Origin of the sequence: Bacillus sp. 522_BSPC (assembly GCF_001076885.1) — a bacterium.
Taxonomy (GTDB): domain Bacteria; phylum Bacillota; class Bacilli; order Bacillales; family Cytobacillaceae; genus Niallia; species Niallia hominis.
In genome coordinates this window covers 1-56,450 of sequence record NZ_JVDT01000143.1, presented here as the reverse complement: position 1 = coordinate 56,450, position 56,450 = coordinate 1, and the positions used below count along the sequence as shown (strand labels likewise).

54 protein-coding genes, 5 pseudogenes and 2 riboswitches are annotated in these 56,450 nt (G+C 36.2%); of the genes and pseudogenes, 14 read left to right on the top strand and 45 right to left on the bottom strand.

Annotated elements, in window-relative coordinates; translation table 11 throughout:
* Positions 1-140 precede the first annotated feature (140 nt).
* The 13 genes from ADJ83_RS11435 to ADJ83_RS11380 all read right to left on the bottom strand — a co-directional run bounded on the left by ADJ83_RS11435 (position 141) and on the right by ADJ83_RS11380 (position 14,558).
* The gene (locus ADJ83_RS11435) at positions 141-572 is read right to left on the bottom strand and encodes a VOC family protein (RefSeq protein WP_031535096.1); all 432 of its coding nucleotides are present in this window, start codon (positions 570-572) and stop codon (positions 141-143) included.
* Positions 573-732: 160 nt separating this feature from the next.
* Positions 733-2,790, bottom strand: a complete 2,058-nt coding sequence (locus tag ADJ83_RS11430; protein WP_031535098.1) for a response regulator — start codon at positions 2,788-2,790, stop codon at positions 733-735.
* A gap of 70 nt (positions 2,791-2,860) precedes the next feature.
* Positions 2,861-5,566, bottom strand: coding sequence for an ATP-binding protein (locus ADJ83_RS11425; RefSeq protein WP_031535100.1), 2,706 nt, complete (start codon positions 5,564-5,566; stop codon positions 2,861-2,863).
* Between the two features lie 279 nt (positions 5,567-5,845).
* Positions 5,846-6,451 (bottom strand): precorrin-2 dehydrogenase/sirohydrochlorin ferrochelatase family protein, encoded by a 606-nt coding sequence (locus tag ADJ83_RS11420; RefSeq protein WP_065429086.1) that lies wholly within the window; start codon positions 6,449-6,451, stop codon positions 5,846-5,848.
* Positions 6,432-7,199 carry a sirohydrochlorin chelatase gene (locus tag ADJ83_RS11415; RefSeq protein WP_031535104.1) on the bottom strand — a complete coding sequence of 256 codons (768 nt, stop codon included), beginning with the start codon at positions 7,197-7,199 and terminating at the stop codon, positions 6,432-6,434. The genes ADJ83_RS11420 and ADJ83_RS11415 overlap by 20 nt, the downstream gene beginning before the upstream one ends.
* Positions 7,199-7,972 (bottom strand): uroporphyrinogen-III C-methyltransferase, encoded by a 774-nt coding sequence (gene cobA, locus ADJ83_RS11410; RefSeq protein WP_031535105.1) that lies wholly within the window; start codon positions 7,970-7,972, stop codon positions 7,199-7,201. Before cobA ends, ADJ83_RS11415 begins: the two co-directional genes overlap by 1 nt.
* A 113-nt stretch (positions 7,973-8,085) precedes the next feature.
* Entirely contained in the window at positions 8,086-8,691 is a 606-nt protein-coding gene (cysC, locus tag ADJ83_RS11405) for an adenylyl-sulfate kinase (protein WP_031535108.1), read from the bottom strand.
* A gap of 15 nt (positions 8,692-8,706) precedes the next feature.
* Positions 8,707-9,855: a sulfate adenylyltransferase gene (sat, locus tag ADJ83_RS11400; RefSeq protein ID WP_031535110.1), complete on the bottom strand. Its 1,149-nt coding sequence runs from the start codon at positions 9,853-9,855 to the stop codon at positions 8,707-8,709.
* A 66-nt stretch (positions 9,856-9,921) separates the two neighbouring features.
* Positions 9,922-10,998, bottom strand: coding sequence for an inorganic phosphate transporter (locus tag ADJ83_RS11395; RefSeq protein ID WP_031535111.1), 1,077 nt, complete (start codon positions 10,996-10,998; stop codon positions 9,922-9,924).
* Positions 10,999-11,017: 19 nt separating this feature from the next.
* Positions 11,018-11,734 (bottom strand): phosphoadenylyl-sulfate reductase, encoded by a 717-nt coding sequence (locus ADJ83_RS11390; RefSeq protein ID WP_031535113.1) that lies wholly within the window; start codon positions 11,732-11,734, stop codon positions 11,018-11,020.
* A 187-nt stretch (positions 11,735-11,921) separates the two neighbouring features.
* Positions 11,922-12,050, bottom strand: coding sequence for a YezD family protein (locus ADJ83_RS24880; protein ID WP_268817803.1), 129 nt, complete (start codon positions 12,048-12,050; stop codon positions 11,922-11,924).
* Positions 12,051-12,247: 197 nt separating this feature from the next.
* Positions 12,248-12,354: riboswitch (SAM riboswitch) on the bottom strand.
* Positions 12,355-12,776: 422 nt separating this feature from the next.
* Positions 12,777-13,364 carry an ECF transporter S component gene (locus ADJ83_RS11385; protein WP_031535115.1) on the bottom strand — a complete coding sequence of 196 codons (588 nt, stop codon included), beginning with the start codon at positions 13,362-13,364 and terminating at the stop codon, positions 12,777-12,779.
* Between the two features lie 300 nt (positions 13,365-13,664).
* Positions 13,665-14,558: a LysR family transcriptional regulator gene (locus ADJ83_RS11380; protein ID WP_031535117.1), complete on the bottom strand. Its 894-nt coding sequence runs from the start codon at positions 14,556-14,558 to the stop codon at positions 13,665-13,667.
* A gap of 438 nt (positions 14,559-14,996) precedes the next feature.
* Here ADJ83_RS11380 and ADJ83_RS11375 point away from each other — a divergent pair, with 438 nt between their 5' ends.
* The 4 genes from ADJ83_RS11375 (at position 14,997) to ADJ83_RS11360 (ending at position 20,485) form a co-directional block, all read left to right on the top strand.
* On the top strand, positions 14,997-16,823 hold the full coding sequence (locus tag ADJ83_RS11375) for an assimilatory sulfite reductase (NADPH) flavoprotein subunit (protein ID WP_031535120.1): 1,827 nt from the start codon (positions 14,997-14,999) through the stop codon (positions 16,821-16,823).
* Positions 16,824-16,852: 29 nt separating this feature from the next.
* Positions 16,853-18,577, top strand: coding sequence for an assimilatory sulfite reductase (NADPH) hemoprotein subunit (cysI, locus tag ADJ83_RS11370; protein ID WP_031535122.1), 1,725 nt, complete (start codon positions 16,853-16,855; stop codon positions 18,575-18,577).
* A gap of 343 nt (positions 18,578-18,920) precedes the next feature.
* Entirely contained in the window at positions 18,921-19,541 is a 621-nt protein-coding gene (locus ADJ83_RS11365) for a cupin domain-containing protein (RefSeq protein ID WP_031535123.1), read from the top strand.
* Positions 19,542-19,588: 47 nt separating this feature from the next.
* Complete coding sequence (locus ADJ83_RS11360) at positions 19,589-20,485, top strand: SDR family oxidoreductase (protein ID WP_081836544.1); 897 nt, start codon at positions 19,589-19,591, stop codon at positions 20,483-20,485.
* 52 nt (positions 20,486-20,537) lie between these two features.
* Here the strand turns inward: ADJ83_RS11360 and ADJ83_RS26535 are convergent, their stop codons facing one another.
* Positions 20,538-20,759 carry a Beta-galactosidase C-terminal domain gene (locus ADJ83_RS26535; RefSeq protein WP_269320373.1) on the bottom strand — a complete coding sequence of 74 codons (222 nt, stop codon included), beginning with the start codon at positions 20,757-20,759 and terminating at the stop codon, positions 20,538-20,540.
* 3 nt (positions 20,760-20,762) lie between these two features.
* A pseudogene (locus tag ADJ83_RS26530) lies at positions 20,763-21,257 on the bottom strand (beta-galactosidase trimerization domain-containing protein); the annotation flags it as partial.
* A 67-nt stretch (positions 21,258-21,324) separates the two neighbouring features.
* Here ADJ83_RS26530 and ADJ83_RS11350 point away from each other — a divergent pair.
* Positions 21,325-21,737 (top strand): annotated as a pseudogene (locus ADJ83_RS11350) (substrate-binding domain-containing protein); the annotation flags it as partial.
* Between the two features lie 105 nt (positions 21,738-21,842).
* A complete protein-coding gene (locus tag ADJ83_RS11345; protein WP_048717782.1) occupies positions 21,843-22,352 on the top strand; it encodes a CBO0543 family protein in 510 nt (169 codons plus the stop codon).
* Here ADJ83_RS11345 and ADJ83_RS11340 read toward each other — a convergent pair.
* The 5 genes from ADJ83_RS11340 to ADJ83_RS11320 all read right to left on the bottom strand — a co-directional run bounded on the left by ADJ83_RS11340 (position 22,349) and on the right by ADJ83_RS11320 (position 25,591).
* Entirely contained in the window at positions 22,349-23,074 is a 726-nt protein-coding gene (locus tag ADJ83_RS11340; protein WP_031535132.1) for a YjjG family noncanonical pyrimidine nucleotidase, read from the bottom strand. The two genes, ADJ83_RS11345 and ADJ83_RS11340, sit on opposite strands and share 4 nt — an antisense overlap.
* A gap of 66 nt (positions 23,075-23,140) precedes the next feature.
* Positions 23,141-23,617, bottom strand: coding sequence for a DMT family transporter (locus ADJ83_RS11335; protein WP_031535133.1), 477 nt, complete (start codon positions 23,615-23,617; stop codon positions 23,141-23,143).
* 3 nt (positions 23,618-23,620) lie between these two features.
* Positions 23,621-24,334 carry a Crp/Fnr family transcriptional regulator gene (locus tag ADJ83_RS11330; RefSeq protein ID WP_031535135.1) on the bottom strand — a complete coding sequence of 238 codons (714 nt, stop codon included), beginning with the start codon at positions 24,332-24,334 and terminating at the stop codon, positions 23,621-23,623.
* A gap of 12 nt (positions 24,335-24,346) precedes the next feature.
* Entirely contained in the window at positions 24,347-24,772 is a 426-nt protein-coding gene (locus ADJ83_RS11325) for a DMT family transporter (RefSeq protein ID WP_031535137.1), read from the bottom strand.
* A gap of 177 nt (positions 24,773-24,949) precedes the next feature.
* Positions 24,950-25,591 (bottom strand): FMN-dependent NADH-azoreductase, encoded by a 642-nt coding sequence (locus ADJ83_RS11320; RefSeq protein ID WP_031535139.1) that lies wholly within the window; start codon positions 25,589-25,591, stop codon positions 24,950-24,952.
* Positions 25,592-25,784: 193 nt separating this feature from the next.
* Here ADJ83_RS11320 and ADJ83_RS11315 point away from each other — a divergent pair, with 193 nt between their 5' ends.
* On the top strand, positions 25,785-26,255 hold the full coding sequence (locus ADJ83_RS11315; protein ID WP_031535141.1) for a GNAT family N-acetyltransferase: 471 nt from the start codon (positions 25,785-25,787) through the stop codon (positions 26,253-26,255).
* A gap of 47 nt (positions 26,256-26,302) precedes the next feature.
* Here ADJ83_RS11315 and ADJ83_RS11310 read toward each other — a convergent pair whose 3' ends face one another.
* The 7 genes from ADJ83_RS11310 to ADJ83_RS11285 form a co-directional block, all read right to left on the bottom strand.
* The gene (locus ADJ83_RS11310; RefSeq protein ID WP_031535143.1) at positions 26,303-26,797 is read right to left on the bottom strand and encodes a GNAT family N-acetyltransferase; all 495 of its coding nucleotides are present in this window, start codon (positions 26,795-26,797) and stop codon (positions 26,303-26,305) included.
* The gene (locus ADJ83_RS26525; protein ID WP_269320372.1) at positions 26,781-26,915 is read right to left on the bottom strand and encodes a hypothetical protein; all 135 of its coding nucleotides are present in this window, start codon (positions 26,913-26,915) and stop codon (positions 26,781-26,783) included. The genes ADJ83_RS11310 and ADJ83_RS26525 overlap by 17 nt, the downstream gene beginning before the upstream one ends.
* A 32-nt stretch (positions 26,916-26,947) precedes the next feature.
* On the bottom strand, positions 26,948-27,814 hold the full coding sequence (locus ADJ83_RS11305; protein WP_031535145.1) for a permease: 867 nt from the start codon (positions 27,812-27,814) through the stop codon (positions 26,948-26,950).
* Between the two features lie 90 nt (positions 27,815-27,904).
* Positions 27,905-28,351, bottom strand: coding sequence for a MarR family winged helix-turn-helix transcriptional regulator (locus tag ADJ83_RS11300; protein ID WP_031535147.1), 447 nt, complete (start codon positions 28,349-28,351; stop codon positions 27,905-27,907).
* Positions 28,352-28,456: 105 nt separating this feature from the next.
* Positions 28,457-28,930 (bottom strand): GNAT family N-acetyltransferase, encoded by a 474-nt coding sequence (locus tag ADJ83_RS11295; RefSeq protein ID WP_031535149.1) that lies wholly within the window; start codon positions 28,928-28,930, stop codon positions 28,457-28,459.
* Positions 28,931-28,949: 19 nt separating this feature from the next.
* Complete coding sequence (locus tag ADJ83_RS11290; RefSeq protein WP_031535151.1) at positions 28,950-29,435, bottom strand: GNAT family N-acetyltransferase; 486 nt, start codon at positions 29,433-29,435, stop codon at positions 28,950-28,952.
* Complete coding sequence (locus tag ADJ83_RS11285) at positions 29,432-29,977, bottom strand: GNAT family N-acetyltransferase (RefSeq protein WP_160314257.1); 546 nt, start codon at positions 29,975-29,977, stop codon at positions 29,432-29,434. Before ADJ83_RS11285 ends, ADJ83_RS11290 begins: the two co-directional genes overlap by 4 nt.
* A 139-nt stretch (positions 29,978-30,116) precedes the next feature.
* Between ADJ83_RS11285 and ADJ83_RS11280 the strand changes: the two genes are divergently transcribed.
* A complete protein-coding gene (locus ADJ83_RS11280) occupies positions 30,117-31,274 on the top strand; it encodes an SAM-dependent methyltransferase (RefSeq protein ID WP_031535154.1) in 1,158 nt (385 codons plus the stop codon).
* Between the two features lie 49 nt (positions 31,275-31,323).
* Here ADJ83_RS11280 and ADJ83_RS11275 read toward each other — a convergent pair whose 3' ends face one another.
* Positions 31,324-32,232 (bottom strand): NAD(P)/FAD-dependent oxidoreductase, encoded by a 909-nt coding sequence (locus tag ADJ83_RS11275; protein ID WP_031535155.1) that lies wholly within the window; start codon positions 32,230-32,232, stop codon positions 31,324-31,326.
* Positions 32,233-32,385: 153 nt separating this feature from the next.
* Positions 32,386-33,642, bottom strand: a complete 1,257-nt coding sequence (gene hflX / locus ADJ83_RS11270; RefSeq protein ID WP_031535157.1) for a GTPase HflX — start codon at positions 33,640-33,642, stop codon at positions 32,386-32,388.
* Between the two features lie 500 nt (positions 33,643-34,142).
* On the opposite strand from hflX, the gene ADJ83_RS11265 reads away from it, so the two are divergent.
* Positions 34,143-34,502 (top strand): MerR family transcriptional regulator, encoded by a 360-nt coding sequence (locus tag ADJ83_RS11265; RefSeq protein ID WP_031535159.1) that lies wholly within the window; start codon positions 34,143-34,145, stop codon positions 34,500-34,502.
* Complete coding sequence (locus tag ADJ83_RS11260; RefSeq protein ID WP_031535161.1) at positions 34,502-35,458, top strand: SDR family NAD(P)-dependent oxidoreductase; 957 nt, start codon at positions 34,502-34,504, stop codon at positions 35,456-35,458. Before ADJ83_RS11265 ends, ADJ83_RS11260 begins: the two co-directional genes overlap by 1 nt.
* A gap of 90 nt (positions 35,459-35,548) precedes the next feature.
* On the opposite strand, the gene ADJ83_RS11255 is transcribed toward ADJ83_RS11260, so the two are convergent.
* Positions 35,549-36,106 (bottom strand): DNA-3-methyladenine glycosylase I, encoded by a 558-nt coding sequence (locus ADJ83_RS11255; RefSeq protein WP_031535163.1) that lies wholly within the window; start codon positions 36,104-36,106, stop codon positions 35,549-35,551.
* Between the two features lie 194 nt (positions 36,107-36,300).
* On the opposite strand from ADJ83_RS11255, the gene ADJ83_RS11250 reads away from it, so the two are divergent.
* The 3 genes from ADJ83_RS11250 (at position 36,301) to ADJ83_RS11240 (ending at position 38,898) form a co-directional block, all read left to right on the top strand.
* Positions 36,301-37,233, top strand: coding sequence for a sigma-70 family RNA polymerase sigma factor (locus ADJ83_RS11250; RefSeq protein WP_031535165.1), 933 nt, complete (start codon positions 36,301-36,303; stop codon positions 37,231-37,233).
* A gap of 317 nt (positions 37,234-37,550) precedes the next feature.
* Positions 37,551-38,465, top strand: a complete 915-nt coding sequence (locus ADJ83_RS11245) for a helix-turn-helix transcriptional regulator (RefSeq protein WP_031535167.1) — start codon at positions 37,551-37,553, stop codon at positions 38,463-38,465.
* A 94-nt stretch (positions 38,466-38,559) separates the two neighbouring features.
* Positions 38,560-38,898, top strand: a complete 339-nt coding sequence (locus ADJ83_RS11240) for a hypothetical protein (protein ID WP_031535168.1) — start codon at positions 38,560-38,562, stop codon at positions 38,896-38,898.
* 72 nt (positions 38,899-38,970) lie between these two features.
* Here ADJ83_RS11240 and ADJ83_RS26850 read toward each other — a convergent pair.
* From ADJ83_RS26850 to ADJ83_RS11225, 4 genes and pseudogenes are all read right to left on the bottom strand, one after another.
* Positions 38,971-39,612: pseudogene (locus ADJ83_RS26850) on the bottom strand (methyl-accepting chemotaxis protein); the annotation flags it as partial.
* Positions 39,613-39,912: 300 nt separating this feature from the next.
* Positions 39,913-40,662, bottom strand: a pseudogene (locus ADJ83_RS26845) (cache domain-containing protein); the annotation flags it as partial.
* A gap of 284 nt (positions 40,663-40,946) precedes the next feature.
* Positions 40,947-42,275: a branched-chain amino acid transport system II carrier protein gene (brnQ, locus tag ADJ83_RS11230; RefSeq protein WP_031535173.1), complete on the bottom strand. Its 1,329-nt coding sequence runs from the start codon at positions 42,273-42,275 to the stop codon at positions 40,947-40,949.
* Between the two features lie 118 nt (positions 42,276-42,393).
* Positions 42,394-42,876: a GNAT family N-acetyltransferase gene (locus tag ADJ83_RS11225; protein ID WP_031535175.1), complete on the bottom strand. Its 483-nt coding sequence runs from the start codon at positions 42,874-42,876 to the stop codon at positions 42,394-42,396.
* A gap of 133 nt (positions 42,877-43,009) precedes the next feature.
* Between ADJ83_RS11225 and ADJ83_RS11220 the strand changes: the two genes are divergently transcribed.
* Entirely contained in the window at positions 43,010-43,486 is a 477-nt protein-coding gene (locus tag ADJ83_RS11220) for a DsrE/DsrF/DrsH-like family protein (RefSeq protein WP_031535177.1), read from the top strand.
* Between the two features lie 62 nt (positions 43,487-43,548).
* Here ADJ83_RS11220 and ADJ83_RS11215 read toward each other — a convergent pair whose 3' ends face one another.
* The 11 genes and pseudogenes from ADJ83_RS11215 to ADJ83_RS11170 form a co-directional block, all read right to left on the bottom strand.
* Entirely contained in the window at positions 43,549-44,418 is an 870-nt protein-coding gene (locus tag ADJ83_RS11215; protein WP_031535179.1) for an aminoglycoside 6-adenylyltransferase, read from the bottom strand.
* Between the two features lie 120 nt (positions 44,419-44,538).
* Entirely contained in the window at positions 44,539-46,113 is a 1,575-nt protein-coding gene (locus ADJ83_RS11210; protein ID WP_031535181.1) for a hypothetical protein, read from the bottom strand.
* A gap of 174 nt (positions 46,114-46,287) precedes the next feature.
* Positions 46,288-47,622 (bottom strand): TrkH family potassium uptake protein, encoded by a 1,335-nt coding sequence (locus ADJ83_RS11205; protein ID WP_031535183.1) that lies wholly within the window; start codon positions 47,620-47,622, stop codon positions 46,288-46,290.
* 162 nt (positions 47,623-47,784) lie between these two features.
* Positions 47,785-47,937: riboswitch (cyclic di-AMP (ydaO/yuaA leader) on the bottom strand.
* A 241-nt stretch (positions 47,938-48,178) separates the two neighbouring features.
* A complete protein-coding gene (locus ADJ83_RS24875; RefSeq protein ID WP_231512496.1) occupies positions 48,179-48,646 on the bottom strand; it encodes a hypothetical protein in 468 nt (155 codons plus the stop codon).
* A 697-nt stretch (positions 48,647-49,343) separates the two neighbouring features.
* Entirely contained in the window at positions 49,344-50,147 is an 804-nt protein-coding gene (locus ADJ83_RS11200) for an ABC transporter ATP-binding protein (RefSeq protein WP_031535186.1), read from the bottom strand.
* Complete coding sequence (locus ADJ83_RS11195) at positions 50,147-51,178, bottom strand: FecCD family ABC transporter permease (protein WP_031535188.1); 1,032 nt, start codon at positions 51,176-51,178, stop codon at positions 50,147-50,149. The genes ADJ83_RS11200 and ADJ83_RS11195 overlap by 1 nt, the downstream gene beginning before the upstream one ends.
* The gene (locus ADJ83_RS11190) at positions 51,175-52,209 is read right to left on the bottom strand and encodes a FecCD family ABC transporter permease (RefSeq protein WP_031535190.1); all 1,035 of its coding nucleotides are present in this window, start codon (positions 52,207-52,209) and stop codon (positions 51,175-51,177) included. Before ADJ83_RS11190 ends, ADJ83_RS11195 begins: the two co-directional genes overlap by 4 nt.
* Positions 52,210-53,259, bottom strand: a complete 1,050-nt coding sequence (locus ADJ83_RS11185) for an iron-siderophore ABC transporter substrate-binding protein (protein ID WP_031535191.1) — start codon at positions 53,257-53,259, stop codon at positions 52,210-52,212.
* 364 nt (positions 53,260-53,623) lie between these two features.
* Complete coding sequence (locus ADJ83_RS11180; RefSeq protein WP_031535193.1) at positions 53,624-53,938, bottom strand: DUF3243 domain-containing protein; 315 nt, start codon at positions 53,936-53,938, stop codon at positions 53,624-53,626.
* A 179-nt stretch (positions 53,939-54,117) separates the two neighbouring features.
* Positions 54,118-55,335: pseudogene (locus ADJ83_RS11175) on the bottom strand (CynX/NimT family MFS transporter).
* 628 nt (positions 55,336-55,963) lie between these two features.
* Positions 55,964-56,434 carry a hypothetical protein gene (locus tag ADJ83_RS11170; protein ID WP_031539375.1) on the bottom strand — a complete coding sequence of 157 codons (471 nt, stop codon included), beginning with the start codon at positions 56,432-56,434 and terminating at the stop codon, positions 55,964-55,966.
* Between the last annotated feature and the right edge of the window lie 16 nt (positions 56,435-56,450).

Genomic DNA, 56,450 nt, shown 5'->3' with positions numbered 1-56,450 from the left:
AAATTAGAGATTGTTCGTCTTTAAAGATTAGTTATTTAGTTTTGGCCCAGCCTCTTGTTAATTAAATTTCTCAAGTCCATTTAGCAACTACTCCTGGCATCCAGGGGCTACTCCTAAACTGCTGCCCTCTGCATTTCTTTTTAAAAATCAATCATAGCTCCTCTTTCATCAAAAACGGAACTCGGATTCCAAGCTACTTCCCAAAGATTATTTTCTGGATCTGCAAAATAAGAGGTTCTGCCGCCCCAAAAAGCATCACTTGGCTCTCTAAGAATTTTCCCGCCTGCCATTCTCACCTTTTCCATAACACTATCTACTTCCTCTGCTGCATTTACATTGATTGCAAAAGTAACTCCCCTAAAGCCTTCGATCGGACTTTGAAGCTCCACCCCAGCATCCTTCGCCAATTCCTCTAAAGGAAACAATGTTAAGAAAACACCAGCGGTCTTAAAAACAGCATATTCATCTGAGCTAGCTTCCGTTTCCTCCCATCCTAGAAGTTGATAAAACTTACGCAATTCTGGTAATCTCAAAGCTCCTAATGTTAGCAATGAAACCCTCTGTGGAACCATACAAATCCCCACCTTCTTCCTATTTTTTATTTATAAGTTCGCTGGTTCTGCAAGATTTTCCTTTAAAAATATTTCGCTATTAAAACAGGCTTCTTATTACTAAACAGAGCGAAAATCATCCCAATAAAGAAGAATAGAAGACTGCTGACTAAGCCAATCTCTATTTTCCTTGCTCTATTTCAAAGTATACGGAGAATTTCGTGCCCTTCTCGCTTGTCTGAACATTTATTCTTGCCATATGACGTTCTGCTATTCGATAACATACTGCAAGTCCCAGTCCTGTACCATTGTCCTTGGTTGTAAAAAAAGGCGTTCCTAGCTTCTTTAATATTTCCTCATCAATCCCATTACCGCTATCGATAATTTCCAACACAAAATGCTTTCCTTTACAGAATGTTCTTATTGTAAGAATTCCTTCTGTCTCCATTGCCTCTAATCCATTTAATGCAAGGTTAAGTAAAAGCTGCCGTATTTCTTTCTCATCCAAATAGAGTTCTGGACAAACTCCTAATTGAAGATTAACCTTTTTTCCTGTCAATAAGGCCTCTGCATTAATTAATGGATATATGATTTCAATAATTCTATTTAACGAATATCGCCTCTTATCACTCGTCTTGTTTTTAGCTAACGTAAGGAATTCCTTGATTATCTTATTAGCTCGATCCAATTCATCAATCATTAATTCCATATGTTCTAATGACAGATTAGATGGATTAGATTTTCCAATTTGTAAAAATCCATGAACTGTTGTCATTGGATTTCTAATTTCATGTGCGATGCCCGCGGCCATTTCTCCGACTAGATTTAATTGATCTAGCCTTGCCATTTCTTTTTCTAAAGCCAATCTTTCTGTTATATCATTTAATACAATTAATACACAATTATTATTCTTAATTGTTATTATTTCGGTGGATAATAACCCCTGCTTTTGTTCTCCATTCTTTATCGTGAAAATGACTCTTTGATTTTTTAAAGGGAAATGCCAATCTTCCTCATGAAAGTTCTCTTCTATTCCATTTACATCTTTGAAAATCTTCCAATGATAGCCGTCTTGCTTTAGCTCCTCCATCGTATAACCTGTACTCTTTACCCAATTTTTATTTACAGCAATAAATGCAGGCTCTTCCATGGAGCGTATTGCCATCAAGCATGGACTTGCTTCAAATATTTGCCGAAAACGTCCTTCCGAAAGCATTAGATCATCTGTTACCTTCGATTTTTCTTCACGTTCTCTATGTAGCTTATGATTCATGGATAGCAGTTCTAGCGTCCTTTCTTCCACGGCATGTTCTAGTTGATCCACTTGTTGCTTTCTTAAGCGTTCTACCTCTTTTCTTTCGGAAATATCACGAATCGTACACACAAATAGTTGGTAATCTTCAACCATTGCGTCCCCAATATATAGATCAACAGGAAAAACAATATTATTCTTTCGCTTAGCTTTTGCCTCTATCATTCTACCAATAAAATTTGGAACTAACATATCAAAGGTAATAGGTGTCTCTATAGAAACCTCTGATTCAATCGAATGTAAAAGCACTTCAATAGAAGAACCGATTAAATCTTCTTCTACATAGCCAAACATTCTTCTTACACTTGGATTTACACTAATAATTGTTCCTTCTTCATCAAAAGTAACAATCGTATCCTGCAATGCTTTCTGTAAGATTGAAGAAAAGACTGCATTTTTAGTTAAATCCATTTTGGTTATTCTTAGTTCCTTATTCATTTTGTCCAATTCAGATGTTGTTTGCCAGTTCATCTCATGGAGGCTTTTCGTATGGCTTTCATAGATTTGAACAAACTGAGCCACTTTGCTTTTCAACGCTTCTGGATTAAATGGCTTTACAATATAATCAATGGCACCTACTTGATATCCTTGCATAATATGTTGCATATCTTGACTGATAGCGGTAATAAAAATAATAGGTATATGACGGGACTTTTTTCGTTCTTTAATCAATTTTGCTGTTTCAAACCCATTTAGCCCTGGCATTTGGACATCTAACAAAATAACGGCAAAATCATATGTCAAAATGAATTTTAAAGCTTCTTCCCCTGATTTTGCAAAAACTAAATGATACTGAGAATTGTTTAACACTGCTTCTAACGCTAAGAGGTTTTCTTGTAAGTCATCTACCATTAAAATATAGATTGGTTCCGATACTGAAGCAGATAGATTTTTCTTTTGTTCTATAGATTGAGCCGAATATTGCATAATTATATTTGAGCCTCCTATCTATTAACAAGCCATTTACTAACATTACTTGAATATCAGTATCGTCCTTCTATTCTTTATAAAGCCAAACTTGAATTAGCGAATATAACTGTTCCAAATTTACTGGTTTACTAATATAATCAGATGCACCTGCTTCTATACATTGTTCTCGATTATGTTTCATCGCTTTTGCAGTTATTGCAATAATGGGCAATGTTTTAAAATCCTCCTTTTTTCTTATGATGGAAATAGCTTCTAAGCCGCTCATTTCAGGCATCATAATATCCATTAATACAAGATCAACGTCTGGATTTGCTTCTAAAAGACTTATGCCATCCCTGCCATTTTCCGCATAAAGGATATCAATATTGTACTCTTCCAATGCAGCATGGATGGAAAAAATATTACGGATATCATCATCTATAATTAATACCTTTTTCCCTTTCAGATTAGCATTCTCATTAGAATGGATTATATCGATCACTTCTTCTTTGGCTGCAGCAGTCTGTTGGTAGCTCTCTTCCTTTAGCAATCTCTCATTAAGTAATACCGCATCCTTCTGTTTTTGGCCCATTGTAGGTAAATAGATAGAAAAAGAACTTCCCATCCCTTCCATACTGATTGCCTCCAATCTACCTCCTAGCAAATGAGTAATTTCCTTACAGATTGACAACCCCAGACCTGTCCCCCCATATCTTCTGCTAATTGTTCCATCAGCCTGCTTAAAAGGCTCAAAGATTATATCCATTTTCTCCTTTGGAATTCCAATCCCAGTATCCTTTACGGTGAAGGATACTACGCCTTCATTAGCATTAGCTAACTTAGTAGAATTTTCCAATCGAATAGACAATTCTACCCTTCCCTTTTCCGTAAATTTAAAAGCGTTTGACAATAAATTTTTTAATACTTGGTTCAGACGATGGGCATCTGTTTCAATAAAAGTGGGAACCTCTTTCGCCATTTTTATTGAAAAATCAAGTTTTTTCTTATTAGCAATAGGAGCAAATTGGTTTTTCAGACAACCTTGAATTTCCTCCATCTTTACTGGTTCTACTATTATTTCCATCATGCCTGTCTCAATTTTTTCTAAATCCAATATTTCATTGATCAATCTTAATAATTCATTTCCAGAAAAATAAATGGTCTGCAAATATTGAATTTGTTTCGCATTTAAATTTTCATTTTCTTTTTCCACTAACATTTGTGATAAAATTAGCATGCTATTTAAAGGGGTTCTAAGCTCATGAGACATATTTGCCAAAAACTCAGATTTATATTGGGAGCTATAGACTAACTGTTCCGCTTTTTCCTCTAACTCTTTCCCTATTTGCTCAAGGTCTGCATTTTTCTCCTCTGAAACTCGATATTGTGTCTGTAGCTCCTCATTAATCGCCATTAATTCCTGCTGTTGAGCCTGTAACTCTTCTGATTGACTTTGCAGCTCCTCTGTTAAACGTTGCTCATCCTCTAATAATCGCTTAACTTCCAGTCGATTGATAATCCCATGAATGGATATACCTAAATATTCCACCACCTCTTTAAGTAAGCGTTGTTGAACAGGTCTAAAATATTGTAAAGAGGCAAGTTCCACAATGGCTAATACTTTTCCTTCATAGGAGATCGGATGAATAAGAACTTGTTTTGGTTCTGCTTCTCCTGAACCAGATTTAATCTTTATGTATTCTTTCGGAATGTCTATTAAACTGATACTTTTATTTTCCTTCGCTGCTTGTCCTACTAATCCTTCTCCTAGCTGTATAATCGGGGACCTTCCTTGGTCATGGAAGGCATATTGAGCTATTTCTTCTAGATAGTGCGCTTGTTCCTGTTTATTTATTTGATAAAAGATTCCATATTGTGCTCCAACTACTGGTGTAATCTGACTAATAAAATAATCAGCAAGCGACTCCATTGTTTCTACCATTGAAAAACCTGTTGTAATTTCTGCCAAACGTGAATCTAACCAGCTTTTTTCTTCTGCTTTTGCCCTGCTTTCTATTTCATCTTTGGAATACTTTTCTAAAGTCGTTACCATTTCATTAAAAGCACGCGCAATTTCTCCTACTTCATCCTTTGAATCAATTTCTAATCGAGGAAATTTTATTCCCTTTTTATAAGAGACACCAGACATGACAGTTGTGACTTTATTTAAGTTTCTTGTTAACCCTCTTATTAAATAAATGGCAATAGCAATACTGCTAACAACTCCGACAATTATATAAATATATGTCATCACTACAACGATATCGTAGGTTTTCTTTGAACTTTCTAGATCATCTTGCATATCTTTAAGCTGTATCGAATATAAGGAGTTAGCAATTTCTAACAGCCTATTTTTTTCATCATTTTCTCTAATCCAAAAATCCGAATCCATTTTTTTGTCTTCTGCTTCCACTATTTGCTGACCCTTTTCTTCAAAGACATCATAGATGGTTGAAAACTGGACTAATAATTCCTGCGTTTCTTCTCTTTTGTCTTGATCTATCAAGAAATTATACGCTTTATTTATTTCCTTACGTGTTTCTTCCATTTGACTAATTGTTCTATCATTTAAATCTATAGACGATTGCGAGGACAATTCATAGATTTCTCTACTTAAGTTATTAATTTCATTTTTTAAAATATATGCAGCATCTATTCTTTCTGTCTTATCAGTAACAAGTACATGCATGTTGTCATTTTGCTGCCGAAGCATACCCATAAGTACAATAATTAGAATGGTAATTAAAACAAAGATAATTCCTAAACCAAAATAAAGCTTTGTACTAAATCTCATGTATCCTCCTATTAATCTACCAATTTAAATGAGCGCCATGTTTAAACTGGTCGGGATTTTTTTAAAAGTTATGAAAATAATACCATTATACAAAAATTATATGTTAAACGGGACAAGGATACAATATGATAATTGGATGAAACTTGAAGCCACTAGAAGAACGATCAAATGTTAGGAGCGCAGTAAAGTCTACTTCCTAGAATGGGGGCAGTGCTTCAAACAATATAACTGCCTGTCCAAAAAAGCATATAAAAAAAAACCCTAAACCATCTCATTTGGTTAGAGGTTCAAGAGCTTTTTATAGTAAATATGTCGTAATTCACCTGAATCTTTATAGGCATTATCTAATATTTCTTCTAAGATTGCATGGGAAACTTCAGGAGGAAGTGATTTTTGCTTTAAAAGGTTTCGAACCTCATATAAAAAGTCAATATACGCAATATAGTTATCATCATACTTCTCTTGCCATACTTCCTTCATTCTTTTAGCCAATTTTGGACTGGCACCATTCGTAGAAACACTTAAATGTAATCGCCCTTTTTTAAAGCTAGCTGGGATTTGACAATTTCCCTCTTCATAGGCAGATGCATCATTTACTAAGCTGATCGATTTAAGTCTTTGCGTGATACGGCGATTTTCTTCCACCTCATTTGTTGCAGCAATGGTTAGAAAAGCATGGGAAAAATCTTCTTCAACTGCTTTTCTTTGAATCAGCTTTATTTTCTCACCTTTTGAAAGCTCTTCTATTTCGCTGCATGCTTTAGGACTGATTACCGTCACCTTGGCTTCTTCCTCTAAAAGCATCATTACCTTTCGATAGGCAATCTTGCCGCCACCAACTACCACACAATGCCTATCTTTTAGCTCAACTAGTAATGAGATCATATTCATTACCTACCATCATTTCATCTATTCTCTCTTTTAATATCCCTGCTATTAATGGGTCATAGCCTAAATAAGGAGCGAGGACGTATTCTTTATCGATACTCTTTATTTTATTTATTGTTTTTTCCATCGATTTCATTAAAACTCCGGTAAACAAAAGATATGGAATAACTAACACATGGCGATAGGAAGATTGGTCAGCCATTTGAAGCGCTTCTTCAAAGCTAGGCTGTGCAGCAGTTAAATAGCAATCCTGTACAACAATTCGGTCTACTTCCGTTTCAATTAGGGAAGCGATTTTGCATAGATCCCGTTTTACATCTGGGTCACTGCTGCCACGCCCAACAAGAATAACAAGTACTTCCTCCTTTGTTTTCTTATAAATAGATGTACGTTTAATCTTATCTGCAACAATTTCAACCATTTGAGGATGAACACCGATTGGTTTGCCATATTTTATGTGAACATCGGGATATTCTATCGAAAGTTTTTCTAATATTTCCGGAATATCTTTTTTAGCATGTGCTGCCGTGAGAAGCAACACAGGGATGATATAAACAGTAGTGGCTCCTTTTTCAATACAATTTCGAAACCCCTCTTCTATGGAAGGCTCCGACAATTCTAAAAAGGAGTATTCTTGTATCCCTTTAAATTCATTGCTCTCCATACACTTCTTTACAAAGGAGATAGCCTGCTCACTGGCTTCCTTTACCCTGCTTCCATGACAGATATATAATATTGCCTCCACTATAAAACCACCTCTTTTGGCATGTCCTCTCCGAAGCTTTCTTCAAACCATTGGATTTTCTCTCGCATTTTTACTACCTCTCCAATGACAATCATACATGGATTTTCAATTTTCCCTTTTACCGCATCTTCTATCATATGCTGCAAATCCGTTACAATCGTCTTTTGCTTTAGAGTTGTCCCCCAATTTATTAAAGCTACAGGGGTTGTGCTATTTTTTCCAAAAGAGAGCAGCTTTGACTGAATAGATGGAAGATTTTTTACTCCCATATAGATAGCAAGGGTATCAATTTGCGAAAGTGCTTCCCATTTTATATGGTCTTCCTCCCCATTTTTCATATGCCCTGTTACAAAAGCAAAGGAGGATCCATAATTACGGTGCGTCACCGGAATACCTGCATAGCTTGGTGCAGCAATGCCTGCTGTAATTCCTGGCACAATTTCAAAGGGAATCTGATTTTTGGCTAATTCTTCCGCTTCTTCTCCTCCCCGTCCAAATACAAATGGATCTCCACCTTTTAGCCTTGTCACTGTCTTTCCTTTTTTGGCATGCTTAATTAGTGTTTGATTAATCAATTCCTGCTTCATAGCGTGGTGATGGGGAAGCTTGCCACAATAAATCAGTTCTGCCTTAGGTCTTGCATATTCTAATAACTCTCGATTTACTAAGCGATCATATAAGATAACATCTGCATTTTTGATACACTTTAGTCCTTTTACCGTTATTAAATCTGGATCTCCTGGTCCTGCGCCAACTAGATATACTTTCCCCATTTTATCCACCCTTCTCGTTGTTTCTCTTAGGTTAATGAAAAGAGGGGAAAGGAAATACCAATGAACGGATAGTTATCCCACAGACCACGCCCAGGTTTCTCCTTTTCCCTACATTAAGAGATGTAATATTCTTTTTCTTTTAAATATTGTACGATTTGTTCCACACACTCATCAATAGAATATTTTTCTGTATCCACTACTATTTCGGGATGAACGGGCTCCTCATATGGAGAACTAATCCCTGTAAAATCTTTAATGATGCCTTTCCTTGCCTTCTCGTACAAGCCTTTCGGATCCCTTGCTTCACAAGCCTCTAAAGAACACTTTATATATACTTCAATAAACTCGTTTTCTTCTAATAAAGCTCTAACCCTATCACGATCTTCACGAAATGGAGAAATGAAGGCAGTTAGTACTACATGCCCACTATCTACAAAAAGCTTACTTACTTCTCCAATCCTTCTGATGTTTTCTTTTCGATCCTCATCAGAAAATCCTAAGTCTTTATTAATTCCAAAACGAATATTGTCTCCATCTAGGACATAGCTATTTGTCTGATCGTCAAATAATCTTTTGGCGACAGCATTTGCAACCGTCGATTTTCCAGAGCCAGATAACCCTGTAAACCATAGGACATAGCTATGATGCTTATTTTTTTCTCTTCTATCCTTTTTTGTTACAGCATGATCATGCCATGTGATATTTGTACTTTGGCTCAAAACGTTCTCTCTCCTTTAAGAATGGATTTCTTGTTTTTGTAACCCTTTGATTAGCACTTCCACTACTTCTTTACGGCTAAATGTACTTGGTGGAATTTCTCCGTTTCTTAAAAGTTCACGAACCTTTGTACCAGATAAAATTTCATGATGTTCACTACCGTGTGGGCAAGTCTTTGTAGAAGCCATGTTTTCACATTTCTTACAATAGAAACTATGTTCAAAGAATAAAAGATTAATGCCTAGCTCATCTTGGGTAAATTGAGCAAAGATTCTTTGTGCATCATATGTTCCATAGTAGCTTCCAACTCCTGCATGATCACGACCTACAATAAAATGAGTACAGCCATAGTTCTTTCTTACCATCGCATGGAACACCGCTTCTCTTGGGCCTGCATAGCGCATAGCAGCTGGAAATACAGCTAAGAAAACACGATCTTCTGGATAGTAGTTTTTCAATAGGACTTGATAGCTTTCCATACGAACATCTGCGGGAATATCATCAGACTTTGTTTCTCCTACCAATGGGTTTAAAAATAGACCATCGACAATTTCAAGCGCTGATTTTTGAATATATTCATGAGCACGGTGAACTGGATTTCTTGTTTGGAACCCTACTACTGTCTTCCAGCCCTTTTCCGCAAACACAGCTCTTGTTTCTGCTGGATCTAAGTAAAAACTACTAAAATCTGTTTTATCTACTTTCTTTACTAGTTTAATTGGTCCGCCAAGATAAATATTTCCTCGGTCAAACATTTTCTTAACACCCGGATGTGCTAAATCATCTGTACGGTAAACAGATACTGCCTCTTTATCTTTATCTGGAATGTAAATATCCTCTACTGTCAGTACACCATACACTTCTCCTTGATATACTAATTTAACTGTATCGTGAAGATTAATAGATTCTGATTGTTCCTGTGAAATAGGTAATGTAATAGGAATACTCCACACTTCTCCAGTAGATAAGTGCATATTTTCCACAACTGCTTCATAATCTTTTTGTGATAGAAATCCGGTTAGCGGGCTATATGCTCCGTTTCCAATTAGCTCCAGATCACTAAGTGCAACCGTGTCAATTTCTAGTTCTACCTTTAGTTCAGATACATCATATTTAGGATCGTATAAATTAATTAATTTTCCACCGTGTGGTTGACTTAAAGCCATTTTTAGCACACCTTTCGTTTTTGATTGTTTTTTTAGGTATAAAAGTCCTTTTTCCAGTTCGTTCTATTAAATCCCGCCACCGTCTTCATAAATAGTGCTATTATCTTCTCGAATGGTTTTCATCAAGCTTATAATTCCAAGTGTTGCAATACAAACACTAAGAATTATAAGTACATTATAGATATCTGCTTTTATGAATACTTGAATTAGACTATAAGAAATAACTAATGATAAGACTGGCGAAACAATCCATACCTTAAATATTCTGAGCACTAATTTCTTTTTCAGCATTCCATATCCATTCTTTGATACTCCAATGCCAATAATTGCTGAACTTGTGACCTGTGTTAATGGCACTGGCAATCCAAATATAGAAGCAATCATAACAAGTGTTGCACCTGTTCCTGAAATGAGTCCTCCTTCAAGCTTGCTAAATTGGACAATTTTCTTCCCATTGGTCTGAAGTACTCTTCCGCCTAACAAAAAGGCTCCAATTGCAATGAAAAAACCACCTACAACTACTCCTGTTTGCATAGATATCATGTTTGCACCAACTAATGGTCCAATAGAGTTTGCGACATTGTTCATCCCTGCAGAGAAAGCTTCAAAGCAGCCAACGATAATGACGAAAATAGATAAATATTTTTCATTACTTGGATTACGTATCCATTCATTTTGACTTTCAAGCTTTCTTATATATTTTCCAGCCCCTAAAGCAATAAAAAAAGAAACGATAGGAACTAAAATCCAAAAAAAGACAATCCATAATATATTCGCAATATATAAGCTTTTAAAAGCTACACCTACTCCTACTACACTACCAACTGTAATTTCACTTGTCGAAAGGGGAATCCCCATTATATTCGCAATAAATAAGGAAAGAGCAGCTGATGATAATATGATTAAAACGATTTTGGCATCAAGGATATTGCTTGGAATTAACCCTTCCCCAACTGTTTTTACTACTTCACTTCCGCCAATAACTGCCCCCAGTAAGATTGCAACTGCACATATGAGCAAAGCTACTCTCTTTTTAGGAATAGCGCCTGATCCATATGCAACACCAAGACTTGCTGCTGCACCACTTGCGCCAATGTTCATTGCAAAAAACAATGACATAATACCTGCTAGAACAACGATCATACCCGTGTACCTCTACTCATTATTGTAAGTGTAACCCGCATTCTGTTTTTCCTTTTCCTGACCATCTTCCAGAACGTAAATCATCCATATTAATAGCTGCCTGTGTACATGTTCTGCAGCCAATGCTAGGATAGCCTTTATCATGAAGAATATTGTAATCTAAAGAATTCTTATGGGCGTATCTCCAAACATCCTTCCATGTCCAATGAATAAGTGGACAAACTTTAATTGACTTAAATTTATTATCTTTATTAAGATATTGTGTGTTTTTTCTTGTTTCCGACTGTTCTCTTCTAAGTCCAGATATCCAAGCAATCGGCTCAGATAATACTTCATTTAAAGGAATCACCTTCCTAATTTCACAGCACTTATTTGGATTAGATAGCCAAAGCTCCTCTCCATATTGAGCTGCCTGTTCCTCTAATGTAATAGCCGGCTTTTTCATTTCTATTTGCAAATCAGGATACCGTTTTTTCACTTTATCAATTAATTCGTAGGTTTCATCAAAATGTACATCTGTATCTAAAAAGACAATATGAGCATCTTTCTTTATTTTCGAGATTAAATCGATTAGCACAATCCCTTCAATTCCAAAGCTACAAGCATAAACAATATCATCTTTATACGTATCATAGGCCCACTTTAAAACCTCTAAAGCTCCCTTTGTCTCCGTTTCACTCGAAAAGTCAACAGGAGGATACGTATCAATTGTTTCATAGGTTAATAACTCACTCATAAACAATCCTCCATCCCTATTAGAAAAGCGTAAGCATCTGGTTATCTGCGTATAACCAACCATTATTTTCTTTAATCGACTATCCCGTTGATTAAATGCCACTTTATGCAAAAAGGCAGCTTTAACCACTTTCTCAGTTAAAGTTGCCTCTAGTTTGTCTAGTCAGCTTCTTTATAAAACGCCTAAATTATTTTCCTAAGCGTATTTTTTCATTTTTTTCAATTTGAATAATTTTCCCATCCTGTACCACTAACGTGACAGATCCAAATTGCATTGTTTTTAAAATTTCTTCTAATTGAGTCTTCACTTTGTCCAGCTGATTTGTTTCCCCCACCAACAAATCCCTCCTTAAAAAAGGTGAAATCCTTATTAACCATTTGCATAGCGCTTGCGCCAGACATTTATTGTACCGAAAACTCTTACCAAATGACTGCTTGGATTTATCCATGTAGAAATCATGCATAAAAGCTAAAAAAATCCTTCCATTCGGAAAGATAGCAGGTAATTATTCTTACCTTATCTTTCAAAATGGCTATCCATTTTGGTGGATTTGGCACCTTGCACTTTAGCAGGTTGCCGGACTTCTTTGGGCCAATTCCCTCAGTCACTCTTGATAAGCATCGTTATTTTCTAAATTTTATCATAATTGCTATTATTGTCAATAAGTTTTTCTAGTTGTTTAGTCGGAATTATATTTTTATTTCCTAGTATTTAAGGAGGAATAATTGTTATCATTATATAAAAAAACATTTTACTGGTGCATGACCGATAATAAAAAAAGAACCTTGTTGCAAAAATAAGGCTGGGACAAAACGAAATAACCAATCTGTAACAACTAACATCTCTAATTTATCTCTTAAATAAAGCTTCTACTTTCTCATGATGGTTATCTATGTTTTTAACTATAGTCACGTGTTAAAACTAAGTCGTTTTAAACCTTTGTCTGAAATAATAAATACGAACATTAATGCGAATTAATTATATTATAAGTCGTGTTTATTATTGATTGAAATGCTTATGTCCCAGCCTCATTTTCCGTTCCTTATTTTTTTCTTATCTTTAACAACGGCTTAGCTATGATTGGTGTAAGAATCCCTGATAGAATTGCTTCTGGTACACCATTTGTGCCAACTATCGCTAGTATCGCTGGCAGAAGATCTTCAACATTCACTCCTATTGCATTTGCATAGCTCTCTCTTACAAATAAGTAGACAAATCCTAACACAAGAATCGTATTGGTTAGTGAACCAATCACACCAGAAATACTCATCGCAATCGTTTCATTCATTCTATCCTTCAGCACTTTGTAAAATAACAGCCCTGCCACTACCCCAATCATCACTCTTGGAAAAACAGATATTAATGGGTTTGTAAAAATAATTGGTGCAAGGGGACTTGTTGGATAGGTGAACGCTCGAACGAACGTAATGACTCCCCAAACGCCTCCAATAATTGCACCATCTACTGGCCCTAACACGATAGCTGCAATAATAACTGTAACCTGAATAATCGTTAAACTCAGTATAGGAGTCGGAATATATCCTAATATCGGAACAATGGTTTGAATGATAATAATTGCGGTAAGCAGACCTAGTAGAACCAAACGAGTTGTTTTGTTTCTTTTTTTCATAGGCAAGTAGTTCTCCTTATTTAGAAAAAGCAGTTCGTTTGCTTTTCCTTCTTTTAATAAAATTCCTTTGTTATCATACTACAAACACTAGTTATTTTTCTATGATATAAGAAGGATTTTCTGCTTTTTCCTTTAGAATGAGATTAATTACTTGCTGTTATACATATGTCCCACCTTAAATGATGAGGACACTGAAAAAGTATAGTTTTTCCAAATTAAATTAGAATTAATTTATTTGAAAGCGAATATTAAGTTGGTTTGGAGAGGTGACCACTTGACTCCTATAGGAACAGCCAATGATTAATCATTATAGGGAAATGTCTCCTTTAATGTCTCAATAAAGGTAAGAACATTTTGTTTCTCCTTCATAATTGGTGCAAATAAATAGGATAGCCTTCTTGTAAAGCGAGTATTTATCACTGAAATAATACACAGATTCCCGTTGTTTACATCCCTTTCAATGACACTTTTTGATAAAAGCGATAAACCATTTCCATTAATCAGTGTCTCCTTGATGCCTTGATTACTACTAATGGTTAAGAAGGATTGGGCTCTTAAGCCATTGGAGCGAATGACATGATTTAAGTATTCTCTCGTCCCTGATCCAACCTCTCTTGTAATCCACGCTTGATCATGTAGTTCTGAAATCGAAATTTCTTCCCGGTGTGCTAAAGGGTGATTCATAGATGCGACAATATATAGCTCATCTTCCATAAAAGGAATAACCTGCAATTCCTTATCATTTGTCTGCCCTTCAATTAAACCAATGTCTACTTCATATAATCTTACTGCTTGGACAATTTCTTCTGTGTTTCCAATCGTTACTTGTATTTGCAATTCAGGATGCTGCTTTTGCAAATCAAGCAGTACGGAAGGCAAAATATATTCGCCAATCGTAAAACTTGCGCCTATTTTCAGTTCCCCTTTTATTGCATGATGGTGCTCCAAGATATGCTGTCTCGTCTGTTCATATAAGCGAATCATCTGAACGGCACAATCATATAGCATCTGGCCTGTTGGCGTTACTTTTAAATACTTTGGTGAGCGTTCCAATAATTTTGTCTGGAATTCTTTTTCAAGGTTTTTTATATGCAGACTAACACTAGGCTGACTCATAAGGAGCATTTCTGCTGTCTTTGTAAAATTCTTCACTTCAACAAGTGTCACAAATGTCTTTAACGCATCATATTGCATGTTTTTCCTCCATCTTAGCTTTCAGTTATTAGAATTACTAATAGTTGCAATTAATTATATGTATTTTACTCATTCTTTTATTTACAGTAAAGTACAATTAGAGTACGTGTAATACGAGGAAAGTTTAGGCAGACCACTTTCATGGTTGAATTGTATGCCATTATGACGCCTAACACAGTCATTTATTAGGTGAATCCTTATCAGATAGCTTTTGTAGTGCAATTAAAATTATAAAGACTAATCTTTAGAAAAAATATTATCCCCCTGCTTGTTCAAAAAAGTAACAGGCTACTTTTATATTTTCTAATCCGATTTGTCTGATAGGATTAATAAATTCACAGTGACAATCCTCTCTTTTCATTATAAAATAAATCTCAAGAATTATCTTACTAATCAAACTATAAAAAGAAATGCTATTATCTATGCGAGGTGAAAGTGTTGCAGCTTCAAGTAATAAACAGTCCCTTTAATCAAGAACAAACCGAATTATTAAACCGTCTTTTACCAACTTTAACTGAATCACAGAAAATTTGGCTAAATGGTTATTTATCTGCTTCCACAGCAGCAATCGCAACAACAGCAGGAGAACCTAGCCTAACTACTTCATTAACGGAACAACAGGTAGCTACTCCCATTACAAAAGACATTACCATTCTTTTTGGATCGCAAACTGGGAATGCACAAAGCCTTGCCAAGGATCACGGCAGTCGCTTAAAGGAATTGGGATTTAATGTAACAGTACAATCAATGGCTGATTTTAAGCCTAATAATCTTAAAAAAATACGAAATCTTCTTATTATTGTTAGCACACATGGAGAAGGTGATCCACCAGATACCGCAATAGCTTTCCATGAATTCCTGCATGGAAAAAGAGCTCCAAAGCTTGAGGATTTCCAATACTCGGTGTTGGCGCTTGGCGATAGCTCTTATGAGTTCTTTTGTGAAACAGGAAAACAATTTGATTCCCGTTTAGAAGAATTAGGCGGAACGAGACTTTACCCACGTGTGGATTGTGATCTCGATTATGAGGAGCCAGCAAGCGAATGGTTCTCAGGTGTTGTTAACGGCTTGAACCTTCAAGCAGAGTCAACAGCCCCTAATCCAATAAGCACAATACCACAATCTATTCGAGATTCTGGCTATTCCCGCAGCAATCCGTATTATGCAGAGATACTTGACGTCATTAATTTAAATGGTCAAGGTTCCAATAAAGAAACATTGCATGTAGAACTTTCTCTTGAGGATTCTGGTATTAGCTTTGAGCCTGGCGACAGCCTCGGGATATTTCCTAATAATGATCCAGAGCTAGTAGATCTTTTAGTAAAAGAACTAGGATTCTCTCCTACAGAAAGTGTAACGATAAATAAACAAGGGGAAGTTCTAGCATTTCGCGAAGCTTTATTAACATACTATGAAATTACTGTTTTAACAAAGCCACTATTAGAAAAATTTGCAAAAATAGCGGCAAATCCATCTTTAGATGAGCTACTAGCTAAAGGAAATGAAGAAAAACTAAAAGCATATATAAATGGTCGTGACATATTAGACCTTATCCGAGATTTCGGGCCGTTAGAGACAAATGCGCAAACATTCGCATCCTTGCTTCGTAAACTGCCGACTCGTCTTTATTCCATTGCCAGCAGCTATAAGGCAAATCCAGATGAAGCACATCTAACCATCGGAGCCGTGCGTTACCATGCAAACGGACGAGATCGCAACGGTGTCTGCTCTGTTCAAATTGCTGAGCGTATCCAGCCAGGAGATAAGCTGCCTATCTATATACAAAACAATGAAAATTTCAAGCTTCCAGAAAATCCAGACACACCTATTATTATGGTTGGTCCTGGGACAGGAGTTGCACCATTCCGCTCTTTCTTGCAAGAAAGAGAAGAAATTGGAGCAGAAGGAAAGTCATGGCTATTCTTTGGAGACCAGCATTTTGTCACAGACTTCCTTTATCAAACAGAATGGCAAAATTGGCTTAAAGATGGTGTGTTAACGAAAATGAATATTGCTTTTTCTCGTGATAAAGCAGAAAAGGTATATGTTCAGCATCGTATGCTTGAGCATAGTAAAGAGCTATTTGAATGGCTGGAAGAAGGAGCTGTTCTTTATATTTGTGGAGATGAAAAGCATATGGCGCATGATGTTCATCAAACACTTCTTGCTATTATTCAAAAAGAAGGTCAAATGGCATTAGAACAAGCTGAGGAATATGTAGCAGCCATGAAACAAAACAAACGTTACCAACGAGATGTTTACTAATAATATTGCAGGAAAGGAGTTTTTCTAAAATGGCAAAACAAGTATTAAAAGCCCCAGAAGGACCACCAAGTGATGTGGAGCGCATAAAAGAAGAAAGCAATTACTTACGTGGAACTTTAAAGGAATCCATGGAGGAAGAAATAAGCTCAGGTATTTCAGAGGATGATAACCGCTTAATGAAATTCCACGGAAGCTATTTACAGGATGATCGTGATATTCGAAATGAACGCGCAAAACAAAAATTGGAGCCTGCCTATCAATTTATGCTTCGCGTGCGAACTCCTGGTGGGGTAGCTACACCAGCACAATGGTTAACAATGGATGAATTGGCACAGAAGTATGGAAATAATACATTGAAATTGACAACACGCCAAGCATTCCAAATGCACGGTATTTTAAAATGGAATATGAAACAAACGATCCAAGATATCCATCAATCTCTACTAGATACGATTGCAGCTTGCGGAGACGTAAACCGTAATGTAATGTGTAATCCAAACCCTTACCAATCAGCATTGCATAGTGAGGTTTATCAATGGTCTCAAAAATTAAGTGATCATTTATTGCCTCGTACACAAGCTTATCATGAGCTGTGGTTAGATAAGGAAAAAGTAGCTTTCACTCCAACTGTGGAGGAAACAGAAGTAGAGCCAATGTATGGAAAATTATATTTACCTAGAAAATTTAAAATTGGAATTGCAGTTCCTCCTTCTAATGATATCGATGTATTCTCCCAAGATCTTGGGTTTATCGCTATTACGGAGAAGGAAGAATTAGTTGGCTTCAACGTTGCCATTGGCGGCGGAATGGGAATGACCCATGGAGATAAAGCAACTTATCCTCAGCTCGCAAAAGTAATTGGATTCTGTACACCAGAACAAATTTTAGAACTTGCTGAAAAAGTTATTACCATTCAACGTGATTACGGAAATCGCTCTGTTCGTAAAAATGCTCGGTTTAAGTATACCGTAGATCGCCTCGGCTTAGAGAATGTTGTGGAAGAATTAGAGAATCGTTTAGGCTGGAAGCTGCAAGATGCGAGAGAATTCCACTTCAATCATACTGGCGACCGCTATGGCTGGGAAAAAGGAATCAAAGGAAAATGGCATTTCACTTTATTTGTCGAAGGCGGTCGCATTAAAGACTATGAAAGCTATCCTTTAATGACCGGTTTACGCGAAATTGCTAAAGTACATACTGGCGATTTTCGATTAACAGCTAATCAAAATTTAGTAATCGCCAATGTATCAAGCCGCAATAAAAAGCAGATTGCTCATTTAATAGAGCAATACGGCATAATGGATGGCAAACGTTTCTCCGCACTTCGTCGCAATTCTATTGCCTGTGTGTCCCTACCAACGTGTGGGCTTGCGATGGCAGAAGCAGAACGATACTTACCAGTCTTAATTGATAAGATTGAAGAAATTGTCGATGAAAACGGGTTGAGAGAAGAAGAAATTACGATTCGTATGACAGGCTGTCCAAATGGCTGTGCTCGCCATGCTTTAGGAGAAATCGGCTTTATTGGGAAAGGTCCTGGAAAATACAATATGTACTTAGGCGCTGCCTTCAACGGAAGCCGTTTAAGCAAACTATATCGCGAAAATGTCGGCGAGGAAGAAATCTTGTCTGAACTTCGCGTCTTGCTCCCACGTTTTGCAAAAGAACGCATAGAAAATGAACACTTTGGCGATTTTGTCATTCGTGCTGGCATTGTTAAAGAAGTAACAGATGGTATGAATTTCCACGATTGAGATTAGGTTATGAATATATTGCACCACTTTAATCATTTTTGATTGGGTGGTGTTTTTTGTTTAGGTTTGGAATTATATTTTGGCGTTTGGTTCATATTTTCATCGTTTGGATCATATCTTCTTTTTTCGGACTATTTCTGCGAAGTTAGATTGTATCCCTTTAATTCGGAGCATATATTATAGCTTCCCCTAATCCTTTCAAACTTTTACTCAACTCCACAACTCTAAATCATCTCCATTGCAAATCAAAACCAATTTTCCACTCATAGGGCAACCTCGTTTTGTATATATTTAAGCTAGTAATCCATATTAATTTTCTACTTAAAAAATAGGAGGCTTGTATATGTCTGTTAATCCAGCTTCTCCTTCCTTCCAGCTCTTTGGTGATTCGACCCAGTCTGTTAATTATAGAAGGGATTCTTATAATTACATTACACAGTTATTTTCTGATCAAATGCCGGCTATACATACTGGATTATTCAATGTGCATCTTAATCAGGGAATCATTGTTCAGCCGCACTGGCACACAAATGTAAATGAACTTGTATTCGTCATTAGTGGAGAAGCTATGACGTCTGTCTTCAATCCCTTTACTCAAAGCATTATGACTTACCATCTAATGCCAGGGCAAGCATCCCAATTTCCAAAAGGTTGGTTTCATTGGATAGTAGCATTGCGAAATAATACGCATTTCCTTACTATCTTTGATCAGCCCAAACCGGATATTGTGTTTGGTTCTGATTTTTTACGCTTTTTGCCAAAAGAGATTGTTAACAGAGCTTATTGCGTAAATGAATCAGCCTATGCAAATACAATAGCACCAATTAATCAATCTACTATTCTTGGACCACCACCGGGGTGTGACCAAAACGGAGGAACCATGAACCCAACTTATCATTCCACGCAGCCTTCACCTACTACCCATCCTTATCTCAATCTTTCCTCTCCACCTTACCCATATTAAAACCCAGGTTACTAAGTAACCTAAAAAAGCATATGGAGGTTAATTCTGTGACAAATAAGAAGCATTATGGATCTGAAACAAAATGTGAAGAAATCGAATGGTCTTTTCCGCCGCAACAGCAATCAAGGCAGCCCGGTTTTGAATACCTAATGGATCCCTTGCCCATTTTTGATAATCCTAAATATATCGGAACAGGTAAATTAAAAGGACGTATTGCCATTATCACTGGTGGGGATAGTGGAATCGGTAGAGCGGTGGCAGTGGCTTTTGCAAAAGAGGGGGCAAATATTGTTATCGCTTATTATGATGAACATACAGATGCCGAAACAACCAAACAGGCTATCGAGCATTATGGAAGCTCTTGCTTGCTTATTTCAGGAGATCTGAGAAGAAAAGAACATTGTGAATCTATTGTCCAGAAAACGCTAGAAACATTTGGTAAAATTGATATTTTGGCTAATAATGCAGCTGTTCCATTTTTTCAGAATGACTTAACAGCGATATCTGATGAACAATGGGACCTAACCTTCGATGTTAATATTCACGCTTATTTTCACTTAACAAAAGCAACCTTGCCTCACTTGAAAAAAGGAGCTAGTATTGTTAATACAACATCACTAGTTGCCTATATCGGCGTAAGCCAATTGATTGACTATACAACTACAAAAGGGGCCATTGTTAGTTATACAAGAGCATTAGCTAATAGTCTCGTCGGTAAAGGCATCCGAGTGAACGCTGTCGCACCTGGCCCATTTTGGACACCTATCCAACCCGCATCGCAACCAGCTGAAAATATTGCTACATTAGGTTCGGATGTGCCAATGAAACGTGCTGGCCAACCATACGAAATTGCCCCAGTATACGTACTGCTTGCCTCAGACGACGGCTCATATATGACGGGACAAACGATTCATGTAAACGGCGGTGCTATGGTCACAACCTAGCACACACCAAAAAGACGACAATATCTGTCGTCCTTTTTGGTTATCGCCTATATTACTTTTCTTTTTTCAATACCATTACTTCATAAGGTAAAAGTTCTATATGCTCTTGCTTTATCTCCTCTGTAAGCAGGTCGTATAAAGGCTCTTTTACCGTAATCGATTGCTTTTGTTCTGTAAAATTCATGACAAATAAATAGCAATGCTTATCCGATTCCCTTCTTTGGACCGATACACCATCTTCATGGACAATTTCGTTTTCCACTTGGAGATTCATTTCCTTTTGGATATCCCCATAGAAATCATCTAAAAATGCTTGTTCCGTTCTAGCACCTATAAAATAAGCGTTTCCCGTCCCATAGCTATTTTTTACAACCGCAGGATTTCCTTGATAAAAGTCTTCCATATAAGTGCCTAACACTTCTGCTTCTTTCGCTTCCAAAATAGTACAGTAATCCTTTATTTCATATTGCTTTCCATTATAAGCAAGCACATTTCGATCTTTTGGATAAAGTGTATCTGTTTCTTTTACTCCCATCCCAAATACACGTTTTAATGGAACTGGCCATCCAGATAAATGAGCAAGGTCTGTCTCATTAACAAGCCCACTAATATAAGAACTTACGAGCGTTCCACCATTTGCAACATAGTTTTCTAACTTTGAAATGGTTTCATTAGATATCATATAAAGCATTGGTGCAATCACGAGATCATAGGAAGTAAGATCTTGATTTAGGGTCACAATATCAACACTAATATCCTTCTTCCAGAAGCTATAATAATGTTTTTAAAGTGTCTGCGGATATTGCTTGGTTGCATTGGAGAACCCTTGTGCATCATTTAAGGCGTTTCGAATGCATATGAAGGATTTGGGAATACTTGACGAAAGGTATATTTTTGGCGAAAGACATTTTTCCGTAAATGATGGCTACACAGTTACAAAAAAGTAATAGACGACTTAAAAGAGGAATTGCCCACAGCCTTCTTTATTGCTTCTGACCCGATTGCAGTTGACAGTCTTCAGGCTTTTAATGAATATACTATATCCATTCCAAACAGAGTTAGTATCATAAGCGTGAATAATATTAGTGTAGCAAAGTATGTCTCACCTCCTTTGACTACCTTTCATATTGATATACCAGAACTATGTAAAACTGGTGTTTCCTTACTCCTTGAACAGATTCTGGATCAACGAAAGATTCCAAAGACTGTTTTACTTCAGTCGGAATTAATTAAACGAAAAAGCGCATTATAAAAAAGAAGATTTTCTTAAAAGCATCAGAACAGATGCTTTTTTTCATATTTTCTCTTCCTTTGGATAAACTATGAAAAAACTATCCCTACCATAAGGACGGATATATTGTTAATTAGACAGGTGATGAAAGTGGAACGGAAAATATTAAGATTCCTTTTCTTTTTGGGAATAGGACTTTTACCAGTTATCTTTAGAAAAAAACCAGCAAAAGACTGGTTTCTTGTCTTCTTTTTTAAAGGGTATTTATCCAGTTTTGTGGATAGCCTTGTTACGTCAGAAAAATGGCTTAATTTTCCTGTTCGGTTTCTGCCAAAGCATTTTCAAATTAATATTTTATTCGATTATTTATTATTCCCAATCACTTGTGTTGCTTACAATCAAATAAGCCAACATTCCAAATTGCCTGGAATTATACTCAAAGCATTTTACTTTAGTATTCCAATGACATTTATAGAGGTTCTATTAGAAAAATACACAAATTTAATAAAATATAATAAAGACTGGCATTGGTATGATACTTTATTGACAGAAGCTTGCACTTTTCTCCTTTCAAGAACCTGTATTGGTTTTGTTCGAAAATTAGACAAGGATAATAAAAAACAATCGTTCCTTTAATGGTTCGATTGTTTTTCTCTCTTTAAAAGAAGGAATAGCTCTTCTAATTTTGCGATTTCGTAGGTTGGCTGAACATCCAAGCTATTATCCATCTTTAGCGGGTTAATCCAGCAAGTATCGATTCCAGCATTATGCCCACCTTGAATATCTGCGCTTAGTGAATCGCCAATGATTAAAGCTGTTTCCTTGTTAAAGGAAGGAATTCGGTCAAAACAATAATCAAAGAACTCCTTCATTGGTTTTTGATAGCCCGTATCCTCTGAGACAAAAATAGCTTTAAAGAATGGATATAGACCAGATGATTTTAATCGTTTCTCTTGTGTTGCCGACATGCCATTCGTCACAATATATAAATCAAAATGGTTTGAAATCTTTACGATTAAATCCATCGCTCCATCTAGCAGCTGGTTTCCCTCTCCTAAATATTCGCGATAGCTTTGTTCTAATAAAGCTCCATCTACTTTCCTGCCCATCTTCTCAAAGAATAAAGTAAACCTTGTATTAACAACCTCATCACGCGTAATTTCCCCTGCTTCAAACGCTTTCCACAGGCCTTGATTTAGCTGCTGGTACTGTCTTTTCCATTCTTCCTTATAAGAGACTCCTTGCTCCTCCAGCAATAACCGAAAAGCTTGGTCTTCCGCAGCCGCAAAGTCCAGTAGTGTATCGTCTACATCGAAAAGCAAAGTTTGATACTTCTTTACGCTCCTTACTTCCTCCATTACTTGATTATTCTTCGCGATTGCTTTGCCATCATCTTTCCTTATCCCCTGCATACAAATACTCTCCTATCGTTTCGCCAGTTCTTTCACAGGCTGTTTCTTTTCTGAAGCTCCTCCCATTTTGAAAACAAGAATTCCACCGATAATGACTAGGACCCCTATTAACTGCTGGGGGGTAAATGGAACCTTCTCTAATCCCAATAAACCAAAAGAATCAAATAGTAAGGCAAAAACAAGTTGAGAGGACAAGGAAATCGAAACAGCATAGGTTGCCCCCAAATGCCTGATTCCTTTTGTCATACAAACAACAACACCAACACCGATAATCCCGCTGAACCAGTACCACATCTGCATATTTTCTAGATGAAAAAGACCCATTCCTTCTGTAATAAAGCCAAGAATAAAAGAAGCAATAAATCCTAGCGCTAATACTAAAGTAGTCGTAGCCCAAAGACCTGCCTTTTGATTGACACGATTATTAAAGATGTTTTGTACCCCAACAAGACTACCGCTAATAAACGCAATAAGTAAGCCATATATCATGTTTTATTCACCCAATCCTTCTTCATAAATACTTTTTCCAGCTAAGCGTGTTAAACCATCCCGATTTTTCACCATAATAAATCCCTTTTTCCGTTCAATCAGACCATCCTGACAAAATTGCTGTATCACTCTATTTAAATGTCGATAACTAGTGCCAATTAAGTTCGCTGTATCCTTTAAATTTATTTCATTTCGTTCCTTATTGTATAAAGGATCCTTTTTATCAAAAGACACAGACAATAAATAACTAGCCAATCTTACTTCTACTGGATAGAACAAATTGAATCGCATTGAGCTCGATTTGATATAGAATTTCTTTGTAATGATATCCAGCAAAAACTGTAGAAATGGTGCATAGTCACTCGCATATTGCTTTAAATGCCGTTTATGGACACCTATTACCACTACATCTGTTATCGCTTCAACTGTATTAAGAATATCAGTATTTCGTACATATTCAACGTCCCCAACCATTTCTATTGGTGTTTTAAAAGAAAGAATTAACGTTTTTCCTTCTGCTGTCGTTGTATATATTTTCATCTTTCCATCTACCAGAATGTAAAGATATTCAGATGCCTGTCCTTGCGTACAAATAAATTCTCCTTGGTTAAAAGCATAAAGATGTAAATGCCCTTTCAACTTTTCCGGAAAAATAGCTTCTAAATGAAATTTATGCATATATTCTTCTACTTGCTCTACATTTCCAATCTCTTTCACGGATGGGTCTCCTTACATTTTTAATAAAAGAACACCTAATATCATCATGCCAATTCCTATAAACTGCGGCGTTTTCATCTGTTGCTTTTCCAAACCGAACCAACCATTGCTATCTATAATAAAGGTGATAAATAGCTGGGCGATTAAAGCAGTGGAAATGGTTAGTGTGGCCCCTACTAAATGCATCGCTGTAATCGTGCTAAAAATAACGACTGATGCAAAGGAACCTCCCGCTAAATATAATGGCTTTACTTGTTTATATTTTGAAAATGCTTCTTCTTTCACTACTAGTAAAATTAAAAGTGCTAGCACAAATCCAGTAAACTGAGTAATGGTAGCTGCCTGCCATGAACCAATATCCTGGCTAATTCTTGCATTCGCCACTCCTTGCAGGGTAATAAATGCACCACCCATAAACGCAAATAATATACCTCTCATTTGTTCGACTCCTTGCTATTTAATTTCCTTTTTAAAGATAATCGAATTCTATAAATAGGAAAAGGACATATGTCCTAAATTTGCTCTTATCCTAGTATAAACTTTTTCCCATAAAAAAACTCCGTTTGAAAACTTATTTTCAGACGGAGTTGCTCTATTCAATCTAGTTAATTTCTATTAAACAGTTTGTGCTACTAATTTATTTGCAGCAGCAGCAACTTTTTGTAGACCTTCTTCAATGATAGAAGCAGCTTTATCAGGCATTGCGTTATGTCCTTCGATAATAACCTCATCAATGATTTCCATTCCAAATACGCCACCAAATACTGCACGCATATAGGTAACAGCCATTTCAGAAGAAGCAGCTTCTGGAGTAGAATAAATGCCGCCACGAGCATTTAAAAGGATCGCTTTTTTATCTGTCATTAATTGAATCATGTTACCTTCTGCATCAAATTTAAATGCAAAACCTGCAGCATATACATAATCAATAAACGTTTGTAATTTAGCTGGAATGGTTAAGTTCCAAAGCGGGAATGCGAATACTACTAAATCAGCAGCAGTTAAAGCATCCATTGCTTTTTGTTTTGCAGCTAATAAACGTTGCTCTAAATCTGTTAATTCTGCTCCGCTTTGTACTTTACCGAAAGCATCGAATAATTCTTGACCAAAGTAAGGAGTATCTTCTGCATAGACATCATATACATTTACATTAAGATTTTCAGCACCTTTAATAGAATCCATAAACGTTTCATACATTTTGCTTGATACAGCCTCAGCAGCTGGACGATTGTTTGCTTTTACTACTAATACATTCATTTATTTCATTTTCCTTTCCCTCATGCAAATTTAAAACTAATGTGAATATCATAACAAACAAAATGCTTCAAAGGCAAATATTTTTAAGTGAAGATATTTTATTAAATATTTCCAGTTAAATTATGCATAATCCATTCCACTGGAATAAGGAAAAAAGTAAAATAAGAATAAATAATTAGAAAGGTTTGATGTGATGAAAATTATTATCGATCATGTTACCTCAAAAGAAGTCATTGCTTTATTGGAAGATCATTTACATAGCATGACCCTCCATTCACCTCCTGAAAGCATACATGCTCTTGATGTGGAAGGATTGAGAAAACCAGAAGTAACCTTTTGGAGTGCATGGGAGGACGGGGAGCTAACTGGATGCGGCGCGTTAAAAGAACTAGATAACAAGCACGGCGAAATAAAGTCTATGAAGACTTCTCCTCATCATTTGCGTAAAGGCGTAGCAAAAAAGCTACTTTTCCATATTATCGCTGAAGCCAAAACTCGCGGCTATAACCGATTAAGTTTGGAGACAGGTTCCATGGATGCTTTCCTGCCCGCCAAAAAGCTATATGAAAGATTAGGATTTGAGTATTGCGGGCCATTTTCGGATTATGAGGAAGATCCGAATAGTGTGTTTATGACGTTGGATCTAGAGCATCCTTCCGTATAATCTGATAAAGTCGAGAAGGTTTCCATCCATCTTCTCGACTTAAAAAATCAATATTTCGCACTTCTTCTTTCCATTAATACAACATCTCTCCACTCACCGTCTAGCTTTCCAATTTTCTCACGAATCCCAACACTTCTAAATCCGCAGCTTTTATGAAGCTGGATACTCGCAATATTTTCTGGAAAAATACCTGATTGTAGTGTCCAGTAGCCATTAGATTCAGAATGTTCAATTAATTTATTCAATAAGAATTTCCCATAACCTTTGTGATGATAATCAGGATGTAAATAAACACTATGCTCCCCAACTCCTTGATACACACAGCGATTCGATACTTTACTGATAGCAGCCCAACCAATCACTCTATTCGCCTCTTCATCTATTAAAACAAAACTGGTAGACAAATCTTTACTACTGCTCCATTTCTCCCAATCTGGAACATTAGTCTCAAAAGTGGCTTGTCTGGATTGAATGCCCAATCTATAGATAGTTGCTATCTCTTCCCAATACTCCTTCAAAATCTTCTCAAGCTTTACGCTCATCCTTTCTCTCCTCCTTCACCTCACAGCAGCCCTCTTGCTTTTCTCCTACTTCTTCTATCATAATGTTACAGCAATCATTTTTCTGCTCTTTTTTGATTATTTTTTTCAAAATGTTCATGATAAATCATTCCTCCTACGAATTGGTTTCCCTTATATAAAATAAAACAAAAAGCCTGAAATCGTGGACATCGAGAAAACGGATAATACAAACGCAAACACTAATTTTCGCTTAAAAATGCTATTTAATAAGCTTAATTCCGGGAGACTTGCTCCTGCTGAGCTAATCATCATTGCCATTACCGGTCCAAGTGCCATCCCTTTGGCAATCAGAATTTGGGAAATCGGAATCATCGACGATAGCCGAATATATAAAGGAATACCGATTATTGCAGCAAGCGGAATCAACCACCAATTCTCTCCGCCTAAGTAGGTTGCCACAAACTCTGTTGGTACGATTCCTCCTATCACCGCTCCAATACCTGCCCCTATTAACAAAAAGGGGTAAACAGTTTTCATTAAGGTTAAAATTTCAGAAACCGTATTTTTTAAACTAAACCCCTTCTCTGCTTGAAGATCATTTTTTATAATGACATTTTTCACTTCTTTTTCGAACCCCCATCTCTCTAGTGCAAAGCCAAGGACAATCGAAAGAATCGTCGTGATTACTGTATAATAGAGAGCTACTTTCCATCCCATTAGAACAGCCATTACGGTTAAGATAGTTGGATCTAGCACTGGTGAAGTAAATAGAAAAATCATAACGGTGCTAAAACGGATTTTATTTTTCAATAAATTCACCACAACTGGTATGGTAGAACAGGAACAAAAAGGGGTGATAAAAGCAAAAACAACTGCAATAAGCGCACTAACAATGGGTGGAGTCTTTTTCATCCATATCTCCACTTTGTCATAGCGAACAAAGCCTTGTAGCAAATTAACAACAAAAGATACAACTACAAAAAGAATAGTTAATTCCATTACTAACCATGCGAAGTTTTTCAGCACTTCGTACCACATCTAACATCCCTCCTTTTTATTTGTAAAATACAAGTATTATATCCAGGCTATATTAGGAATGATGTCTAACACAGCCACTTATTTTCCTCATTACTTAACTGGATGACAGCACATATTGCTTTTTGCCATGGAACTATTTAATAACTTTAGCGAACGAATGACGGTTTCTTTTTCAAAATCTGACATAAAAGAGAGAACTTCCTCTAAATATTGATTCATTTGCGTATCAATAGAAGCTGCAATTGCTTTTCCTTGCGTTGTTAATTGGAGTACATATACTCTTTTATCCGTCATGGATTGCTGCTTATTCACTAATTCCATTTTTACTAAAGATTGAATTTGCCTGCTAAAGGTTGTAATATCCATTCCAATAACCTCTGCTATTTCTTGCATAGACGGATTATTTCTTTTATCAATTTCATATAAAATATGGCTTTGAACAAGAGATATTTCCGTATTCCCAATAGAACAACAATTCTTATCAAGCACACCAAATCTTCTCATAGTAATTTGTAAAATCTCACGAAGATTTTCCATCATACCGCCTCCTTCCTTTGTTAAAATATTGAAGCTACTTTCATTATAGCTTATTATTTGCATTTTGCAACTATTTTTTTTACTGTTCTTTAAGAACAGTCCTATCTATACTTTCCGATTGAAAATAATTAGTTCTCCTTTTCTTCCCACCACTCTTCTTCCAGTATCATCAAACCCTGCTTTCTGATAAACATATTGAGCTCGGGTATTTTTCACATTAACAGCCAAAATTACTTCTTTTTTTGCTGGATAATATTCTTTCACAAAGGGGATTAATAACTCCATAGATTTCCTTCCTACCCCTTGTCCCTGAAAAGAATGCTGGATAGAATATGCCCGCATTAGAATAGCCTCTTTATTCTCACTATACGCCCTTACTCCCTCCCATCCATGTAGGACAAAGAAACCAGCAACTCCACCATCCTTTAAAATGACGATAGGTTGACGATCTTCTTCTGTTATACATTTCTCTAAAGCATCAAGTGGCATACTAGTAAAGTATAACTGCTCCTCCGATAAAAAATATTCTTCTAGTTCCTGCTTATATTTTTCTTGATAAAGTTCCAATGTTATAGCCAAATTAATCACCTCAGCGTCATTATTTTATACAAAGCGTCTTTACAAGCACCACTTCATCTCTAATCGGAATACCATGGTTCCCAAGCAAAGGTATTTCTGGTTTAATCTTTCTAGCTTTTTTTACTGCGTCCACTAACAATTCCGATAAGTAATAGCCTCTTTTTTGGTAAAACTTTAATGCGAGTACATTATCATTTGTGGTAATTATTTTGACCTGATTGCATGGGACTTGTTTGGCTGTTTGTTCAACCGTGTGTAAAAGCCTTGTCCCAACGCCCTTTCCTTCATCGATACTGTCTAAAGAGATAATTTCACACTCTGCATCTCTAAATATATAGGTTATTAAACCAATCATTTCTCCTTCTTTATTCCAGGCAATACATCCATCTAAAGCACTGCAATCATAAATACCTGTAGAAAGTACCATTTCCGTGCTTCCCCAATGAGATTGGAAAAATGATCTTACATTTTCACGGTTCGTTTCGGTAATAGCGGTAATATTCATATTAATTCCTTCTCCATACAAAGATATTTTTGATGTCCAACAGGCTTAGAGGCAAAGAAAACCTCCCCTTTTTCTATATATCCATGCTTTTTATATAACTTAAGAGCTTGAGGATTTCCTGAAAATGTATCTAATCGGATGCTATCATATCCATTTAAAAGAGCGTATTCTTCCATACGCTTGACCATTATTGCCCCTATTCCTTTACCTTGGTAACTGGGGTCAATCATGAGAGAGTGAATAATCAAAGGATTATTTCCATTCCATCGAATGGTCTTCCACTCCTCTGTTTGCCATTCATTTAATACCACATGTCCTACAATCTTATCCTCTTCTAATAAAACGAATAGCATCTTATTTTCTATGCAGTCTTGAAAATAGTCCACATTTGGATAGTGTTCGTCCCATTGAAAGATATTTTTTTTGATTAGATTTTCTCTGCACTTTACATATATCCTATTAATTTCTGCTAACCTATTGGCTTCTGCCATTATAAATTCCATTTGATTCCCCTCTTTTTCGTTTATACTGCCTGTTTCCATCTTACCATTCTCCCTTTTGCAAGGGATGATTTTTTCCTCAAAGTATCCACCTATTATTCCATTTGAGCATATTAACCACATATTTCATGAAATAGAGGTAAAATTATACATAAACAATGGGGAGTAAGGGGTGAATGGTGTGTTCGAGAAAACCATATATAAATCTATTTTAAGCAATTCCTTCACCGTTCCAGTTAAGGTTACTTATTGGGATGGTAAATCAGCTGTCTATGGTAACGGTGATCCTGCTATAGAGCTTATTTTCAAAAAGCCTATTCGCATGAAAGATATTTACAATAATGCTTCATTAGCTTTAGGAGAAGCGTATATGGATGGAAAAATAGAAATAAAGGGCAGTATAGAGGATTTAATTGCCTCTGCCTATGAAAATGCATCCAGCTTTATGCAAAGTAGTAAATTTAGAAAATTTCTTCCCAAACAGTCCCATACTAAAACACAGAGTAAAGAAGATGTCCAAAATCATTACGATATCGGCAATGATTTTTATAAAATTTGGCTAGATCGTTCCATGACCTATTCCTGTGCCTATTTCCAAACTCCTGAAGATACATTAGAAACTGCACAGCAAAATAAGGTAGACCATATTTTAAAAAAATTAAATCTTTCTCCTGGCCAGGACTTATTGGACATTGGCTGTGGATGGGGTAATCTCATTTTTACTGCCGTGAAAGACTATCAAGTTAAGGCAACCGGCATCACTTTAAGCCAAGAACAATATGACTATGTGATGAAAATGGCAAAAGAAAAAGGATTATCAGAAAGCATAACCGTCTATTTAATGGATTATCGTGATTTAAAGGATAAGACATTTGATCGCATTACTAGTGTGGGGATGTTTGAACACGTAGGCAAGGAAAATCTTCAAGCATATTTCCAGCAGGTTCACCATTTGCTAAAGGACGATGGAGTAGCCTTGATTCACGGAATTTCACGCCAGCAAGGTGGCGCAACTAATGCTTGGATCAATAAATATATTTTCCCTGGCGGCTATATCCCTGGTGTCTCAGAACTTATTAGCCATATGACAACAGAAAGTCTACAACTAGTTGATTTAGAAAGTCTTCGTCGCCATTATCAAAAAACATTAGAAATGTGGCATGCTAACTTTATTGCTAATCTAGGGGAAGTTCGGAAAATAAAGGATGAACGCTTTATCCGGATGTGGGACTTATATTTGCAAGCATGTGCCGCTTCCTTTAAAGCAAGCAATATTGATGTTATTCAATATTTACTCGTTAAAAATAGCAGCAACCAGCTGCCAATGACAAGAGGATAGGAAATTCATTTCTAATGGAAGCAGGAGGATACTACTCCCTCCGCTTCTTTTAAAACTGTTCCATTACTAAGTCCGTATTTACTGCCACCCCGGTCCTACTTCCATCTGCAGCGGAGAGGACGACAGAGGATGCGCCTGCTTTTTCTGCTTCTCCTGCCACATAAACATTTTTACAAGTAGTACGACCAGATCCGTCCGTCACTACAACTCCATTAGGATGAACATCTAATCCAAGCTGCTCCACAAATTGATTAGAACGATAATAGGAAGGGATGATAAAACCACCTGTTCTCGTAATCCTTTGTCCAGATTTAAATTCGACTTGCTGAAGATAGCCATTTTCCCCTAATAACCTTCTAATCGGTTCTGTTATGATGGAGATATTTCTTTTCTGAAAATCCTCTTTGATTTTCTCTGAAACTGCCGCTCCATTTGTCGCAACGACTAAATCTTTTGACCAATTATAAACCAGTTTCCCCATATGTAAGACTTGTGCTTCGGTATAGGCAATAACAATTAGCGCTTGATCCCGTAATTCCCATCCATCACAGTAAGGGCAACTGAACAGACTTTTCCCATAATATTGTCTTGCATTCGGAATTGAGATTATCTCTTGAACACCAGTTGCAATAATAAGCTTTTGCGTTAAGTATTCATCATGATGTTTTGTTTTAACTAGCAGTAGTCCCCTTTCACCTCTAGCTTTCTCAATGTGGGTTACCCTAGCTTTGAAACAAGAAATATTTCTGTATTTCATTAAATCATCTATTCCTAACTCTTTAAACATCTGAGGGCTTATCCCGTCTCTTGTAATAAAACCGTGGGATTCATGGCTAACCCTATTTCTATTTGTCCCATCATCGAATATGGCAATATTTCGCCTTGCTCTCCCTAATATGAGCGCAGCACTCATTCCAGCTGGACCTGCACCGATAATAACGCAATCAAAAATATTCACCTATAGCACCCCCTCTGCTTCCTCTTTTGATTATATGAAGGGGTTAGTAAATATAGTGCTAGAAAAGCGAATCAGGGAAGTAACCAGAGGGATGGTGCTTGCACTCCCTTTTCCGCCTTGACTAAATCAGTAAAAGCGTTCCTCTTTCTTCATTTAAACAACATATTCCCTATAACGATTATAGTCTTCTTCCTTGCATTCCATCGTAATAAATACGCCATCATTGTTGTATTCCGTTGACAGAATGTTTGCCTTTTCCTTTAAATAAGAGAGTATACTTCCTTTATCATAAGGAATAATCATTTCGCAGGAAATATATTGGTTAAAGATATTTTTGGCAATCGTATCAACTAGTTCCTTTATTCCGATTTGCTTTTTAGCAGATAGGTACACTGCCTCTATTCCAGCCATCGAAGACTCCTCCTGCACTAAATCCACCTTATTAAAGGCATAAATAGTCGGGATATTCTCAGCGTTAAGCTCCTTTAGCGTCTTTTTTGTAACGTTTATTTGCTCTTGATAATTCGGATTAGAGTAGTCTACTACATGGATGAGCAAATCTGCTTCTGCCACTTCCTCTAAAGTAGATCGGAATGCTTTTACTAATTGGTGCGGCAATTTACTAATAAATCCAACCGTATCCGTTAATAAAAAGGATTTATTATTTGGTAACGTAATATTTCGTACAGATGTTTCAAGTGTCGCAAACAACATATTCTTTTCGAACACTTTTTTCTCTGCCGCCGCTTGATAATTTTCCATCAGCACATTCATTAAGGTCGACTTTCCAGCGTTCGTATAGCCAACTAGTGCAATACTTGGCATCTCTTTCTTTTTTCGCATCTTTCGCTGATTTTTACGTTGGACAACAAGTGTATCTAATTCCTTATGCAATCGACTGATTCTGTCCTCAATTCTTCTTCGATCCAATTCTAGCTTCGTTTCTCCAGACCCTCTATTTATGAGCCCTGATCCACCACCTTGACGTCCTAATGATTCGCCTAAGCCAGCTAATCGAGGCAGCATATATTGTAATTTTGCAATTTCCACCTGCAGCATCGCTTCTTTTGTCTTCGCTCTTTGTGCAAAGATATCTAAAATCAATACCGTTCTGTCAATGATTCGGCAATCCGTAGCTTCCTCTAAATTACGAACTTGAGAGGGAGATAGCTCATCATTAAAAAGGACTATTTTCACACCCTTTTCTTCTAGCAATGTCGCTAATTCCTGAAGCTTTCCCTTTCCAATATAATGTCCTGAATGCACCCGATCTAATTTCTGTGTTACTTCCCCAACTACCTCTATATCACAAGCCTCTGCCAATTGAGTGAGCTCTTCCATCGAATTGGAAAAGTCTTCTTTCTGATCATAATGAACGCCTACTACTATCGCTTTTTGTCTTTCTTCCATTTATGTTCCTCCATTCTGCTTATAAAAAAAACACAGGGATTCGCCGCCTGTGTTTTGAATAATCGGAATAAGAATAGTAGTAATTACACCTTGTTTTCTTATAGAAAAATACATCGTTAAGAAACAACCCTAATTTTATTGAAAAATAGGTGCTCAAAAATAAGTATTATTTCTAACTAGAAGACACGAAAAGAGAGTAGAACCCTCTCCTCCCTTTACATCATAACAATTATTTACAACCGTTAATGAAAGGTTTATTTAAAAATAGGCATACTAATCCCGATTACTCTACACACAGGCAGAGCCTTTAAGTACTATAAAATTAGTTACATAAAGTATAAAATCGAGATAGAATTCCACATCTTAAAGCAACCCTCCATTCATCTAATTTCGTTTATTATACCATAACTGTAAAAATTTTAGAAGCAGGCGATCTGGTTCAAATGCTTCTTGACATGAAGTTAACTTCAGGTTGTATCGTCTAAATACGAGGTGAGAAAATGTATCAAATTTCAGAAGTCTCTAAGCTTGTTGGCTTGTCTATTCCTACTATTCGATATTATGAGAAACTGGGCTTGATTGATCCCCCAGAGAAAAATAGCAGAGGCTATAAGGTGTATGATGACAAAATGATTCAATATCTTGGGTTTATCGTAAATTTAAAGGATACAGATATGCCTTTAGAACAAATTAAAAATTATGTAGATGCTTATAAGGAGAAGGATAATCAGAAGTGTTATAGCATTTTACAAGAGCATGCGGAAAAAATGAAATTGGAATTAGCAAAACGCCAGCAAATTTTAGAGAAAGTTCAATACAAAATTTCTTACTTTAGTACACTTAAAGGCGGCGGAAAGTAATGCAACAACCATTACAGACAGGAAATACAGCTAGAACCACTACAGATGAAGTCATCCAAAATATTAATTTATCTGGCAAAACAATTATCATTACTGGCGGTGCAGCCGGTCTTGGTTTAGAAACTACAAAAACATTAGCAAAAGCTGGAGCAACGATTATTATTCCTGTAAGAAATCCAGCTAAAGCTCAAGAGTCTCTAGCTAGAATGTCAAATATTGAGCTTTATCCTGCTTCGTTTGATTTGAGTAATAGAGATACCATAAAAGCATTCACCCAGTGGTTTCAAAAAAAATATCAAAAATTAGATATATTAATAAACAGTGCAGGGATTATGGCGACTCCTCTATCTCGTGATAGCTTTGGCAATGAACTACAAATAGCAACAAATTATTTAGGCCATTTCTTTTTGACAAAAGCATTGCTGCCAGAACTAAAGAATGCGAATGGAGCAAGAGTTGTCTATTTAACCTCAAGAGCTCATTGGTTCTCTCCATTTCATTTTGAAGATCCTAACTTTATCGACACTCCCTATGATAAGTGGACGGCTTATGGGCAATCAAAAACAGCTGTTTCCCTATTGAGCGTTGCGCTTGATGAATTATATAAAAAAGACAATATTCGATCCTTCGCGGTACATCCAGGAAGTATTGTTACAAACCTCTCTCATAATCTAACAGATGATGAATTGTCGGAAATGGGAGCAATTAATAAGAACGGAGAACGCGGCTACGACAGCTATACCAATGAACATAAAACCATTAAAGAAGGTGCCGCGACCATTGTATGGTGTGCAGTTAGCCAACAACTAGCAGGATATGGTGGCGTTTATTGCGAAAATGGAGACATTGCTCCCATAGCTACAGACGACACCGATAGAATCGGTGTCAAACCATGGGCTATTGATAAAGAAGCTGCTCTTACATTATGGGAAGAAACTCCTCTATTATTTAAGTAATTACAAGGACAGCTGTCCCGCTTCCCTTTATCATATTATGAACAAAAAAGAGAGGGATCAGGAGAATGCCTATCTGGTTCCCCCGCACTCTTAATTCCCATGAAAGGCACAGCTACTAATGTGATCGTTAACTATCCCGATGGCTTGTAGATAGGAATAAATGGTTACAGGGCCAACGAATTTGAAGCCTCTTTTTTTCAAATCCTTACTGACTTTTTTTGAAAGATTGGTTTCTGCAGGAATTTGGCTATCATATTGCCAATTGGATACGATTGGACTTCCATCTACATAAGCCCATAAAAATCCCGCAAAACTGCCAAACTCTTTTTGTATCTCCATGATTGCTAATGCATTGCTTTTAACGGATTTAATCTTTAACGGATGTTTCACAACTTCCGTATTGGTTCTGATATATTCCATATCTAATTCTGTTAAGTTTGCACAGTATTCTAAATCAAAATGATGAAAAGCTTGTCTATATGCATCTCGCTTTTTTAACACGATAGACCAAGACAATCCAGCCTGTGCTCCTTCTAACACCAACATTTCAAACAAGTACTGATCATCATGACTTGGCACACACCACTCTTTATCATGATAATCTCGCATCATTTCACTAGAATTTGCCCATGCACATCTAGTTTCCATATAACCATCCTCTTTTCATTAATATTACTAATAGTATAAATCATTTATCTAGACAACATCATGTCATATTTAGATTCAATCACCTCGCTTCTCCTTTCTTTCGATGATAAAATTAACCAAATAATATAAATATACCGTATAATTCTGTACTACCTAACCGTTATACATAGGAAAGAGTTAAGGAGGGAAAAACAATGGAAAAGCATTTTACAAAAATTTTTACCGATGAATCAAGAAAACTATTACATGAATTTGAAGAAATGATTGCATCCCACTCCAAATCCTTATGGAACTATTGTAAATATATTACAGGGTCTCCATGGGATGGAGAAGACTTATTTCAAGATACCATCATTAAATCGTTTGGAATGGCTCCACAAAGGTGGCATGAGATTACAGATAAAAAGGACTACCTTTTTCGAATTGCAACAAACGCTTGGATTGACCAATGCAGAAAAAGAAAAAGAGAGATTGGAATATTAGATGATATTCCAACTCCCTCCATTGCTTTTTCTGATCATTTACTCTTAGAAGAGATTCTACTTTCCTTGGAATCAAATTTAACGCCGAAACAAACAGCAGCCTTTCTTCTTCTCGATGTTTTCCACTTTAGCGCTGAAGAAGTCGCTGGAATTGTAAAAAGTACTCCGGGTGGGGTATATTCTGCTGTTCAACGGGCTAGGAAAAAAATCGCTTCTTTAGACTTTTCTAAATCCGAAAATTATGCAGGAACTAATTCTGCACAGAAAGAAACGATTCAGGCATACTTGCAAGCTTTCAATGAAGGAAATTTAGATAAGATGTTACGCCTATATAGTGATCAAGCTCAATACGAAGCATTCCTTGGCTTCCAAGAATATTCTAAAGACGAAATGCGTAACGGCTCCCTAATCTATGGGTTACCTGGTCATACAGCAGTAGAAAAAATACTATGGGGAAAACCAGTTATTATCGTTTTAGCCGCAACCGACGACGGATTAAAAATTCATGATATTCAATCACAAGAAATAGAGAATGGCAAAATCGTGAGCCATCAAAGCTACTTCTTTCGAAAAGAATTTATTTTAGCTGCAGCACACGAGCTAGGAATACAAGCCCAATTAGATAAACCACCATTAAAATGGTAACAGAGGAGACTAGGAAAAACTAAATAGCAAATCTGTAAAGACGAACATTCTCTAATTTAGCTTTTAAATAAAAGCTACTTTATCATACTGTTTATCTATGTTTTTAAAAATAGTTAAGTGGTAAATATAAAGTTCGTTCCATTGCGCTACAGACACACGATGTGCAGGGGAGCAACCTAAGCCTCGGCAATGCCTGTGGGATCTTAGGTTTTGCTCTCCTTCCCGGAGGAGTCGAGTGCCTCCCGCTCCATTCCACTTCATTTTTTAAAATTTTTTAAAAGGATTCATTATCTAGGATAAGGAGAGAGCTTTTACATATGAAAATAAGTAGATTGTTTCAAATTGTCTATATCTTACTAGAAAGAAAATCGATAACAGCGAACGAATTAGCCGAGAAGTTTGAAGTTTCCGTTCGAACAATTTATCGCGATATTGAAACACTTACTGAATCAGGCATCCCTATCTATACGACCCAAGGTAAAGGTGGAGGAATTACCTTGATGGAGCAGTTTATACTAAACAAATCCCTTCTCTTGGACAAAGAACAAGATGAAATATTATTTTCCCTCCAAAGCCTTTCTGCTACAAATTATCCAGAAGCAAGCGATATTTTAGTAAAACTAAGTCATTTATTTCAAAAGAGTGACACAAAGTGGATTGAAGTAGATTTTTCAGCATGGGGAAGTGATTCAAAAAGGAAGGAGTATTTTTCTCTATTTAAACAAGCTATATTAGAGAGAGAAGTAATCTCTTTTCACTATATAAATTCAAATGGTGATAAAAGCTACCGAAGAGTCCTCCCAACTAAATTATTATTTAAGGACAAGTCTTGGTATTTAGAAGCCTACTGCTTAGACAAAACAGCTTCTCGAATTTTTAAGATTAATCGTATGTCCAAAATAGAAGTAACCGACGATCATCTAGAACAATTAGAGAATGGAGAAACTCTATCATCGACTCCCCCATTCCACAATGATACTCAAGAACGGGCCGATTTAGTTCTGAGAGTTAACCCTAAGGTTAGCTATCGCATTTATGACGAATTCGATGAAAAACATATTACAATCAAGAAAGATGGATTTTATCAAATAACAATCTCTCATATGAAAGGAGAATGGCTATATAGCTATCTCTTATCCTATGGCAATTATGTAGAGGTTATTGAACCTACGGATATAAGGAATGAATTAAGAACTAGAATTCAACAAATGCTGAATCAATATAAAAGATAAAAACCAGCTCTTAATATGATATAACGTAGTCAAGTACTCGGGGTATAGTAAAAATGTACACAAAATTCAATATGGAAAAGCGAGGTTTTATATAATGGAAAGACTGCCCCAAATCATTACCGACTTTATCAATGCGGCAAATAACTATGAGACTCAAGGATTTTTAGCAACATTTTCTAATGATGCCATTATTAAAGAAGACTCATTAGGAAAAATCCTCGTTGGAAAAAACGAAATTCAACACTACTTCGAATCCTATTTCATAGATTACCAAACACAAACAGAAATATTAACATATACAACATCTGAAAATATTATTGACATGAAAGTTTTATTCACTGGTAGTTTTCCAGGTGGAGAAATTAATGGACTTTTTAAATTTAGTCTGAACGACGAAGGACAAATTTCAAACTTAGAAGCTGATTTAGAGTAGGCTGATGGGAAAACAGAGGGAAGGTTCTTCCACTTCCCAAAAGGAATCAGGAGGAACACTCCCTCTGTCTCTTTATACTTTAAATCTGCTAATTAGTTCTTTTAAATTCTCTGCTAAATTGGATAAATCGGATGCAGATGCTGCAATTTCTTCCATGGATGCTAGCTGTTCTTCTGCTGAAGCTGCCACATTTTGAGAATGCATGGAAGTATGCTCAGATATGTTGATGATACCAGATACCGTTGCTAAAACTTCTTGCGTGCTAGCAGAAATTTGTTCAGAGATTGCCGCCATATCATCTGTTAGCTCTGTCATTTTTTCCATGAACTGATAAATTTCTTGGAAGTTATCCTTTGTTTGATTAACAATTGCCAATCCTTCTTTTACATCTGTATTCACCTTTTCAATGGATCGATTGGACTCCATCATTTCTTCCTGTATCGTCTTTATTAACACAGAAATTCGGGAGGAAGACTGCTGAGATTGCTCTGCTAATTTTCTCACTTCATCTGCAACTACCGCAAAGCCTTTTCCATGTTCACCAGCTCTAGCTGCTTCAATTGCCGCATTTAATGCTAACAAATTTGTTTGATTTGCAATATCTGTAATTATCTTTGTTATATTCTCAATCTCTTGGGAACGATTATCCAGATTCTTCATTACTTCCCCACTTACTGCAACGGAACGATTGATTTCATTTATTTGGTTCACGGTCTTATCCACAAAGAAGCTACCTTCCTTTGCCTTCTCCGTTGCATTTTTGCTCACATCTGAAATAACGATAGCATTATCAGCGATTGATTGTATTCCTTTTGAAACCTCTTCAATAGCAAATGAACTCTCTTGAACACTAGTAGTCGATTGCTCCGCCCCATCTGCAACTTGCTGAATGGATTCTGTTATGGTCTCCGTTGCTTTGCTAGTCTCTTCAGCACTTGCTGTTAATTCTTCAGAAGAAGATGCAAGACGTTCAGAGGACATAATTACTTCATTGACCATCGACTTAAGATTCCCTGCCATTTTATTATAGCTATCTGATAAGAGACTTAATTCATCACCAGAATTGTCTTGTATATTCTTTGTAAAATCACCTTCTCCAGCTCGTTCCAAAGCAGCTGTCAAATTAGAAAGTCTCTTTTTCATTTGTCTTGTAAAAATGGATACAACAACAGAGGCTAGAACAATCATAATCACCAAAACTATAATAAATTTCGTTAAAAAGGAAGATATAATTCCATCAATTATCTCTTGAGAAGCCCCGACATATAAAATACCGATAACTTCCCCTGTTGCATTCTCTAAGGGCATATATGCCGTTTGATATAATTTTCCGACAACATTTGCTTCCCCATAAAAACTTTCTCCTTTATTTAATACAGTGCTTACTACTTCTGGTGAAGCCTGTGTGCCAATTGCTCGTTCTCCATCCATCATGACATTTGTCGCAATCCGTGTATCTCTTTGGAAAATCGTTACGGTATCCCCAGTATCCTCACCTATATTGTCGACTACCTCATAATTCTCATTGAGAACAGTATCTCCCTTATAAAGTTTATCTTCTTTAATTTCCCAATCACCTGGAAACTTATTATTTAAATAGCGATAAGCAAGTCCGATATCCCCTTTTGCTTTCTCTGTAGCAAACTGTTTAATTCCCCTTGTAATTTCCTGATTTACCACAAACCCAATAACACCAGACAGAACTAGAATAATTGCAAATACAATAATATTTATTTTTGTTCCTAGCTTTAATTTAAGTTTCATATTTTTCCCCCTTTTCATCCCCTAAATCCCTCCTATTTTCTTCGGACAGAATCGTTTAAAAAAATACTCTTAATAAAGAGTATTTGATACACTTATTACATAGAATGACCTTTATTAGCTGCTAGTCTTGCTTCATACCTTTCTTTGATTCTTTCGTAAAACACTTAACTAGTACTCTTACTATCGGATCTTAATTTAGAATGTTTATTAAATGATACACTTGATAAAAATGGAAAAAGAAGGACGGCGCTTCTCTTTAAGAGAAGCATCGTCCCTCTGCCGTCCTATTTACGAACGAAATACCCAATCATCGCTCCAATAAATGCGGGTAAAACCCAACCCAATCCTATTTCATAAAAAGGAAGAACATTTGCGTAGAAATTCCCAATTTGCTCGAAAAAGCTGAGCTTAGCTTCTGGAATACTATCTACAAGTGCCTGATAACCGTCCAGTATGCTTACGAACAGTGTTAAGATAATGGATGTTAAGTACACACTCTGCTTTCCTTTAAATACTGGCGAAAAAAGTGCAAGCAAGATAAGCACAATCGCTAAAGGATATAAAAACATAAGCACAGGTACAGCAAATTGAATAATTTTGTTTAAGCCTAAATTTGCAAATAAGAAAGAAACAACACATAGAATAAGCACAAAGGCTTTATAGCTAATCTTCGGAAATGCTTCATGAAAAAACTCACTGCAAGATGTAATTAATCCGATACTTGTTTTTAAACAGGCAAGAACTATAATAATTGCAAGCAGTATTCCACCGAAAGAACCAAAATAATGCTTTGCGACAGCGGCAAAGATAAGCCCACCATTTTCAAAAGATCCCACAGCTTGTACACTTGAAGATCCCATATAGGTGATAAATCCATAAATAAGCATCATTAACAACATGGCAAAAATTCCTGATTTCCAAGTTGTTTTGGCAATACTTTTTACATCGCTAATCCCCTTCCCTTTGATTGCATTAATCACAACAATCCCAAAGGCAAGTGATGCAAGGGCATCCATTGTATTATAACCTTCTTTAAATCCAGTCATAAAAGCACTATTTATATAGGTTCCTTGTGGCTCTTGAAAGCTCCCCATTGGGCGAACAAGACTTACAATAATCAATAAAAATAAAAACACTAGAAATGTGGGAGTTAAATATTTACCAATTACATCCATAATCTTTGCTGGATTTAATGAAAAATAGTAAACGAGCAAAAAGAAAAGAAAACTAAAAATAGCCAAAAAAAGCGGAATATATCCATTCTCTATAAATGGCTCAATCCCAACTGCAAATGGAACTGTAGCTGTACGAGGAATCGCAAAAAATGGTCCAATTGTTAAGTAAAGAAAGAGAGAAAAGAGAAATCCGAATGCTGGATGAACACGATCCGAAAGCTCGCGCACACCGTTACTTCCTGATAATCCAATTGCTAATATCCCGAGAAATGGCAGTCCAATAGCCGTAACCAGAAACCCCGCTAGTGCTAGCCAAAAATTCGTACCAGCAAGCTGTCCGAGCTGGATAGGAAAAATTAAATTGCCTGCTCCAAAAAACATACCAAAAAGCATCGTACCAATCAGAGCATAGGTGGAAAAAGAAATTCTTGATTGCATGATCTATTACTCCTTAAAAAAATTCATATAAATTAGATAATACGTGAACATATAAAAGTTCTCAACCACTTCTAAAGGATTTTCTAATAATAGTTCTTTTTTCCTTTTATCTGGATGGTCATTCTCTTAATTCCTTTCTTAAAACCTCTCCAGGCAAACCATCCATTTCTCCAATCCATTCAGAAGTAAATCCCAGCTTGATTAAGATTTTCTTCGAAGCAATATTAGTCGGATCAATAATTGCCTTTACGACCTTTACATTTGTTTGTTCTGCTAATGATAGTATGGTCCCCGCGATTTTACTTCCATATCCTTTCCCCCATGCTTCAGGTAAAAGCATATAGCCAAGTTCTGCCTCCTCCTTTTTCCGTTCATTTACAGTCAAATGACCAAGTCCAATAAACACTTCTGCTTCTGGATGAAAAAAAGCATAAGAACCAAACACATTATATTTCTCATTGCGATTTAGTAATTTCTGGAAATTTATTTCGACCTCTTCTTCTGGTATTGCTCGCTCAGTAATAAGTGCCATCACACTTTTATCAGATACTAGCTGATAATATAATGGAAAATCATTTACTGTAAACCTTCGATAGAACATATTAGTTCTTCTCCTCCCGTATCTTTTATTTCCCTTTTCCCACCATTAATTATGACAATCTAGTGAAGTCTGTATACCAAGCACCCTTTGATAGGATGCTAAGAATATTCTAAAACAAAGAAGGGATAATTCAGTGGAAAAAAGATTAAATTTATTAATGTTTAGTGGCGATTATGATAAAGCGATGGCAGGCTTAATTCTTGCAAATAGTGCCCGTGATTTAAATATAGAAGTTACGATGTTTTTCACATTTTGGGGCCTTTTATTGCTTAGAGATCCAGAAAAAATCGATATGGAAGGTAAGTCTATTTATGAAAAAATGTTTGGCATTCTTACCCCAGAAGACGTGGAAAAGCTCCCTTTATCAAGAATGAACTATGCTGGCATCGGTAAAAGAATGATGCAAGAGATGCTTGATGAAAAAGAAGCACCTCCACTAATAGCTTTCTTAAAAGGGGCTCGAAAAAAACAAATAAAGTTTCTTGCCTGTAAACTATCTGTAGATATACTAGGATTCAAACAAGAAGAATTTTATCCAGAAGTAGAAATTGTTGATGCAAAGGTGTATTTGGAAGATGCCTTAAAGTCGGATATCCAGCTTTTTATTTAAAAAAAATACACACCTTTTCTAAAAAGGCGGTCCATCTGCTTTGCAAATGACCGCCAAAAACTTTAATATATTTCCGTTGCATCAGGCTGTAGCTTATAAACATGCCTTAAATGGCTTTTTACCTTATTCGTCTCTTCCAATGGATAACAAAAATCCAACTGTTTTCCAACTTCTAAAGCCACTCTTTCAAATAATGCCGTCATTGAAAATAATGCTCTCCAAACTTGGTCATACTCTCCATTAGGATAGGTCTCCAGCAGTTTCTCCCATGTATGCTCATTAAGGTATCGCTTTAAGTACTTACTATTTTTGCCCATACTAAGCGAGAACTCTGTTTTGATGCCAACCTTCCATTCTAACATTTTCAAAAGCATTGCTCTTACTATATTCATATGATCAATCGCATAGAGGATTTCTTGCCTCCATAATCCCTTAACCACATAGGTAGATACCCACCAGAATTCATTCACACAGTCAGCGAATTGTTCTGCTGTCGGCTTTTTCACCCAATATTTCTTATCTGTGCTAGGCGGGACATGTGGAAGATTATCATCCTTATCTAATAAAACCAACGTCAGCCCATCCTCTTGGCAGTAGCTCTCCTTTTGCTCAATAGGAATAAGCGTTAAATCAATCCGGTTCCCATCTGCAAATAACATAAGATAAGAGAATCGCCCACCAAGCGTTGATGGGAAGAGAGAAGAATCTTCTGGTGTTTGCATAATGATTCTTTCTCCAAAGACATCCACCCAATCAGGCTCATTCAATAAAGATTTCATATTATCCACGATATACACAATATCAAAATCTTGAAAAGGATCTTTTGGTACATTGGGATTGGTTCTTGATCCATTCATACAAACAGCTCTCACTCTATGATTCCCATTAGCCACTTTCAGCACTAAATCTAGCATCTGCTTCTCTGTCCGCATTCTATTCCCTCCAATTATATGAAATCGGCTATTCCTCTATTTATAATTGGTGGTGCCCGAATCCAAATAAAATCTCGTTATATAAAGTGCTCTCCATCATTCATCTTCTTCCCACTCCATTTAATAAATAATATATGGTCCAAAAAATATCGTTAATAAAATAATATGTACACCAACAAAATAGATAATTCTTGGTGCCCCTATCCATTCATTCACATGTTTCGTTAACATAGTTAAAAAATATGCAATAACAGCAAATAATAATAGATAGACATAAGGACTGCCTGAAAAAGTTAAATATCCCGGTGCACTTGATAATATATTAGGTACAAAGAAACGATCCTTAAATAGTACGGCGGCGACTAAATAAATACCGATTCCCGTATAAAAAATCCATGGTCGATCATAATCCACTTTTCTACTGAAAAACAAATACATAACTATCACAAATAGGATTGGCCATATTAACCAAATGAAAGAAAGAGCAAAAGCAAAAAAGGAAGTAGAAAGCATTCCAAATGTTTTTCCAAGCGCCTGCAGCCAATCTTCAGCTGTATGTTTAATTTGCTTGTTTATCCCCGACAGGTCATTGGAAGAAACATAAACTTTATTGCCATCTCCATCAAGATCCATCCAAACAATTGTATTCTCATCTAACCATTGAGGAATAGTGGAAATCGCCGCTGTATTACTGCGCCGTTCTGTTTTGGTATCTCCCTTTTCTCCTATTTCAGATTCATAAATATTAAATCCACTCTTCTCATTATATTTCGTTTCCGTAAAACCATTCGCTTTAAATAAAAGACTCGGTTTTCCATCCCTATAAGTAAAGGCGACATCTGAAATTTCCGTTAATTTCCCGTTCTCTATTGCAGGGTCCTGAAATGCTAACTCATACTGTACAGGCAGTTGAGTGCTTGCAATATCAATTTCTGCAAAATAGTTAAAATACTCAGGTTTACCTTGTGTTAACTCCAGCTCTTCTTGAAGTAATAATGCTAGTTTCTGTTCCTCAAATGTGAAGGAAATCCCATTTACTATCTTTCCAGGATCAACCTTTATTTTTGTTTCATATAAATGATTTATTTTTCTATCCTGAAGACGGTATAAAGTTAGTTCGACATTACTTTTTCCCTTTGTAAACAAGAGAAGATGTATGCCATCATCATTCTCTTCAATAGAAATCTTTTCCTTATCTAGATTAATCTCCATCAGTTTCGAAGATTTTTTTGTTTCAGGATTTAATAGAAATAGCGTATTTTCTTTTACATATAGAATAGACGAATCCAGCGGGTAGAATTCCTCTACATCAGCAACTAATTCCGTCTTATTTTGGTCATAAATATTTTTATAGTCAAAATAAATCAGCTGATCATTTCCCTGATAAATTTGTGTCCATTTATCTACTGGAATATCATATTCCTTCTCTTTTTCTATACGAAACTCCTTATTCATTGTTGCCGTATTTAATTTATTTTTCTGAAAAAAGGAGAACAAGTAATGGCCATCCTCTGTTTTTTTTATTGCTGGTAATTTATTTACTTCAGATTGACCAACTAATAATCCTCTGCTCCAATCTGATTCCGGCTGTGCTGTAACTTTGGAAAAGTTTTGGACAAACAATAAAAACACTCCTAATAAAATCAGCACACCTGGTATCACCAAATATAGATTTAGTCGCATCCAGGTCTTCATCTTATTCCCCCATATTGTTTCAAATGAACTCTCTTTGTTTTTTGAATATAACAATAATAGCATATTTTCTGACAAAATATGCTATTATTATCCTCTTTTCTATATCGCAAATAAAAGACGACATTAAATAGGGATCCGTTCTATTTTAATAAGAACAAATCCCATTTTACTCATTCACCCAGTTAAAATATCTTCTTTCGGATATCGAATCTTTGCTTTATTTGGTTTTGCTAAAGAAAAAGCTAAAGTTAACGGTCCTATTTTTCCGACGAACATAACAAAAACAATCACCATTTTCCCTATCGACGTTAATGCACCTGTTAGTCCCATCGATAAGCCTGAGGTACCAAAAGCAGATACTACTTCAAACACAATTTCAAGGAATCTTGCATTATTCTCGGTTACATCCAAAATAAAAATGGCTACACATATAACAGATAGACTTATAATCGTGATTGCCAATGATTTTACAACGGTTCTATCATCAATAGATCGATTAAAAACAACGATTTCTTCTTTATTTCTTAAAAACGAAAGAACAGACAATACCATAGCAAGGAAGGTTGTTAGTTTAATACCTCCACCTGTAGAACCGCTTCCTGCCCCAATAAACATTAGCAGAATCATTAAAAACAGGGTTGATTCATTTAAGCCACCAATATCAACTGTATTAAAACCAGCTGTTCTTGGCACTACTCCCTGAAAATAAGCAGCTTGGATTTTCCCAGACAAGGATAAATCTCCTAATGTTTGAGGATTATCATATTCAAAGCTGAATACAAGAAACACGGCAATAATATTAATGACAATTGTTCCAACTACCATCAACTTTGTATGCAAGGTAAGTTTATTAAACTCCGATTTCTTCCACAAATCAAACACAACGGTAAAACCTATTCCCCCAACAATAAAGAGAATAGAAATAATGATATTAACGACTGGGTCTGCTACATATCTAGTTAAGTTATCCGGCCAGATGGAAAATCCAGCATTATTAAAGGAAGAAACAGAGTGAAAAATTGCTGCATAACTCCCTTTTCCCCATCCCATTTCTGGAACCCATCTGATAGCTAGTAGAACTGCCGCAACAGTCTCGAGAATAATGGAAAATAAAAATAACTGCTTTGCTAATTTGATAATTCCTCCCATAGACGTTTGACCTAAAGCTTGCTGGATAAGAAGACGCTCTTTAAATCCAATCTTTCTCCCTAAGGTCATGAAAATTAAGACAGCAAACGTCATGATTCCTAATCCACCAAGCTGAATTAAACATAATATCACTATTTCTCCGAATAAGGTAAACGAAGCTCCGGTATCAATAACGGCTAAACCAGTAACTGTCATTGCAGAAGTAGACGTGAATAACGCATCTATCCATGAAATGCTTCCAGTCGTAGCTAAAGGTACTTTCAAAAGAACTGTACCTAGTATCGTAAAAGCTAAAAATACGAAAATAAGAATCTGAGGCGGGCTTAATGCAATTATATCCTTTTTCTTAGGAATCCTCATTCTTTCCCTTCTTCCTTCCAATATAACGTCCTACAAAATGATTCTTTCATAGCTTGTGCAGAATTTTCGTTCCTATAATTTTTTATTCTAAAATTCACACGTCAAAAACCACAGAGGTATCCTACTGTGGTCCATGAATTACGCAATGAGCACAAGTTCGATTCACTCTTCTTACAACGCTTGCGAAGTTAGCAGTCGGATTCGGGTCTAAGAAATAACCCTACCTTTCACAAAAAGGATTCACCCCTAGTGATTATTCACATAAAAATTGGGTCCTCCACTCCTCCTACATGGAGGATTCAGCGACATTACTTGAAATTTATTATTTTTTTGTATCTTACTCTGTTAATAGAGGTTTGTAAAGGGCTATTTAGGTTAAAAATCAAGCAAAAACAAGGAGAAATAACTTCTTCTCATTCTCATTCTTTATTTTTCTAATCATGGCTATTATTTATGCTTATTCATATATCCAATGCAGCCAAATCTATTTTCATTATTTCAATTGACCTAACAAACTGATAGCTAATATTTTTCCTCGCCATATTCTTTAATCATCCTATAAAAGGATACCCAAATTTCTTATCACTAATAAATAAATAACAAAAGAATAATAGATAGTGTATCCATGTTGATAGCAGAAAATACTAATGATACCGCCAATCCGCTCAACACTTACACTCACAAGCGCCCTACTTATAATATATACGAGACTAAGATTTAGTTTGATGTTAAAGCGATCGTATAAATAAAAGAAAAGAGAACTGATTGGCGCATACATCACATGGGATAAAAAATCGATTAGTTCAAAAGAAGAACTATCATTGATTATATAATAATGAACTGGCAATACACTTAAAGTATAACCAAACAAGAAACCCAAAAAACACCACACATGAGATAAACACTGGTTGTCTTTTTGGAAATCGTTTTGGAAGGATGAACACCACCAAAAATCCAACAGGGAGTGAAATGATAATACTCCACTCATTCGTATTAAACTATTATCATAGCGTATCTCATTCATTTTTTTCATTTCTCCTTTATCTAGGCCAATAAACCAGCGGCCTATTCACCATACTTTATAGCATAAATAAACACCCCATACATAAGAAATGAGTAATATTCGTTCCATTTAAGGAATGTAAGGGATATCAGTCCTCAAATATATTCGGTCTTCTAATGATAAGCATAAAAAAAATGGTTACCGAAGCTTCCCATCGCCATTTTGCCTTCCAATTAGATTGAAGTACACATTCAGACAAAAGAATTTGAAAAGGTATTACAATAAAGCGACATATATAATAGACATGGCAAAAGAACCTTCCACACTTCGAGTAAGTGGCAGCCCTTGCAAATTAACATCAAGTATAGTAAACAAAGTAATCGTTGATATTCCGATTATAAAGTACAAAAAAACCATTTCAGTAAGTGTTAACCTTTTAGGAACAACCGCAAATACAATCAACACGGAACATGGTTAACAATAGCTAGAATCGCGAGGGACATGATAATCATCCTTTAAATTGACATATAACAGATAATATTCCCAAACCACAACGTTATTTATAAAATAAAGATTTCACTAAGGAAATGGTTCTAAAGACTTTCTTTCCACAAGTACATTTTGCTCCATATATAACATCTTAGGCAATCGAAAAAACCCTTCAAGCTTTATAAACTTAAAGGGTTTTTCCATAAAAATATGCCTATATTGATTTTACCTATATTTTGACGTGATACCTTCCCTTAGGGACAACTAAAGGAGTACCAGAGACTGGATCATTAATAACTGTACAATTAAGGCCAAAAATATCTTCAACTAATGTACTCGTAATAATATCTTCTGGTTTTCCTTCTCCCACAAGCCTCCCTTTTTCCAGCGCAAAAATATAATCAGCGTAACGTGCAGAAAGGTTGATATCATGTAGCACCATTACAATCGTTGTCCCGTATTTCCGATTAAGATCGGTTAACAGATCTAAAATTTCTACTTGATAAGTGATATCTAAGAAAGTTGTCGGCTCATCAAGAAATAAAATATCTGTTTGCTGGGCTAATGCCATCGCAATCCAAACACGCTGTCTTTGCCCACCGGATAGCTCATCAATATCACGATTAGCAAATTCTGTTATTTCCATCATTTCCATTGCATCTGCAACCGCCTCATAATCCTTTTTTGACCAACCACTTAAGAAAGATTGATGAGGGAATCTCCCTCGCCCAACTAAATCTGCTACCGTTATTCCTTCAGGCACAATAGGAGATTGCGGTAAAATGCCAAGAATTCGAGCTAATTGCTTTGGCGGAAACTTACTTATCGCCTTTCCATCAAGGGTGATATTACCAGACGAAGATTTAATTAGATTAGATAGTGTTTTTAAGAGTGTTGATTTCCCGCAGCCATTCGCTCCGATTATCACACTTATTTTATTACTCGGAATTTCAAGCTCGATATCTTCTAAGATCATTTTATTTTCATAGCCCGAGGCTAACTTTTCCGCTCGAAATTCATGTATCTTATCCATTACAATTCCTCCTTTCGATTCATTCGAATTAATAGCATGATTAAGTATGGAGCACCTAGTATACCTGTTATCACCCCAACTGGGTATCTAGCAACAAATGCAAACTGCCCAATAAGATCAGATGCTAAAACTAAAATGATTCCCACAAGACCTGCTGGTATAACACTAGAGAAACCAATACCAACTAACCTTTTTGCGATAGGTCCAGAAAGGAATGCGACAAATGCAATGGGTCCTGTTGTAGCAGTAGCTAAAGCAATGATTAGTACCGAACTGATAATCAAAATAACCCTTGTTCTATCTGTATTAACTCCAAGAGATGTTGCTGTTTGCTCTCCAAGTTCTAACATATCTAAACGCTTTCCAAGTAAGATAATGATAGGTGCAAAGATAAGAACGGTAACCATAAGAGCATAAAGATTCTCCATTTTAGCTCCATTTAAACTACCACTTAACCATCTCATCGCTGTAGGAACATCATGATGCTGTCCGATAAGCAATAAATAGGATATTACCGCATTTAACATTGCCTGTATTCCAATTCCTATCAATATTAACCTACCAATGGAAAAAGAACTTCCTTTTGATAATAGGAAAATGACGATTACCGTAGCTAGTCCACCGATTATTGAAGCAATCGAAACAAACGTACTACTTGCATGAAGAACAATAATACAAAAAACCGCAGCAGCACTTGAGCCCGCTGTTATTCCAATAACATTTGGGTTTGCTAAAGGATTACGAAGCATTGTTTGAAATACATGTCCTGAAATACCAAAAGCAAATCCAGCGAAAACACCAGCAACCATTCGTGGAAATCGTATCGTTCCGACCGCAAAGGAGGCTCCTTTTACCTGTTCACCTAGTAACACACTAATTACATCTGTAACAGGATAAATCGTGTTTCCTAACATAAGCATCGTACAGCATAGCGCAAAAGCAATGATTGCAAGAAGCCAAGTAACAAGTATAAAACGACGACGTCTTTTTATTCTACCTATCATAATTAGATTCAATGATTCATTCATCATAACGCACGCATTTTCGCTTTCATAGTTATTAAAATTAAAATTGGAGCACCAATAAATGCCGTGACTACTCCTACTTCGAGCTCACCAGGGCTACCAAGAAGTCGGCCACATACATCTGAAATGGTTAGTATAATCGCTCCAGCTACAGCTGACATGGGGATAATATACCGTAAATCAGGTCCAATAAGGAGTCTAATCACATGTGTTGCAAGCAGACCGATGAAGCCAATTGGACCTGCTAGCGCTGTTGCTGCACCGCACAATAATACTCCTCCGAATGCCGCAACAAGTCTAAGTGTGCCGGTCCGTACACCTAATCCTGTAGCTACTTCATCCCCCAATGCTAAAGCATTTAAGGCTGGAGCAGAAAAAAAAGCTATTAATATACCAACAAGAAGAAACGGAACGAATATAGAGATAGAATCCCAATTTCCAGCTCCAACACTGCCCACCTGCCAAAATCTAAATTGATCCATCACATTGGATCGCGGAATCATAATGGCCATTACTAGAGAGGATAAAGCAGCACTTGTCGCCGCCCCCGCTAAAACGAGCTTAAGGGGGGTGGCACCGCCACTCCCCATCGAACCAATTCCGAATACAAAAATGGCAGTTAAGATTGCCCCTGCTAATGCAAACCAAATGTATTGACCAGCAGTGCCAATATGAAAAAAGGATATTCCACAAACAACGAATAGAGCTGCACCTGTGTTTACTCCTAATATGCTAGGATCTGCAATCGGATTACGTGTGACAGATTGCATAAGAGCCCCAGAAACTCCTAATGCAGCACCACACATTAAACTAAATACAGTTCTAGCAATTCTTTGGCGAACAACATTTGCCCCATGGGACTGTATGTCAGGATGGAATAATCCATCCATTATTTCATTCCAGCCAACTGTACGAGAGCCAAAAGCAAGAGACGCCAATATACTTATACCGAGTAAGACAATAGAAAATAATAATACGCTCATAAACTTTCTCGGTATTACTAACTGCTTATTTTTTAGAACGGATGTATGATCCATTTAGTTCACTTTACTTACAGCTTCTGAGAGTAATTTTAAGTACTCATCGAGAGTATATTCAATGGACAGTGTACTTGGTGTTCCTGCTGCTGCAAGTGGCGTATTATCCTCAATAATCACAACAGATCCTCTCTCTACAGCTGGAATTTTCCCGAAAATCGGATCAGCCTGTAAAGCCGCAAGTGTTTCATCATTTCCATAGGAAACGAAAATATCAACATCATTTAATATATCAGCATTTTCAGCACTTACTTCCAAATAGAAACTAGTTGGGTCCGTCATTTGACTTGTTATACTTTCCGGATACTCCATCCCTAACTCTGTAAGAAATTCACCACGAGGATCTGTTGGAGAGTAGATGTAAAACTTCGATAAATCAGAACCATTCATACTCACGAATGCTGCTTTTTTCCCTTTTATTTCAGGATATTGATTCGCTTTATCAGCAATAAACTTTTCTGTATCGGAAATAAGCTGTTTTCCTTCTTCTTCCATGCCCATTCCTATTGAATTGTACGTTACTTGTTCACGCCAGGACGCTACCCAAGGACTTTCTTGATAGGCAACCACTGGTGCAATTTCACTTAAAGTATCATATTCTTCTTGTGTAATACCAGAATATGCTGCAAGAATAACATCTGGATTAGAATCAGCAATTGCTTCAAAATCTAAGCCATCTGTATCTTGATAGATATTAGGATTTTCCTCACCTAGTTCTTCTAGTTTTTCAGCCGTCCAAGGTAACATACCGCTATCATCTTGAACACCATAATTTGCTGCAGAGAAACCAACTGGTACAACGCCTAGTGCAAGTGCCACATCTTGGTTGGACCACGCAATAGTAGCAACACGTTCTGGCTTCTCTTCAATTACGCTATCACCAAACGCATGTTTAATCGTGATTGGATACTGCGAATCTGTATTGGAATCAGCGGACTTTTCTTCATCCGTTTTCGGAGATGACTGACTTGAACAACCTGCTAGTAAAAGAATTGCAACAACTGAGAATAAGAAAATTTGAATAAATGACTTTTGGCGTTTTTTAAACATATGTATGTCCTTTCCTTTTTTGATTTTTATAATGATTATCATTCTCAATTATAATACTTGTTTTTTATTTTTCTGTCAATTACAACTAAGAAAAATACCTACTATTATGCGTGATCGTGTCGAAATAACAGCATAAGCAATTATACTTTCTAAAGAGTTACGAATAAAAGGGCAATAATCCCAAAGAATTATTGCCCTTTTATTCGTAATTTCGACTTTAAGTAGCTCTGTTAACTATTTCTCTACGAAAAAACTTTATTATTAGTCTCCATTTATTGTAACTTTTTACAAAAAAGAAACTCGCCATTGTCTATTCAACCACTTCCTTTATCATCTAAAGGAATTTTAAGCTATAAGGAAAATATTAATTCGCTAATTTCACTAGCATATGCGCTAATTTATGGCGTTCTTCTTCATTTCCCACCTTCCAAAGTTCCTGAAGAAGAGCTTCCTCACGATTTTGCGGTTCAGCATTTTTAGCGAGATAACCCGCAACTTTTTCAGCACCTTTTGCTAATTGCTCTTCATCCATGCCGAGATTTTTTCCTAATTCTATTTTACTACTAAGATAGGATTTGAATTCATTAAAATTCACTAGCTTGTCATGCATTTCTTTATTGCCCATGTCCTTCACTTTTTCTTCAGCCTTGTTGGGGTTCGCATCATAATTATTCATCATATAATCTTCCCTCCAATTGTTTTAGTCCCTTAACTATTCCCCCGAAAGGCATATTAAAACTTATTGTGAGTTAACAATAATATCCAATGACCGAATATCGTTAAGCCTATACAAAAAACGAAGGACTGCCGGGAATATACACCCGAAAATACCTTCGCTTCAAAAAACTATTTATTATTCTATTTAACTGGACCTATATATCGATCTCTACCTGCTCCTAACCCAAATAGAAAGATTAATAACGACGCGCCAACCAAAATAAATAGTGGTGTGGTCCAACTATTTGATACATCATGTAAATACCCAAAGAGGGTGGGACCAATTGCAGCGAGTAAATAGCCAACTGATTGAGCCATACCAGAAAGTTCAGCAGCCTGCCTAGCACTCTCCGTTCTTAAGCCAAAAAACATCATCGCTAAACTGAATGCAAATCCTCCCCCAATGCCTATCATGACAATCCAACATATAATAAAACTTTTACTTCCATAGATTAATCCCAGTGTTCCAGATAATAGTAAGACGCTAGTTATACTTACTAAGGAATGCTGGCTTTTCATTCGCCCCGCAATAATAATAATTGGCACGATAAAAGTAAATGGAAGTAACGCCAATTGCATAACAGAAAGCAGCCAACCAGATTGGTCTGAACTTATTCCTTGTTGTTGTAAAATCTCAGGCAGCCATGCAATAAGTATGTAAAACACCATCGATTGTAATCCCATAAACAAGGTCACTTGCCACGCTAATGGAGAACGCCACAACTTCACCTGACTATCCACTACTTTATTTTGAACAATCACTGTTTCCTTGTTAAAATATTTTACTTGAGGCAACCAGAATAAAATCGATAAGAAACTAAGCATTCCCCAAATCCCTAATCCACCTTGCCATCAAAGTCCAATAGCAATTGGAACACTAATTCCTGAAGCAATAGCACCTAATAGATTCATTGAAATAGAATACACACCTGTCATTAATCCAATTCGTGTTGGAAACTCTTGTTTAATGAGACTAGGCAATAACACATTAGAAATAGAAATCGCTAACCCAAGAACCGCTGTACCAATATATAAAGCCGTAACCCCTGGTAGGAATCGTAAAACAATTCCTATCGTAAGAAAGATAATAGACGTCAGAATCATGACTTCCACACCAAATTTCCGAGCTAGTTTAGGTACAATGGGGGAGAAAAGGGCAAAAGATAATAATGGCACTGTGGTAATCATACCTGCCATTGTATTGGAAATATGTAGATCATCCCTTATAAATCCTACTAAAGGACCCACTGAAGTTAATGGAGCTCTTAAATTGGCAGCAATAAAGATAATACCTACAATAATCATCCAAACTGCTGATTTACGAACAGCTTGATTTAATTGAATATGTTGATTAGTCATGATTTCCCCCTGATTTTTATTTATCCTTATATGAATTAGTCATTTGAGCATATTAATATATTATAATTTACAAAATAATAATAAACTAACAATATTGTCTATTATTATTGATTAACAGGAGTAATATTTTCGATTGCAAAAATCATTTAATCAATCAGGTATAAGCTATTTTTTTATACAAAAAATAACTAGATGCACTGTTTAATACAGTAAAATTCCACAAAATTTATGATCTGATTTCACTATAATGGACAAAAAACCGAAGGCGTGCCGGGATAATCCCGGACATGTTGCTTTAAAATAAAGTTTAATCAAAAATACCTCCCAAGCCAGCGTTTTACGATAAATAAAAGAATCAATTTTGAAAAAAGATTGATCAAAATTGATTCTTATCCAACAGATTTAAGTTTCGGTTTTATAAAAAAGTTTGATCATTTTCTATGTATTTCTCCACAATCACGCCCTTTTCTAGAACAATTATATAACCTAAAATTCTTCATTTTTAATTTTGCTCTTGGAGATCCCCCAAAAAAAGAGTCCATAGAATAGACTCTTAAAATCGAGAATTAATTTTCCTGTAACTCTTTCACTTTTCTGTAAAATCTTATCTTTTTATCTCCTGTCGGAGTCAATGATTCTCATTATGAGAATCAAAAAGCATTAGATATGCAAAAAACTCAGATGTTTCTTGATTAACATGAGGTGTGTCGATTCCACGTTCAATAATCATATCAACTTTTAGTTCTTCGTAATTGGAGGTTATTGCATTTAACTGGGATTCAATAATGACAAGTATTCTTTCATTATCAGATGTAATCCCCATATGATTGTAGTAATGATCACTTTTTTCATTTCTTACTACTTCATACGAAATGAAATTTAAGTTATCCAAGTTAGATTTTATAGGGTCGTTTTTGTGTACATTAATATAGTTAAGCATTGTCATTTTTAAGAAAATAGCTTCGGATTCTGATAATTCTGTTTCGACAATATCTAATTTTTTTTGAAATGCGGAGATAACGTCATTAACTGATTGTAACGGTCGAATCTCATGGGAATATTGCTGCTTCAAATATGCTTTGTACTCAACATGGTCCACGTAATCACCTCATTAA

What these genes read in the sequence shown, in the direction of transcription:
- ADJ83_RS11195 (WP_031535188.1), bottom strand. Translation starts at nt 51,178, where the DNA reads ATGATGAATGAATCATTGAATCTAATTATGATAGGTAGAATAAAAAGA.
- brnQ (WP_031535173.1), bottom strand. Translation starts at nt 42,275, where the DNA reads ATGCAATCAAGAATTTCTTTTTCCACCTATGCTCTGATTGGTACGATG.
- ADJ83_RS11285 (WP_160314257.1), bottom strand. Translation starts at nt 29,977, where the DNA reads ATGGAAACAGGCAGTATAAACGAAAAAGAGGGGAATCAAATGGAATTT.
- ADJ83_RS11205 (WP_031535183.1), bottom strand. Translation starts at nt 47,622, where the DNA reads ATGAGGATTCCTAAGAAAAAGGATATAATTGCATTAAGCCCGCCTCAG.
- ADJ83_RS11320 (WP_031535139.1), bottom strand. Translation starts at nt 25,591, where the DNA reads ATGAATGTATTAGTAGTAAAAGCAAACAATCGTCCAGCTGCTGAGGCT.
- ADJ83_RS11305 (WP_031535145.1), bottom strand. Translation starts at nt 27,814, where the DNA reads ATGTGGTACGAAGTGCTGAAAAACTTCGCATGGTTAGTAATGGAATTA.
- ADJ83_RS11425 (WP_031535100.1), bottom strand. Translation starts at nt 5,566, where the DNA reads ATGAGATTTAGTACAAAGCTTTATTTTGGTTTAGGAATTATCTTTGTT.
- ADJ83_RS11200 (WP_031535186.1), bottom strand. Translation starts at nt 50,147, where the DNA reads ATGGATAAGATACATGAATTTCGAGCGGAAAAGTTAGCCTCGGGCTAT.
- ADJ83_RS11395 (WP_031535111.1), bottom strand. Translation starts at nt 10,998, where the DNA reads ATGATCGTTGTTCTAGCAGGTATTATGTCATTGTTTTTTGCAATGAAC.
- ADJ83_RS11290 (WP_031535151.1), bottom strand. Translation starts at nt 29,435, where the DNA reads ATGAATATTACCGCTATTACCGAAACGAACCGTGAAAATGTAAGATCA.
- ADJ83_RS11435 (WP_031535096.1), bottom strand. Translation starts at nt 572, where the DNA reads ATGGTTCCACAGAGGGTTTCATTGCTAACATTAGGAGCTTTGAGATTA.
- ADJ83_RS11185 (WP_031535191.1), bottom strand. Translation starts at nt 53,259, where the DNA reads ATGTTTAAAAAACGCCAAAAGTCATTTATTCAAATTTTCTTATTCTCA.
- ADJ83_RS11380 (WP_031535117.1), bottom strand. Translation starts at nt 14,558, where the DNA reads ATGCAATATGATGCGTTAAAGACATTTGTGACACTTGTTGAAGTGAAG.
- ADJ83_RS11255 (WP_031535163.1), bottom strand. Translation starts at nt 36,106, where the DNA reads ATGGAAACTAGATGTGCATGGGCAAATTCTAGTGAAATGATGCGAGAT.
- ADJ83_RS11315 (WP_031535141.1), top strand. Translation starts at nt 25,785, where the DNA reads ATGAAAATTATTATCGATCATGTTACCTCAAAAGAAGTCATTGCTTTA.
- ADJ83_RS11265 (WP_031535159.1), top strand. Translation starts at nt 34,143, where the DNA reads ATGTATCAAATTTCAGAAGTCTCTAAGCTTGTTGGCTTGTCTATTCCT.
- ADJ83_RS11225 (WP_031535175.1), bottom strand. Translation starts at nt 42,876, where the DNA reads ATGTTCTATCGAAGGTTTACAGTAAATGATTTTCCATTATATTATCAG.
- ADJ83_RS11260 (WP_031535161.1), top strand. Translation starts at nt 34,502, where the DNA reads ATGCAACAACCATTACAGACAGGAAATACAGCTAGAACCACTACAGAT.
- ADJ83_RS11325 (WP_031535137.1), bottom strand. Translation starts at nt 24,772, where the DNA reads ATGAGAGGTATATTATTTGCGTTTATGGGTGGTGCATTTATTACCCTG.
- ADJ83_RS11210 (WP_031535181.1), bottom strand. Translation starts at nt 46,113, where the DNA reads ATGAAGACCTGGATGCGACTAAATCTATATTTGGTGATACCAGGTGTG.
- ADJ83_RS11250 (WP_031535165.1), top strand. Translation starts at nt 36,301, where the DNA reads ATGGAAAAGCATTTTACAAAAATTTTTACCGATGAATCAAGAAAACTA.
- ADJ83_RS11430 (WP_031535098.1), bottom strand. Translation starts at nt 2,790, where the DNA reads ATGCAATATTCGGCTCAATCTATAGAACAAAAGAAAAATCTATCTGCT.
- ADJ83_RS11385 (WP_031535115.1), bottom strand. Translation starts at nt 13,364, where the DNA reads ATGAAAAAAAGAAACAAAACAACTCGTTTGGTTCTACTAGGTCTGCTT.
- ADJ83_RS11215 (WP_031535179.1), bottom strand. Translation starts at nt 44,418, where the DNA reads ATGCGGACAGAGAAGCAGATGCTAGATTTAGTGCTGAAAGTGGCTAAT.
- ADJ83_RS24875 (WP_231512496.1), bottom strand. Translation starts at nt 48,646, where the DNA reads ATGAATGAGATACGCTATGATAATAGTTTAATACGAATGAGTGGAGTA.
- ADJ83_RS11180 (WP_031535193.1), bottom strand. Translation starts at nt 53,938, where the DNA reads ATGATGAATAATTATGATGCGAACCCCAACAAGGCTGAAGAAAAAGTG.
- hflX (WP_031535157.1), bottom strand. Translation starts at nt 33,642, where the DNA reads ATGGAAGAAAGACAAAAAGCGATAGTAGTAGGCGTTCATTATGATCAG.
- ADJ83_RS11365 (WP_031535123.1), top strand. Translation starts at nt 18,921, where the DNA reads ATGTCTGTTAATCCAGCTTCTCCTTCCTTCCAGCTCTTTGGTGATTCG.
- sat (WP_031535110.1), bottom strand. Translation starts at nt 9,855, where the DNA reads ATGGCTTTAAGTCAACCACACGGTGGAAAATTAATTAATTTATACGAT.
- ADJ83_RS11390 (WP_031535113.1), bottom strand. Translation starts at nt 11,734, where the DNA reads ATGAGTGAGTTATTAACCTATGAAACAATTGATACGTATCCTCCTGTT.
- ADJ83_RS11340 (WP_031535132.1), bottom strand. Translation starts at nt 23,074, where the DNA reads ATGGAGGAAGTAAGGAGCGTAAAGAAGTATCAAACTTTGCTTTTCGAT.
- cobA (WP_031535105.1), bottom strand. Translation starts at nt 7,972, where the DNA reads ATGGGGAAAGTATATCTAGTTGGCGCAGGACCAGGAGATCCAGATTTA.
- cysI (WP_031535122.1), top strand. Translation starts at nt 16,853, where the DNA reads ATGGCAAAACAAGTATTAAAAGCCCCAGAAGGACCACCAAGTGATGTG.
- ADJ83_RS11420 (WP_065429086.1), bottom strand. Translation starts at nt 6,451, where the DNA reads ATGATCTCATTACTAGTTGAGCTAAAAGATAGGCATTGTGTGGTAGTT.
- ADJ83_RS26525 (WP_269320372.1), bottom strand. Translation starts at nt 26,915, where the DNA reads ATGAACATTTTGAAAAAAATAATCAAAAAAGAGCAGAAAAATGATTGC.
- ADJ83_RS11310 (WP_031535143.1), bottom strand. Translation starts at nt 26,797, where the DNA reads ATGAGCGTAAAGCTTGAGAAGATTTTGAAGGAGTATTGGGAAGAGATA.
- ADJ83_RS11240 (WP_031535168.1), top strand. Translation starts at nt 38,560, where the DNA reads ATGGAAAGACTGCCCCAAATCATTACCGACTTTATCAATGCGGCAAAT.
- ADJ83_RS26535 (WP_269320373.1), bottom strand. Translation starts at nt 20,759, where the DNA reads ATGAATCTCCAAGTGGAAAACGAAATTGTCCATGAAGATGGTGTATCG.
- ADJ83_RS11335 (WP_031535133.1), bottom strand. Translation starts at nt 23,617, where the DNA reads ATGATATATGGCTTACTTATTGCGTTTATTAGCGGTAGTCTTGTTGGG.
- ADJ83_RS11245 (WP_031535167.1), top strand. Translation starts at nt 37,551, where the DNA reads ATGAAAATAAGTAGATTGTTTCAAATTGTCTATATCTTACTAGAAAGA.
- ADJ83_RS11190 (WP_031535190.1), bottom strand. Translation starts at nt 52,209, where the DNA reads ATGGATCATACATCCGTTCTAAAAAATAAGCAGTTAGTAATACCGAGA.
- ADJ83_RS11300 (WP_031535147.1), bottom strand. Translation starts at nt 28,351, where the DNA reads ATGGAAAATCTTCGTGAGATTTTACAAATTACTATGAGAAGATTTGGT.